We start from the raw sequence: 57,671 nt of genomic DNA, 5'->3' as shown, positions 1-57,671 counted from the left end.
CTTTTTGTTCAAACCAAGAAAGAACAATACTGATCGGTAAATCATTTACTTCACATTCAAAAGCATCAGCTAAAGCAAGTGCTATTTTTACCGTTGAGCCTGAATTATTACATTGACCTAAATCAATATAGCGAGGAATTTCTGTCCCTGGTACTGTGCCATAGTCTACATCATTAAAACGAAACTTCCCACAAGATGTAGTTAAAATCACTGTTTCAGGTGGCAAAGATGTAGCCAGCTCTCGGTAGTACTCCCCACCTTTTCCTGGAGCATCACAACCAGCTATAACGAAAAATCTTTTAATTTTGCCATCCTTAACAGCTTGGATAACTTCAGGTGCCAAGCCTAAAACTGTTTCATGATGGAAGCCAGTTACTAATGTTTGTTCTGATTCAATGTTTGCATCGGGTAATTGGAGCGCTCTATCAATTAAAGGAGTAAAATCATCATTCTCTATTTTTTGAACATTTTCCAAGCCCGCCACTTCATATGAATACATTCGATCTGCATACGTGCCCTTAATCGGCATCACACAGTTTGTGGTTGCTAATATAGCACCTGGAAACTTTTCAAATAATCTACGTTGATCATACCATGCTTTTCCTATATTTCCTTTTAAATGATGATATTTTTTTAGTTCCGGATAACCATGTGCAGGGAGCATTTCTGAGTGAGTATATATGTTTATCCCTTTCCCTTTTGTTTGCTCAAGCAACTCTTGCAAAGCGAATAAATTATGACCAGTTACTACGATACACTTGCCTTCAATTTTATTTTGAGAAACTGTTATTGGTTGGGGTATACCTAAACGTTCAGTATGAGCTTTATCAAGTACGTCCATGATACGAACTGCTGCTTGCCCTACCTTCATTGCCATATCGATATGTTCTTCAACATTAAAATTTGAATTCGTTAATGTCATATAAAGTGCTTCATGAGTCGTTGCATCAACAAATGAATCTGTATATCCAAGTTGATTAGCATGTGTTCGGTATGCAGCGATGCCCTTTAAACCAAATACGATTGTATCTTGTAAGCTTGCGATCGTTTCATCCTTTCCACATACACCAACCACTTTACACCCTCCTGATGGAGTTTGTTCACATTGATAACAAAACATGTCTATCTCCCCTTTAAAACGGAATTTTCATGTTTTAGCATACATCTTTCGTATACGATCAATTGTGATTTCAATCACATTTTTGGATAATTTACAAATTGTTCACATTTATACCATTTTTTCATTACATGACTGTAGATACTCTGTGTATTTTTTGTGCCCTTTCCGAACGAATTGCATAAGTTATAGCGAATAAACTTTTTTAACTGAGGTGAAAGTTGTGAGTTCAGACAATAATAATAAATTATCTAGAAATCTTGAGAACGAATTCAATGGCTTAATTAAATCGATGAATGAATTCATTGGCGAAAATCCTTTTAAACGAATATTTGAGTCACTTGATGACCTCCTTAGCCAACCACTCTTCATTCAACAAATACCTATACGAACATTTGAAACAGATACAGAGTATGTTATTAATGCAGAATTACCTGGTGTTAAACGTGAGCAAATAAATCTTGAATTCTTCGAACATTATGTAACAATCTCACTTAATAACAGCGAAATAATCGAAGAGTCAAATGATAAACAACAAACATACCAAAAAATGCATACATTCCAACAGGCTTCAAGAACCGTTCACGTTCCCTACAAGATCCCAGAACAAAACGTAACTGCAACATTTAGGGATGGCCTACTAGATATACGTATTCCACGCCAACAACGCAAGCGGATATCCATTCAGGAATAGAACGTTCATTAATAGCTCTTTCGTAAACCCTACTGCCTATTCTTACTATAAATGAACAGAATGAATGAGTGAAAAGAGAATTCAATAATTTTAAGACTAAATAAGGTGTCAGGAACACTAGGTGTATACGTATTTACATCATAGAATGAGGAGTAAAAAATAATACTATATAAAAAAGCAGCGAAGAATAATATTCATTCGCTGCTTTTTATGTATTCCATTAGGAATTTTTGTGAGATTCATTTCCGTATTTCGGATTATTCTCTGGAGTTGAATCATGTTGAATGGACTGCTCATTAGCAAATTCAGTCTCATTCCTATTGTTCGGATATTTATTTTGTCTCTTGCGGTTATTGTTTCGATTAGTCATTCATATTCCTCCTAGTTATCGTTCTTATTATTCATTTCCTTTTTAGGACGTTTTTGTGTAAATTGGTTTCCAAATTCCATGTTAGTTTTTTGTGGTTTATTTTGCTTCTTTGTCACCTATGCTCCTCCTTTTACAATTCATTTGGAGCAACGAATTGACATGACCTCTGCTCCAATACATAGTCTGTGACGCATGAAAAAAGATTATACACTTCATATTTCATACTATAAATTACATATTTTTAAAATTTAAAAGCAAGTTATATGTAGGAGGTGGATGTAGTGAATAAAAAGAATGAAAATCCAGAACATATAGAAACTGATACTCATCTAGACCCATCAAAAGAGCCAAGATTAGTAATTAAAACAAATCTTGATCCTGAAACGAGTGTTGAGGAAAATCCTTATTATAGTGAAAATGTGAAAGATGTTGAGGAGTTTACGAAGTATTTTGATCAAACATAAAAGGTGTGTCAAACATTATGGATAAGACATTAAGATATTTACAAGAAACATTATCCAACTATTTAGATAAACACAATATATCGGAACAAATATATGAAAAACTTCTTGCAAAAACGTATCGCAGTGAAGGGGATTTTGTTAAGGAATTAAATGAAGAAGAAATATCATTTTTAGATGAGGTTTTACCTGATGAAATAATATATGCTCTAGATGAACAAGATTTCAAACGTGTAGAGCAATTAAATGAGGTTTATGAGTTGCTGTATTAGTAATAATGAGTAATCAATAATACAGGTCATGGGGTGATGAAGCTGACACGCAACAATGATAATTTTATTAACATTAAATTTCAAGATGGTGCTATCGATAAGAATGGGATAAACGGTTGTCAAGTAGAAGACGTTCTTCCTATATTAATTAATAAGCTTAAAGCATTTCAAAATGGCGATTTTCACAGCATGGAAAATTCACTAGCCATTTCAAACCTAGAAGCAGCTAACTATGCTTTACATTGTAGACGTGAAAGAGTTGAACTAGAAAAACATTAGAGCTAAGAGGATGACTTTAGGAACAGATAACTAATCTTTTTTTAGCATAGTATCTGCCCCAAAATATAAAGTTCATCCTCCCTCATTGCATGTAGTCATTTCCACAAGGCTTAAGGAGCAATTATTATAGATTAATTAATGATGAAAAACCTTTAAAAGCCGAATTTAGCTGATTTACTGCTCCCATAATTTGTCCACCAGTATTCATCATCTTACTATAATCATAAGAACCGTCATCTTTTTTAAAATGATTCATGATTGATCCAAAACCTGGCTGAGGTTGCTGCATATTAGGTTGTTGTAATGGGTATGGTGTTGGAAACGGCTGAAAAGGTGTGTTTTGTGAAAATTGATTTGGTCTTGGTCTTGGTCTTGGCCTAAACGGTGTTACAGGTGCGGCAGGAATTCCTGGTGAAATTGAAAATGGTGCAAATGGTGTCGTTGGTGGAATTGGACTAGTAGGTTGAAAAGGTACAAAAGGCCCTTGCGAAAATGGTGGTCGTGGAAAAGGTGGTCGCCAAACTGGCGGGAATGGGTACCTATTATTTCTTTGATGCATCATCATTGCTATTCCCTCCATAGGAATTAATATTGGCCTTAATAATGTATGTCGAAGCAAGATGTGTTGTGATGAAATTCGTGTGGAGAAAAGAGCCTCATTTCTGTTTGAAGGCTACGAACCTAAAAACACAGCTACTTCACCAAATTGAAAGACCCCACCTGTAAGGGTGGGGATCAATTATAAGATTAGTTTATTAGAATGAGTCTGGTTTCGATTAAATGGTGTTTATCGTAGGAAAGAATCAAAATGTGTAATACTAGCAACATCAATCTATTTTAAAAATGACAGTTACAATGCCCTTTCAGTTATCTAATTTAATTACGAAAACAACAATTTCTTTAATAAGACCATAAAAAGAATATTAACTGCAAAATAGCAATATTTTAATCATTCCAACCATACGCCATCACTTCAATAGTAGCTACTTGATCAGCAAATTCAATTGGAATATCTGGATATAATAATTCAAATCCTGCTTCATTTCCTGGATTTAAACCAACATCAATATAATCATTTAAAATACCTAGTAATTTTCCATCCTCTGCATATAAAGCACCTGCGACACTAATACTTTCTTGTTTTTCGTCCTTCGTATTCTTCACTATGCCTGTTACTTTATATGGGTTCCATTCATCGCCTTTTAGCCCTTTAATTGCTGATACTTCCATTAAATTAGGATCTTCAGTTGTTTCGTTAAACTCAAAATTATATGTAGTTTCTTTGTATAGACTCGCATCAGTAATACCATCAATAATTGCACTTTCTGAAACAAATGCTTTTTCACCAGGTAAAACTACATTTGGTACTGCATATATCCACGTTGCCGTACCTAAAATCCCTCCCTCCTGGTCTTTAAAGTTCATTTGTGTTTCACCAATCTTAATAGGTACTTCACCCGTGTTTTCATAAATTGCTGCAGAATGCAACCAAATAGTACCTATAGAATCAACCCAAGCTATACCGTTATCTTGTACAATTTCAAGATTTACATTTTCTACTTCAGCTTCTTCTTCCTCAACTTCAACTACACTAACTCCTGAAGTTTCTTCAACTTCTTCTGTATTGCTATCTTCTGTTGGTGTAGTCGAACCTCCGCTCGCACCTGATAGTTTTTCTTCATTAGAACATCCCATAAATAGTAATAATACAGTCATGAATACAAGTAAAGCACTTAACTTCTTCATCAAATTCCCCCTATAATCACTGTTTGTCAAAAGGTTATTATCGCAATGATTTGTTGTTAGTAAACATGTATACACATGAGTTTCTTACAGCTTTTATTTCAGATTACTATGCCAACCATATAAGTTAAAAAATAGCAACAAAGTTTACGATAGCAGCCTTTCAAAAAGATATTAACAAACGATGCTTACAATTTTCTTACAAAGAATAAGAGTATTTAGACATATCATTATGGAAAAAATCCTCAAAATATTTGTTTTAAAAATAAAATGTAACAATATAAAAAAGAGTACTGTTTGATAATTAGATTTCAAACAATACTCTTGGCTCAGTTATGTTTAGTTTGTGATGAACTGTTTTACTTCATTTGAAGGCTCGACTCCGAGCTCTTCCCTTAATAACTTGACATAGTTTTTATAGTATTCTTTTAACCTTTTTTCATAAATACGATGGCTAGCATATATATTTAGAAGAAATATAGTCATTTCTTCATGCAGAGGGTATAAAGTTAAAAATGTTTTCACAACTTCTTCTGAGCGATTAATATTCCCTTCTTTAATAAAATAATTTGCTAATTCACGTGTTAGTTTTTCGTACATCACTGTCAGCTCTTCTTCAACCCCTAAAACCCATAAATAATCTTTCATTTCAAATAAATTCCCTTTATATACTTGAAAGGTTCTTTCACTAATTTTAAGATTATCTTTATTTACCTTGTCATTGTGCGCAAAATACGCTTTAAAAGTTAGTAGATCACAGAATTTTGTTTCGACATCCAGTATATAACCGTCGTTTAAGTTACGAATTTGTAACTTCATATTATTTTCCTTCAACACTTTTTTCATTCTAGAAATAGTCGTGTGGAGATTTACAGTTGCGTTTTTCGTCCAAAACATGTCCATCAATTTCCACTTATTAATGACTTGGTTTGGATGGACGAGGAAATACGCAAATAGCTCTTCTGTTTTCCTTGTGGGCCATTTTACAACTGTTCCATCTTCACCTCTTACTTCAAATTTCCCTAAACATTGTATTGATGTCTTCGTTTTTAAGTTTATTTGTGCTAGTTTTGTTTTGTCCAAATGATTTTTTAGTAAACGGGAAGTCACTCTATTAACATCTTCAGAAGTAACAAATTTTACAAGGTAGTCAACTGCATAAACTTTAAATGCCTGAACAGCATATTGCTCATATGCTGTTGTAAATACAATTTGAATATTTTGATCGATTTGTACTATTTTTTCTGCCAATTGGATGCCATTCATTTCCGGCATTTCTACATCAAGAAAAACTACATCAGGTCGAATGACAGCGAACATTTCCAATGCTTTTATTGGACTTGTATAGCTTCCAGCAACAGTTAATTGAGGTTGTTGACTTATTAACAAATTCATCAAATCTAACGTTGGTTGTTCATCTTCTACAATCATAACTTTAAGCATTACAACCCCTCCAATTCAGTATCATACAAGTCGCCCTTGACCCTTTTTCGTAATTCCAATGTAATCTTAGTTCCGCAGTTTGTTTTTGAGTCAACTTGTATATGCGCTTCATTCAAAGATGCTAATCTTCTTCTTATGTTCGTCATACCTATCCCTGCATTTTTCAGCTCTCCATTTTTAAACTGCTTTAATGCTTCCTCGGACAATCCCACTCCGTCATCTTCTATAATAATAAGTATAGATGTTTTACGGTTTGTAATTGATAATGAAACGTTTCCTTCCCCTTTTTTATTAAATACTCCATGTCTAATCGCATTTTCAACAAAAGGCTGTATACATAATGCAGGAATATAGATTCCATCTAACCCATCATCTATGGTCGCTGAAAAGTTAAGCCACTTAAACCTAACTCTTTCAATTTCCACGAAAGCCTCTATTAACTGTAATTCTTGCTCTAGTGGTATAAACATCGTTTGAGGAGTTGTGTTGTAAATGATACGTAAATATTGGTTTAACATTTTGAGCAGCCGAATAGCATCATCAACATTTGTATAACATAGAGATGCAATTGTGCTAAGAGCATTATGTAAAAAGTGTGGCTTTATTTGTGCTTGTAAAAAAGCTAATTCATTGTTGAAAGCATCCTCCATCGATGTTTTCATAGCAAGCAATGTTTGAATTCTCGCTAATATTGTGTTGGAGTCAAAGGGTTTCGTAATATAATCGTTCGCTCCAGCGCTAAATCCAAGAGCGATGTCTTCTGGCATATCTTTCACTGTTGCTAACAACACAGGTAATGTTATGAATGATTTTGACTCTCTTATTTTTTGACAAAGCTCAATTCCCGACATTTGTGGCATCATTACATCAGTTATAACAAGGTCAATATGGGGATGTTCATTGAGTTTACTTAAAGCATCTTTCGCTGAAAATGAAATTATTACTTTAAAATGTTGCTTTGATAACATATTTTGAAGTACTTGAATATTGGCGCGTTCGTCATCTACGATGAGGATTGTTTGATCAGAATTAGAAGTACTGTCGTTATCGTTTTGTAAATCCTCATTTTGTATATATGTAAATGTAGTTGTTTTTGATGCCACTTCTTCGACTAGCTTCGAATTTTGGGCAATCGGTAGGGTAAAACAAAATCTAGACCCTATACCAACTTCAGTCCAATCAACCCAAATATTCCCATTCATCTTTTCTACTAATTGCCGACTAATATACAACCCTAAACCCATACTTTGATAGCTATCAACTTGCATAAATTGATCTAATTGTTCGTAATATCTAAATATCTCTTCTCTTTTTCCATCTGGGATTCCTACTCCCGTATCCTCTACATATATGTATAAAGTTTCTTCTATTTTTTGAGAATAAACAGTAATTTCCCCACGCTCTGTGTGCTTTATCGCGTTATGAATTAAGTTATACAAGATTTGGCGTAAACGATTTTCATCAGCTTCTACTAACGGATAATCGTGGAGATTATTTGTTAAGTCAATATTTTTCCCTTGCACTTCAAATGCGAGAACGTCAAACACGATTTGAGCTGATACTTGAATATCTACAGTTGCTATGTGTAACTGCAATTGTCCATTTTTTAGTCTGGAGACATCAATTAGATCATTTACTAAATTGGATAGCTTAACTGAGGTGTCGTGAATGAGTGTAAGATTATTCCTTTCGTTATTTGACATTTGATCTTTTTTATCTAGCAAGTAAGAAGAAATATTAATAATCCCGTGTAATGGTGTTTTTAACTCATGAGAAGTTTTTGCTAAAAACTCATCTTTCATTTTGTTCATTGAAATTAACTTATTTGATAAGTTTTCAAGCTTGCCAAAAGTATGTGTATATCGAAGAGCTAATAAAATATACATCACCGCTACAAAGATAACAATACTTATTTCTCTGTATTGCCCTAAATCATAAATAATTTGAGATCGAGTTTTTATAATTGGTTCCCATTGAATATATTCTCCTGTCAAAGCTACCATAATATCAAAGAAATTAATCGTACCGAAGTACATAAAGAATAGAAAAATAAATATGCTAGAAAATAGTAATAGCTCTCTTTTCTCTACCTCATCATATTTTCTTTTATAAAATACCCACACTAACTTAAAGAAAATAAAACTTAAACAACCTCCGCTAATAAATACGAAGACCATCTCCATATGAGTATATTTATCATAAGGAAACAGCAAAACTATTAAAGGATAAACCATTAAGAGTGAGCATGCAATACGTATAACTCTCTTAGAAAGTAAGGTCGCATCTAACGCATGGAGGAATAAGAATATGAATAAAATTGCGCTATATGCTGATATATCTTGAATCTTATAGGCCGTATCAATTGAAATTGATGGAAAAAACAACATAAAAAGCTTCTCACTTCTACATGAATAAGAGATTAATAAACATAAGAAAAATAATCCATTGTATAAATAAAACTTGTTACTTTTCATTTTCATAAAATAAATACTCAAATGGTATACACAAAATAACAACAAAACAAAAATAATAGCTAAATCTGTACCAAAAGAGATTAATTGCAACTTAGATATGTCCTCTTGAAGGCCAAATTCTATATCGTCAATAATACCCCCATCATAATAATCATATTTAGATACTTGTATGACTATTTCAAAAGAGGATTGACTTAGCGGGAAATACTTTACATAAGGAATATTACCGATTTGTTGCGTCTCTACATTGTTGGTAGGCTCCCCACTCTGTCCGACTAAATAACCGTTAATAAACAACTTATGTGACATGCGTATATCATTAATTTTAAGTCCGAAAAGTTGGTCAGTATGTTTATCGTTTAATAATACCTTTAGTCGATATGTAGCAAAACCATCTATATTTATTACACTCGTATCTCGTACTTGATTACCAACATTCGGGACATTTTGAAAGCTATTACTAAATTCGTTCTTATCTAAAATAGCAGGTTGTAATAGTTCATCTTCATAAAATCCCCAATTCCCATTAAGACTAACCAAGCCATCCTTCTTAAAGTTCCAATTGGTAAGGTCGATAACTCCTTTATTAGCAGTTGGAGCAGATGGGTTAGAATTAGTCACCGGATTTAAAAAGTATAGAAAAAGTATTGCTAATATTAACCCGATAATTATCATTTGACGTTCATGCTTACTCATCTAATTTCTCCTAATAAAAAATTCTATATAAATAACAGAATAAATAATTATACTACACTATATCGTGACACAAGAAGTTTTTTTCAATGTGTTTCATTTAGTCACTATTAGTAAAGTTTGAGTTGATTTTTATTGAAAACTAGTTGTATACGCATAATGTCTATGAAAAACGACAGAAACACTTTTCTTAAACTGTATTGCTTTTGAAATAAATTAACAGTAAGAAAAGGTTTGCAGTTAACACCATATTCAACAAGGAATGACAGCTAATATTGTAAATATTTATGCACATATTTTTGTACTTAAAGCAAACAATCTATGTAAAAAAAACCAATTAGAAAAAATAAAATAAATGTAAGTAATTGTCGGAATTCTCAATATTTAAAATTTTTTAAAAGAGTACTTTTTCGTGATACCATATAAATAAATTATATTAATTGGAGGGGTTCTCATGAATGTTCAAGAATTGCGCAACCACTTTATTTCTCAAAGGAAATATGAACCTATTGATAGTAATGAATTGCTTGATTTCGCAAGACAAATCTACTTGCATGGAAACCTTCCCATTAGAGATTACAGAAATATTGTACGTCAATTAGAGACTGATGGTGCGAAGAAGCCTGAGTATGTTGTAGATGAAATCGTCTAAACGATATATTCGAGCTGCAAGTCAAAATGGGCTTTCACGTTCAGTTGATTGTCGATAACATAACTGGCTAATCTCTTACTATTCATCTAAAAAACTATGACATCATACTATAAGACATAATATGAAGGGGATACTATTATCCCCTCTATTTTTATCGAATACCTAATCTACCAATAATCAATTTCCCTAAAAAAACCATCAAAATCAATGAACTGAACACGCTCTATACCAAAAAGCTTATATTTTATTTTCAGCTGCTTAATTTCAGTCGTCTTGTAAGATTGATCAAATTCCTCCATACTTAGTATATATGTCAATACAAAACTTTCTTTATCAGGTTGATAATCTTGAATTTCTTGATATACGGTATCTATTGTTCTTTCCTCATTTTCAGCTAAGCTTCCATAAGATCCACTTACATAAATATAAGGTATAGCTGATAATCTATCACTCTCATTTAATACTGTGCCATCACTTTTTATTATTGTAATTTCTTTTATAATTGGACTACCTACACCATTCCATTTCATGCCATATGACAAATGGACTGCGTCATTATCTCTTAATGATTCGAGTGGAATCCACGTGTGGCTCCATGTTGAAAACCCGCTTTCTTCAAAATCCTTGTATAAATTGATAGTTAAAATCACTCCAACAGTTATTAAAATAATGATCGGCCCCGATAAAATAATTAACCATTCTTTTTTCACCTCATCACTCCATTCTAGTTAATACGTTCAAGTTAAGAAGTACTTTCTTAACATCATTAAAATATATCCCACTTATAGAAATCAGTTCAAAAGATCCATAGGAAATAATTTTATTTTTTTCTTTTTATGGATATTAATGAAGTTTGATCTTATTTTATCATTAAATTCCATTTTATTTTGAATAAAAGTTATATTTATCGCCTTTTTATCCAATAGTAATAAAGATGGAAAACTATACATAGGAGGAATTAAGGATGGGTCGTGGTAAACATTTTAATCATAAACGAAAAGGTTATAAAAACACCAAACATAAATTCGGACAAAATGTAGCAGCAAAACATAAAGAAGAAGCAGAATTTGCAATCGAAACAGTAGCTACGAGGAAAGAACGTCCAGTTTCAATTCATGTTGAAAAGGAGTAAGTTTTGTTAGAAATATTCTGTGGAAATAAGAGTATTTAATGAAAGTTCATAGTAAAAACAAGTGAGAAGTAAGCGCTATTCGCTTACTTCTCACTATATAGAAGATTTAGCCGTAAATATTGGACCCTGTTTGCGTAAATTCCTCTGCCTTTTGCTTCATTCCTTCTTCTATCACTTCAGACTCATTTTTACCTTGGTCTTTTGCCATATCTCGAATATCTTGAGATATTCTCATTGAACAAAACTTAGGTCCACACATTGAGCAAAAATGGGCTGTTTTAGCACCTTCGGCAGGCAATGTTTCATCGTGATATTCACGTGCTCGCTCTGGGTCTAACGAAAGGTTAAATTGATCGTGCCACCTAAATTCAAAGCGTGCCTTAGAAAGTGCATCATCTCGTTTTTGAGCACCTGGATGTCCTTTCGCAAGATCTGCTGCATGCGCGGCAATTTTGTAAGCAATAACTCCTTCGCGAACATCTTCTTTGTTCGGTAAGCCTAGGTGTTCTTTAGGTGTTACGTAGCAAAGCATCGCCGTTCCAAACCAGCCAATCATTGCAGCACCTATTGCAGAAGTAATATGGTCATAGCCAGGCGCAATGTCTGTCGTTAATGGTCCTAGTGTGTAAAATGGCGCATCATGACAAACTTCTTGTTGTTTATCCACATTTTCTTTTATAAGATGCATCGGAACATGACCAGGTCCTTCAATCATCACTTGAACATCATGCTTCCAAGCAATTTTCGTTAATTCACCCAATGTTTCCAATTCTGCAAACTGCGCTTCATCATTTGCATCAGCAATGGAACCTGGACGGAGACCATCACCTAAAGAAACTGATATATCATATGTTTTCAAGATTTCACAAATATCTTCAAAATGAGTATATAGAAAGTTTTCTTCATGGTGTGCTAAGCACCACTGCGCTAAAATGGAACCACCTCTAGAAACAATTCCTGTCGTACGCTTTGCAGTCATTGGTATATATCTCAATAGTACCCCTGAATGAATCGTAAAGTAATCTACACCTTGTTCAGCCTGCTCAATTAATGTGTCACGATATACTTCCCACGTTAAGTCTTCTGCAATGCCGTTTACTTTTTCAAGCGCTTGATAAATAGGAACTGTTCCGACTGGAACTGGTGCATTTCTAATAATCCATTCTCTCGTTGTATGTATATTTTTCCCTGTAGACAAATCCATCATCGTATCTGCACCCCAACGAATAGCCCATGTCATTTTTTCTACTTCCTCATCGATGGATGACGAGACGGCGGAATTGCCAATATTCGCATTAATTTTCACATGGAAGTTTTTCCCTATAATCATCGGTTCACTTTCTGGGTGATTAATATTTGCTGGAATGATCGCACGTCCACTAGCTACTTCATCTCGCACAAACTCTGGGCTCATATTTTCACGTATAGCAATAAATTCCATTTCAGGGGTTATTATACCCTTTCTTGCATAGTGCAATTGTGTAACGCATCCACCACTTTTTGCTCGTAGAGGCTGCTTATTAATATGTGGAAACTGTTCAAGGTTTGAACGAGGATCTGATTCTAAATATCCATTATCCTCTGGTTTTATTTCACGGCCTTCATACTGTTCTACATCATTTCGTTTAATAATCCAGTCATCTCGTAGCTTTGGAAGACCCCTTCTTATGTCAACATCATATGCAACGTCTGTATACGGTCCGCTCGTATCGTATACTCTCACAGGCTCATTTTCTTCCTCGCCAAAAGTGCCACTAGTAGGGTGAAGCTCAATTTCTCTCATCGGAACTTTTACGTCAGCTTGATGCCCTTGTACATAAACCTTCTTGCTACATGGAAATGTCATATTTTGTGCAATACTTTCTTTTGTCATTTGAAAATTCCTCCTCAATAATATGAATGAATCAACTGTCAGATAGTCGGTCTGAATAAAGTGTACATATTCCAACTACCTTATGAAGTTGCTAACCCATACCAACTAAAAAAGGGTTCTCAAAATTGAGAACCCTTTTGTTGAAAGTAATTTATGACATAGCTAAAGTAACAATAAGCTGGTCGAATTCTACTTCCCTACGCTGGTATGAGCCAGATCAGGTTCTAAGAGTCAAAGAACTTTAACGCGTTCTTCTCTCAGTCCAAGCTATTGGACCCCCCTAGTAGTGAACATATGTTGTTATCGTTAATACTATAACACAATTAATATTGTTGTGAATAGAGAAAAAAGAAATTATACAATTTATTATTTTTCTTTAAGTTCACTTATCATCGCATTCAATAAATAATCAACTGATTGATGTAGGTTTAACAAACGCTTCCCTTTACCTTCATTATAAAAAACTTGAACAGACAATGTTTGTAAATTTTCAATAGTCGATTCAATTTGCAATGGATAAATATACTTAGGGTTTTGTTCATTAATCCATTGGAAAGCATTGGTTTTCCACATATCAAGAATTTTATTAACTTCATTAGCAAACGGATATACCTCACGATAAAAATCAACTTCAACATGAGTAAGCTCTTTTCTTTGCTCCAGTATACCTATGCATTTATTATTAAATGTCTTTAACATGTTTGTTAATTTTATTAATTTTTCGTAATTTTCCATATTATTTTCTCCAATTAATCTACTTAAGTTCCAATAATATTATATCAATTTAATGGATTGATTGAAAGGATAGCGAGGGAATCTTTTGCTGAACTTCTATGTGGGATTAGAGTGCAATGTCGATGATGTTATGGTCATATATATTTTCTATTTTATGAAGGTTATTGGATATAGTTTTAATATTCCTTTGTTGTTGCTCAACATATACACCTATGTGTTCTTCAACATGATTAACGAGCTTTTGATCTATTAATTCAAGATACTCAAGCAATTCATCAAACACCGAATTCTGCAATTCTTTATTGGTCAATTCCATTTATCTTCTTCCTCCTCGTCAGTATATTTAACTTACATTACAATCATTGAGCTAAACATATCTTCATTTGACTTATACGTTATAGTTTCGTGATGTTAAGCTCTACACCTCCACGATTGACAAAACTAGAAGTAATTCAACAAAGAAAGTCGACAATTTTATATTTGCAACAATTCGACAACGCAGTTCGCATGAAAATAACAGGATTGTTTACACTAATCGTTAGGAGGTGTTTTAGTTGGCCAAAAATAAAAACAAACAGCAGCAAAATACTCGAGAAAATAAAGAGAAAGCAACGGGATATGGTAACCCAAAACTAGAAGGTCCTAATAAACCTGCTACTTAACTTGAAACGAAGATGAGGGCTAGTCTTCCCTCATCTTTATATATTACGAGTGAATCACCTCAAATACATCTCCTCATAGCACAATCTCCAATAGTTTACCTCACTCAAAATATTATAGTTGTAACATTTTTATACGATCATTCGTCTAATTGTTTGAGGCTAAATAACGTGTAAAAAGAAGTTTATCACTTGCCATAACTTAAAAAAACACCTATACTTTTTTTTTAACATCATTATGATGACACTTTGTTAAAATCGTTACAATGTAGTTTTATTATTTGTTATGATAGTTGGTGAAGTTAGGTGAGGAGGATGAATCAGTGATTCGCTATCCGAATGGTAAATTATATAAAGAAAAACAAGATAAAGATACTAATACCGCTAAAAAAGCTTCATACAGTAATCGTGGTATGACTTTGGAAGAGGATATTAATGACTCTAATAATTATTATTTACTACACAATATAGCGGTTATTCACAAAAAGCCAACGCCAGTTCAAATCGTACAAGTTGACTATCCGAAAAGAAGTGCTGCTGTTATTAAAGAAGCGTATTTTAAACAAGCTTCAACTACTGACTATAATGGTATTTACAAAGGTAGGTATATAGATTTTGAAGCTAAAGAAACTAGAAATAAAACATCATTCCCTTTGCAAAACTTTCACGACCATCAAATTAAACATATGCGTGATGTAATAAATCATAACGGATTGTGTTTTGTCATTCTACGATTTACTAAAAATGAGCAGATCTTTCTGCTAGATGCTACCCACCTATTAAGCTTTTGGGACCGTATGAAAAAAGGAGATAGAAAATCAATAACAAAACAAGAGATAGTGGATTTAGGTCATGAAGTCCCGCTCGGCTATAAGCCCCGCATTGACTATCTTAACATATTAGATAATATTTATTTCTCATAACTCTGCTACGAATTATTAAGTTGAAAGGTAGGAATACCACATGGCAAGTCAATCACAGTCAAGAACAGCACGTAAACAAGCTGAACGTAACCATAAAAGTAATCAAAAACCTAAAAAAAGTATCTTTCAATTTTTTAAGAAACTTATTTTAGTATTTTTTTCGTTAGGAATTATTGGCGCTATAGTTGGAGCAATCGCCTTTTATGTAATCATTAAAGATGTACCTCCATTAGATGAACAAGCATTTCAAGCATCGTTCTCTTCAAAGGTATTTGATAAAGATGGCAATGAATTTGCTGAGCTTGGGATAGAGAAACGCACGTATGTAAAATATAACGAAATTCCAACAGTACTTCAAGATGCATTTCTAGCTGTTGAAGACGCTCGTTTTCTTGAACATCATGGAATTGACCCCATTCGAATAGGTGGAGCCGTTCTTGCTAATATTACAGAAGGCTTTGGTGCTGAAGGGGCAAGTACTATTACACAACAAGTTGTCAAAAACTATGTGTTAACACCTGAAAAAAAAATTAGTCGAAAAGTTCAAGAGGCATGGTTAGCATATAAGCTTGAACAAATTAAATCTAAAGAAGAGATATTAGAACTGTATTTAAATAAAATCTTTTTAGGTGGAAGTACGTACGGAGTAGGCAAAGCAGCTGAAGTATATTTCGGCCTTGATAAAGATAATTTAAATGAAATGCAACTACATCAGGCTGCTTTACTAGCAGGAATGACTCAAAGTCCAAATAATTACAATCCTATTAAAAATCCTGAAGCAGCAGAAGAAAGAAGAAATGTTGTACTATCTTTAATGGCGCAACATGGCTTTATTTCAGCTGAACAGGCTGAACAAGCAAAAGCAATACCTGTTGAAGAATCATTGAATGTAACAACAATAGAATCCGAACCTTATGACGCCTTTCTAGATTACGTTATAGAAGAAATTAATGAATCTGGAGATTACGATCTATATTCAGGTGGCCTAGAAATCTATACGACGTTAGATACAGAAGCACAAAAATACACTAATGAGCTGTTACAATCAAATAATGTTGTCAACTTCCCAAACGAGAACCTTCAAGCAGGAATTACATTACTTGATACGAAAACAGGTCAAATACGTGCCATCGGTGGTGGACGTAATCAAGACGCTGCAAGAGGTTGGAATTATGCTATAGATACAAAAGCACAACCTGGATCTTCCATAAAACCTGTTCTTGATTATGGTCCTGCAATTGAGTATTTAAAATGGTCGACATATGAACAAATTAATGACGAACAAATGACATATGCTGATTCTAATAAACAAATATATAATTGGTATGATGGATATAGAGGCTGGATGTCTATGAGATACGCTATAGAACAGTCAGTTAATGTTCCAGCAGTTAAAGCATTGAGAGAAGTCGGTCTCGATAAAGCAAGAGACTTTGCGGTTGGGTTAGGAATCCCACTAGAAAAACAAATTTACGAACCATACGCTATAGGTGGATTTAGTACTGGTGTATCTACATTAGACATGGCAGGTGCATTCAGTGCCTTTGGTAATGAAGGGTTTTATAATCAACCTCATGCTGTTACTAAAATTGTTTTTCCTGATGGAAGAGAATTAGATTTAACGCCAAAAACTGAAGAAGCGATGTCAGATTACACTGCTTTTATGATAACTGATATGTTAAAATCGGTTGTCACCAATGGGACAGGTCGGGATGCCTTTGTTAGCAATGCAGTCCCAGTTGCCGGTAAAACAGGATCTACTAACTACCCTGTAGAAGAAATACAAAAATACGGTTTACCAGAAAATGCAACGAAAGACGTATGGTTTGCAGGCTATACAACAGAATATACAGCAGCGATATGGACAGGATTTAATCGAATTAGTGAAGATGCATATTTTAAAAGCGTAGATGAAGAAAAAATTGCGCGTAAACTATTTAAAAATCTATTCACCCACATATCAGGTGGTGAATCTGCTGATTTCACTGTACCTAACAGTGTTGTTCAAAAAAAGGTTGAAAAAGGGTCAAATCCCGCAAGATTACCTAGTGAATTTACACCACAAAATGAAATCGTCTATGAATACTTTGTGAAAGGCACAGAACCAACTAAGGTCTCAGATAAATACGATAAGATAGACCCACCTAATGGTTTTGAAGCTTTATATGATGAAAGAACTAATGAATTACAATTATTGTGGGACTACACGTTAGATGGATCTGAGGAAGAATTAAGTGACATATCATTTGAAATTAAACAATCAATTGATGAAGGCCCGTATGAAGTAATAGGTACTACAAAAGAGTTTAGTTACCTAGTTCCTGATCCGATTGAAGGGGCTATCTACTCTTATCAGATTTCAGCAGTTAGTGACAGCAATCCAGAAAATAGAAGTGACCCACTAAGTGCCTCTGTTGAGATTCCGATATTTGAGGAAGAAATAGAAAATCCGTTTGATGACTTATTTGATGAAGAGCCGGGAACTGATGATGAAGGAGAAATTGGAGACCCATTGATTGATGAAGGTGACCATGATGAACGTCCACCTGAACCACCTCCAAGTGAAGAGGATAATAATGAAGAATAAATGAAAAAACAACAGGCTATCAGAGGTAGCCTGTTGTTTTTTGTGGGGAAGCTTGTCCAAATGGAGGTTGAACAACAGTCATTTTTTAAAAATTTGACCTGTAGAAAGAAGTTCTTAACTAAGGTTGTTTTCGCATTAGATCATAGCTTTTCGTTCTAAAGTTATTCACGTATACATCTATCGCTCGTGACATCATTTCTTATGTAAGTTGATGATAACTATATATAACCCTGTAACAATAGCAACAAATTTGACGAAAAGAGCCTTTCTTACTAGCTAATTTCTACTATAAGTATGAACGTTATTTTTGTAGCGCAATAATCTTATAATATATTTTAGTACTTTCTTGAAATAACTCACAAAGCTGTATAAAAGAATGAAATTGATGTGGTTTTTTCATTATAAAATCAATTCTTTCACCTACATTGATCGGTTTGTATGTAAATTGTTGAATTGGTTCTTGAATATTAATAAGGTTCGTTACAGGCCTGCTGTTCATCCAAAAAAGCATAGATAAGAACAAACTTAATGATTGAACAATCGACTGTTTGATATTCGTTTTTTTCCTCTGCTGAAAGTGTTGAGCTAACTCTGGTTCAATCCCCTTCCATTTAGCTATTACTAAAGGAATATATTGCTCTATCGACAGCCATGGCTTAATAGTATCTACATCGTTATGTGCGGCTATGTCGTAACCAAAATATTTTAAATCAAAGTTCAATTCAAATGAATTATGTAGGTTAATATTTAGCTTTGTAATAGACTCAGGGAAAAAGAGTGTATTTTTCATATGGTAAGGAATATTAAGTTCCAACCTTATTTCTCCCCTTTGGTAATTTTATTGTTCTTTTTCATTCTTTTTTTTCCCTCTCTGCACAAATCTAGAAGTGGACATACTTCACACTGAGGTGATTGTGCTTTACAATGATATCTACCGAAAAATATCATACGGTGATGGGTCACAGACCATTCATCCTTTGGTACTTTTCGCATTAATGTTTTTTCTACTTCTAAAACACTATCCTTCCAACGACATATCGCTAAACGTTTACTAACACGTTCAACATGTGTATCAACTGCAATCGCGGGGATGTCAAACGCAACTGAGACGACTACATTTGCTGTTTTTCGACCTACACCTGGTAACTTCGTTAGCTCGTCACGGTCATTGGGAACAATTCCTCCATATTGTTCTATTAACAACTGAGATAGATTACGGATATTTTTCGCTTTATTTCGAAATAAACCAATAGAACGAATATCCTGTTGTAGCTCTTCTAATGAGACTGCCAAATAATCTTCAGGCTTCTTATATTTTGCAAACAACTTTTTAGTTACTTTATTTACAAGTGCATCTGTGCATTGCGCTGATAGAGCAACAGCAACCACAAGCTCAAATGGATTTGAGTGGTTTAGTTCACAATGTGCATCAGGAAACATTTCCCCCATTTTATCTAAACAAAACCTAATTTGTGTATTATTTAACATAGCATATTTCACACCCAATTTTAATTATTGACTGCTCCGCATTAATTGTTCTATTCCTACGAACTATAAGTACTTAAAAACCTATCATTACTGACGTCTATTCCGTTTCAAAAAAATAAATACTACACAGTCTCAGTTTGATTGTTAGTTTAATTTACATCACTGTAAAGAAGTACTCTTTGTAATGCGGATCAGGTTTGTTAATCAATTTACAGAACCCGGTAGTACATAAAAAAAATCAGGCTGCAAATAGCTCACCTGATTGTTCGCTACTTTATCACAAAAAATCACTGCTGTTCAAGCCAATTATAAAAAGGAATGGTCCGTTTATATTCCCCTTCCTGTGTACTTGAACGTTTTTGTTGATGCTTACGAATATTTTTACCGTAACTTTGAGCTTGTTCAACAGTTTTTATCCCATTCTTTTTCCACTCAAATAAAATGCGATCAATATATCTAAAATTTAATTTTCCTGATAGTACTGCTTCACGCAATGCTGTCTTTATAATGATTGGATTATATTGATCCTGATCAAGCCACATAGATAATGTTTCACCTTCGAATGGGGATAAAGGTCGACCAAACTCTTCTTCAAACATCACATATAAATTTATATCTTCTTGGCTAGGTTCTTCGACTGCAGTCTCTGATACAAAGCTCATTAAAACTTTTTCCCACAATGGTTGCAATGAATACTGCTCATTAATTTTTCCATGTTCATCACTGCCTTCTTCAATACGAATATACGATCTTTTTAATAACAATCGTAATATATCCGTGCACTCTTCTGTTGAAAGTGTCATTCTAATAGCTAATTCATTTGGAGTAGGAAATTTGTTTCCTTGTTCTATAAAAGAATATACATGTAAAATTAACATAAGTTCCTGTTCATTAAGACCAATCTGTACGTAGTTTTGTAACAGCAATTTTGGGATAGAGATACTGCCTTGGTCAAGCCAGTCAAGCATTTTATCTTTACTTATCATTTATGACACCTCGTCCTTAGTATAACATGAACAAGAAAACGTGATGACCGTATACAAACCATTTCACAGTTCATCATATATATACAAAAAGGATGTCTCAAAAGAAAACGATCTGACATACAATTTCTTGCAATAAGGAGATTTTTCCTTAAATATTTGATGAAATGTAAGTTAGATCCTTCAGAGTCACCCTCTAAGGGAATTTGTCAGACATTATATGCTAAATTGCAAATGACAGACAAACATAATCATTATAGTTTATATTTCAACTTAATTATTTATGAATACCATTTATTACAATGAAATCTTCACTCTAAATTTTTGGCGAAGACTTTAGCCCATTTAAAGCTCCCACCTATTGAGGTGGGAGCTGGAAACATTAAAAAGCAAACACGAATTAAGGATATAGACGATTTAATAAACGTGGGAATGGTATTGTTTCACGTACATGCTCAACACCACTAAGCCATGCTACTGTTCTTTCTAATCCTAAACCAAATCCAGAATGAGGAACCGAACCGTATTGACGTAAATCTAAATACCATTGATAAGCTTCTGGAGATAAATCATGCTCTTTCATACGTTGAGCTAATAATTCAGCATCATGTATGCGTTCAGAGCCACCAATAATCTCACCATATCCTTCTGGAGCAATTAAATCAGCACATAACACAACATCGTCACGATTAGGATCTGGCTGCATATAAAATGGTTTTAATGCTGTCGGGTAGTGTGTTATAAATACTGGTTTGTCAAAACTTTCTGCAATTGCAGTTTCATGAGGAGAACCAAAATCATCTCCCCATTCAATATCGTCAAAGCCCTTGTCGTGTAAAAACTTAATTGCATCATCATACGTAATACGTGGGAATGGTGCTGTAATTTTGCTAAGTGTTTCAGTTTCTCTCCCTAAAATTTTCAATTCAAGTGCACAATTTTTCAACACTGCTTGAACGATATAGGCTACATATTGTTCTTGTACTTGTAAATTATCTTCAAACTCGTAGAATGCCATTTCCGGTTCAATCATCCAAAATTCGATTAGATGACGACGAGTCTTAGACTTTTCTGCACGGAAAGTAGGGCCAAAAGAAAATACTTTTCCTAAAGCCATCGCAGCAGCCTCCATATATAATTGACCACTTTGGGATAGATAAGCATCCTCTTCAAAATATTTAGTATGGAATAATTCCGTTGTCCCCTCAGGAGCACTTCCTGTTAAAATTGGTGGATCTACTTTGACAAAGCCATTGTTATTGAAAAATTCATACGTTGCACGAATGATTTCATTACGTATTTTCATAACTGCATGCTGTCGTTTCGAGCGTATCCACAAATGACGATTGTCCATTAAAAATTCTGTACCATGCTTTTTAGGTGTTATCGGGTAGTCAACCGATTCACTTATCACTTTAATATTTGTTACTGTTAATTCATATCCAAAAGGTGACCGTTCATCTTCTTGAACCGTACCTGTTACAAACAATGAAGTTTCTTGTGTGATTGATTTAGCAAGCTTAAATACTTCTTCTTCAACTTCAGCCTTAACTACAACCCCTTGAATGAATCCTGTGCCATCTCTTAACTGTAGAAAAGCGATTTTTCCACTTGAACGTTTGTTAGCTAACCAAGCTCCAATGGTTACCTCTTGTCCAACATACTTACTTACTTCAGTAATTGTCGTTTTCACTATAAAATTCCCTCCAAAATACAATACATCCATTTGCAGAGGTAAACTAGTTGCTTGCCTCTTTTTATATGTATCCAAATTACATTATACATTTCGACAAAAATTGTTGCAAGGCAGAAAAGCGTGATTGCCACTGTTAATAGCTCATAGCACATAAGAGTCTAAAGCAACTTTGCATTGAAGTCTAGACAATAAGACAATGCCTTTTCGGCCCTTACACAACCAGGATAAGATTGGCTGGTTCTCCAAAAAAAGGGCCTGACTCGTTATTATTTGCACAATACATTGATAAAGTACAAACTAACACGCTTTTTGAGTCAAACCCTTTTTATTTCGCTGTTTTCAAATGATTTGTTGCTTTTCGTTCTACTAAAATAACAGCTATACTACTGCATTTTAAAAAAAATTCAAATATATCCTCATTCCTCAGTTTTAACACCAGCATAAGCTTCTCGTTTAAAAAATAAAATAAATATATTAATTCCTTATATGTTAAGTATAAATGTTTAACAAGGTCTTATATTTCGAGGTCCTTATTAGAAATCATTATGCATGACATTGCACTTTCATAAAATGATTAATTCTTTCAATTGCTTTTTCTAATTGATCAAGTGATGTTGCGTATGAAAGTCGTAAATTGTCAGGAGCTCCGAAACCTGACCCTGGAATGATTGCAACTTTTTCTTCTTCCAAAAGAGCTTTAGCTAATTCATCTACGTCTTTTAAACCTGCTAATTTAGCTGCTTCCTTAGCATTAGGAAAAAGGTAAAATGCCCCTTTAGGTTTAATACAAGTGAAGCCCGGAATTTGAATCAATTTTTCATAAATAATATTCAAACGTTCTTCAAACGCTACACGCATATCTTCAACAGGCTGTTGAGAGCCATTATATGCAGCAAGAGTGGCATATTGTGCAATTGACGTTGGGTTAGATGTACTGTGACTTGCAAGATTCGTCATTGCTTTAATAATTTCTTTATTACCTGCAGCATACCCAATTCTCCATCCAGTCATTGAATGTGATTTTGATACACCATTGATAATAATCGTCTGCTCTTTTAATTGTGGAGATATTTGAGCAATCGAAACGTGCGCACTATTGCCGTATACGAGCTTTTCATAAATTTCATCAGAAATAATTAAGATGTTATGTTGTAAACATATTTCACCTAGCTCTGCTAATTCTTCCTTACTATATAACATCCCAGTAGGATTACTTGGAGAATTAATAATAATGGCTTTAGTACGTTCTGTAATTGCTCCCTTAAGTTGTTCACCAGTAATTTTAAACTCATTCTCTTCTTCACCCTTTACAAACACAGGATGTCCATCTGCTAATTTTACTTGCTCAGGATAGCTCACCCAATATGGAGAAGGTATAATTACTTCGTCACCCTCATTAAGAAGGACTTGAAATAGTGTATAAAGTGCGTGTTTCGCACCAGTACATACAATTATTTCAGATAAATCATAATGAATCCCCTGATCTTTACTAAATTTTTCACATATTTCTTTCTTTAAAGTTGGGAGGCCACCAGATGGTGTGTATTTAGTTTTACCTTCATTCATTGCTGTAATAGATGCATCAATAATATGCTGTGGAGTATTGAAATCTGGTTCACCAGCTCCTAACCCTATTACGTCATGCCCTTGTTCCTTAAGTTCTTTTGCAGTAGCAGTAATAGCCAATGTTGTTGAAGGTGTTAATGAAGATACTCGATGTGCCAATTTCATGTCAGTTCCTCCTTGATTGTTTAGGATATTATATACCTTTTGCGTTTAGTGCCTGATTCAAAATAAGAGTAATGATAAACGTATCGGTTTTGATGATCAATATAAACCGTTTCCCAAATTGGTATATTTCCATCCATCCCTAACGTTACTGATATGATTTTTTTTGGATTTTGTTCTTTGTTAACCATGTCAATGATTTGTTGTTCTGTTGTGCCATCTGCTTGGTTTTTAATAACAATAGGTTTTTTAACATCCTCTGGGATAAAAACTGCTATCACTTGCTCTGACTGATCTTCACCAAGCACAACAGAATATGCTTCTGTTCCATGATATGTATATACTTTTTGAATAGTTTGCATTTGTGCTTCCTTTTTAGCTATGTTAATTGCTATATCTTCAGCGATTTCAATGGGCTTCATTGCACTTAAATACAAATATCCAATTAATATGAATAAAATAATAATGCTAATAACAGATATTGGGATAATCCTTTTTTTCATCATGATAAAGTCCTTTTTATTACGTACGATAAATGGTAAAAACTGCTGTTTTTTCATCATTTTCATCTAAAGCTAGTCCAAACATTAAATCTTGTCCTTTTAAAGTACGATTTAAATTATCGACAATTTTGTATAAATCAGAAGAATGTGCAATCTTTAAAGTAGATAATACTTCAATTTTACTTTCCATGCAATAGAGTCCTCCTATTTTGTGAACAAATTTTGTTACTTATATTGTTAGGAACTAAGGTAAAAATAAAAGTACTCACAAAGTAAGTGAGAGTAATCAATATCAATTATAACAGCTGTATTCAATAAATTGATAACAAATATGATAAGAGGGTTCCACAGCTCTTTTTATAAGGCTCTTTTCGGAAACTTTGTTGAAATGAGCTTAACTTCGACCAGCAACAAATAAATATCTACAATTGACCTACTAACACTTGGTTTATACGTACTTATTTCTTAGTACGAAAAGCAACAATCAAATGCGAATAACAGCCTTTTTATAAAAAATACACCCTATCCCACACCGTTGACCTGTACACATATGATGTTACAGGTTTTTTATTTCCAATCTTTACGTGAATTTTGTTGCTTCAGTAACTGATGTGTATGTAGAATTTTTATAGTGTACAGAGAAAAATTTTTGCGAAAAGCAACAACTAATGTGCCTACAGACTGTCGGAAGCATTGTTGATATTGTTACCAAATTAGTATTGTAAAAAGTGGTTTTATATGTTTATCTTCGGTGAAGAATGTCAAGAACGATAGAAAAAAATCAATACGAAACACCGTGTATTTAACACAGTTTTATTCCTGCTTATTCACTTCAATTGGAATAATTTCATATTGATCATCACTATATTTAATGGAAATATTCCCGACTTGTTTCGTTAAATAAATATCGATCCAAGAATCATATAACCTTTCCAGCACTTCCTGATTTGGCTTGTTATTTTTGTTCTGAAAAATGATGGCAACTTTCGGGTCAATTTTTTCTAAAAAAAATGAAGTTGTACCACCTTCAGCTCCAAAGTCACCAACCTTTAAAATATCGACTTCTGTTTCCAGTTGTGCTAACAATTTTTCCTCAATTGATTTTCCTGCATTTGTCATATACAAAATGTGGTGGCTTTTAAGAAATATTGATAAATCGAGAGCGCCATCTGTCTGTCCTATATTTTCATTTTCAACCTTAATTTCGACATTATTGAATACTTGATAAGCATCTTGATTTTTCCACTTTTCTATTTTTATATCCTCTAAAAATGGATAGGGGTGTTCGTTATTAGAAGCTAACACAACTTTCTCGACTGGGATATTTTGTATAATCCAATCAATATTCGTATCGTATTGAATATCATCTTTTGTAATAATGACCGTGTCAAGCTTCTTAATATCATACAATTGAAACATCATTTCCATTTCACTCTGGGTTCTTGGACCACCACAATTAATCAAAATCGTATTGCCTTTAGCATCTTGAATGAGTGTGGCTTCTCCAGATGACAGGTCAAAAAAAGTGATTGCAATATCGTCCTGTGTTAGCTTTAAATTCACTTTTGCTATATCAACCGGCTGCTGTGGTTGCAACAAATTTCCTATAAAGGACAACCCGAACCAAATTGTCAAACATTTAGAAAAGTGTAACACTACTATCCCTCCACAACTACAGCTATCCTAATGCCACTCTTCAATTATATAAAGTAACCGATCAATTGAATCTTCAATAACTGGGATTGTTGGTACAGCTGCTAAAAATTGTTTACCATAGGATGTTGTTGTAAGACGGCGATCAAACACAAATATTATCCCTTTATCGCTTTTATGTCTTATTAATCTTCCAACCCCCTGTTTGAAGCGGAAAATAGCATCTGGCAATGCTAATTCTGTAAACGGATTACCACCATTAATACGTATTTTTTCATTTTTTGCTGCTGAAATGGGATCATCAGGTGATGAAAAAGGTAGTCTTATGATACCAACGCTAGCTAACTGTTCTCCTACTAAATCAACCCCTTCCCAAAAACTTGATGTACCAAGTAAAATTGATTTGGATATTTCTTGAAACGTTTTGGAAAGCTTTGACCGGCTAGAACTGCTAGAACCTTGTGCTAAAATGACAAAGTCATCTAATTCAGTTTTCACCTTCAGTTGGCTATACATTTCTCTAACCATGTCATAAGAAGTAAATAACAGTAACATTCTACCTTGTAATTTGTTCGCAATTGCTACAATATGATTTGCAATGTTAGCTATATAATCTTCTATAGAAGTCTCTTTAATAAGCGGAACATCATTTGGTATGCATAGTAGAGCTTGCTTCTCATATGCAAAAGGCGATGGTACAAATTCAGTTAACGGATAAAAGTCCTCAAGGCCAAGTTGGTTAATTATATGCTTAAAGGACTCATGGCCATTTAAAGTAGCTGATGTTAAAATTACGCTGTGCTTTTTAGAAAAAAACTCATCAGCTAATAGATCTGAAACATCAATTGGCTGTGTATATAGCTTTACCGCGTTTTGAGCCCCTTTTGTATCTGTCTCCATCCATGAAACTGACTCTTGATTATCAACTAATAGTATTGATTCTAATACTTGTTGAGTATGATTAAATTTTTCTATAAAAGAAAAGAATAAATCGATTTCACGTTTATCATGGACAGATAACTTGTGTTCAATGGATTTAATTGCTATATATTGAGTTTGCATTGTACTCACAAGCTCAATCATTTGCATCCTTACTCTCCTGACCAACTCAAGTGACGCTTTCCACTCTCTTCCATATTCTGCACTAACATTAAATCTATATTGTGAACGATACGCTTGACCATCGTTGTTATTTTTAAGGATGATTGCTCGTAGCATTCTAAATAAATCATCAACTTCAGCCTTTAGGTTTTTAATTAGATGATCGATAATCCGAAATGAATCTACGCTTAAATGTTTGTCGCTAAATACGTGAAAAGCGTTCGAAAGTAGGCTAGGTTGGTCAAGTGAGCCAATCTTTGCAAATAAAAAGACGAAGTAATTATAATTAATATAATCTCCAAAACATTCACTAGCAATCCGCTCTAATTGATGTGCCTCATCGATAATTGCCACATCATAGTCTGGTAATAAAGAACTTTGTTCAGCTTGTAAATCCGTCAATAATAGCGAGTGATTTGTTATTATAACATCTGCCTGGTGAGCTTCATTTCGTGCTTTATGATAAAATTCATAAGACTTCCAAGGATTGTTATTGTTCAACAATGTATGCGAATTTTCATTTATTTCGTCCCAAAATAACAAACCACCAGAGGTAAGATTCAGTTCATCTACATCACCTGTTGTCGTTTCTAACAACCAAACAAGTATTTGACATTTTGTCAAAATCACATCATAATTACTATCCAAATATGCTAAACTGCGTTCAAATTTCCACAAATTCATATAATGTCGTTTACCTTTTAATACAGCTATTTTCAGTGGCACATCTAACATGTCCCTCAATATCTTTATTTCATTGTCAACTAGCTGCTCTTGAAGTTGGACGGTATACGTACTTATAATAATTGGCTTATTTTTAGTTATGGCAAAAAGAGCTGCAGGTAGTAAATATGCAAGTGTTTTGCCAGAGCCCGTTCCAGCTTCAATGATGGCATGTTGATTCGTTTGTAATGCTTTATCAACAACATCCATCATATGTAGTTGACCTTCACGAAGCTCGAAATTTACAATATGCTTCTTCAATAATGATGGAAGATCATTTTTTAATTGTCCAAATGCTTGTTGTTGTAGGTTGTCACTCCGATTCAAATTACTATGCGTTCTTATCGCAAGCCCCCGAACGATAGTCAGACCCGTCTGTACTTCTTCTCCTAGCAAATGATTATGTTCTATCACATGTGCAATAATTCCAATAACATCACTTTTCAAATAAACAGCATGCTTTTTTAACGCTTCTAATGTCACTAACGGCAGGGAGTTTAATTTATGAATTAGTTCCAAAAACAGCATAGCTGTCACTTCAGCGTCGCTGTCAGCACGATGAGGCTGCAGATGTTCAACTACAAAATCAGCTGAAAGATCTGACAATTTGTAACTATCTTTAGTTGGATACAATATCCTAGCTAACTCAACAGTATCTAAGGATGGATTAGTTAGTTCACTAAACCCATGTGACTTCATTTCTTCTTGCAAAAACGTTAAATCAAACGGAACATTGTGAGCTACAAAATAAGAATTTTCAAGCATCTTAATAATTATAGGTGCTATCTTGGAGAACGTTGGAGCATCTTTTACCATTAAATTAGTAATACCAGTAAGTTCACTTATAAAAGTAGGAATTTCACGATTGGGATTTACAAAACTGGAAAAGCGGTCAATGATTTGTCCATCTTCAATGACCACAGCCGCAATTTGAATAATTTTGTCATTACTTTTAACTGCATTTCCAGTTGTTTCTATATCTATGACTACAAAACGAGAGTACATCTATAACACCTCAATATTGTTCAAGGGTGGTCACCTCTTTGAACAAAAACTTACTTATACATGAAAACCCTCATCAATAGAGGGCTTTTATACTTACATAACTGTTCTTGCTGGCTCTTTGCCTATAAGTTCAGTTATCTGATTATTTTCATCCATAATTGCAATTTTTGGTTGATGTTCTGATAAATCAGCCTCATTGATCAATTTATACGAAATTATAATAACGATATCATCTTGCTGTACAAGCCTAGCCGCAGCACCATTTAAACATATAACTCCACTACCTCTTTCACCTGGAATAATATATGTTTCTATTCTAGCTCCATTATTATTATTAACAATTTGAACTTTTTCATTTGCAATCATACCAACTGCGTCAAGAATGTCTTGATCAATTGTTATACTTCCAACATAATTTAAGTTTGCCTCTGTTACTCGGGCGCGATGTATTTTTGCATTCATCATTGTACGGTACATTGTTATTCCTCCTTACAAACTTCCATAGTAATATTATCAATCAACCTTACCTCTGTAAACTTAACTGCGATTGCTATAATGATGTTGCCACTAATTTTAGATAAGGCAGTTAATTTAGGATAGGAATACAATTCTACATAATCAATATTTCCATCAGTATGTGTGTCAATATAATCAGTAATTAAGGCAATAATTGTATTTGGGTCTTTTTCACCTAGCTTAATTCGTTCTTTAGCTAGTTGTAAGCTTTTATATAAATATGGTGCTTGTTGTCTCTCTATATTAGTTAGCCTGACATTTCGAGAACTTTTTGCTAAACCGTTTGCTTCTCGAACAGTTTCAATGGGAACTATGTTAATTGGAAAGTTAAAATCTTTAATTAAACCATCAACAACAGCAACCTGTTGAGCATCTTTCATACCGAAGTATACATTATCAGGGCTCACAATATTAAATAATTTTGTTAAGACAGTTGCCACTCCATCAAAATGTCCAGGTCTCGATTTTCCACAAAGAACATTGACACGATCGTTCACAACGACAGTAGTTGACATTGCTGAATTATACATTTCATGAACATCAGGATAAAACAATATGTCAACTTGCGCATCACTTGCCATTTTTTCATCTCTATCTATATCACGTGGATATGAATCAAAATCTTCATTTGGACCAAATTGCAAAGGGTTTACAAAAATGCTAGCCACAACAATATCATTTTGGGGACGAGCATGTTTCATTAAAGAGATATGTCCTTCGTGTAAAAATCCCATCGTTGGCACAAAACCTATACTCATGCCTTTTTGCCGATACTCTTTAATCATTGTTTGCATATCTAATATTTTGCTAATGACGATCATGCTTTAGCTCCCCCGTAAAGTGCTTCCAGTTCTTCTTCTTTCATATGAAAAGAATGCCCTTTCTCTGGGAACTTACGATCTTTCACTTCTGCAACAAAACCTTCTAAAGCTGTTTTTATGTCATTATTAACCGTTGTATACTGCTTTACAAACTTTGGTACTCTTTCAACTCCATAACCGATCACATCATGATAAACAAGTACCTGTCCATCTGTCGTTCTTCCTGCACCAATACCTATTGTCGGTATGTTTATTACCTTCGTTACTTGCTCTGCCAATTGAGTAGGAATACATTCAAGCACTAATGCGATTGCACCAGCTTCTTCACAGCTTTTAGCATCTTCAAGTAGTTGTTTAGCTGCCTGATGATCCTTCCCTTGCACTTTATATCCGCCTAAAATACCTACAGATTGAGGAGTCAATCCCAAATGAGCTACTACAGGAATATTACTTGATGTTAAAATTTTCATCATATCAAGTACATCACCTGCTCCCTCAACCTTAACAGCATGAGCTCCAGCTTCCTGAATAATTCGTTGGGCATTTCTTAGCGTTTCCTCTTTCGAGATTTGATATGACATGAATGGCATATCCGTAACGATAAAAGTATCTTGTGCACCACGCTTAACTGCTTTCGTATGATGGACCATATCATCAACTGTCACTGGTATCGTTGATTCATAACCTAAAACAACCATACCTAAAGAATCTCCTACTAAAATCATGTCAACGTTTGCTTCCTCAGCGTGCTTAGCTGATGGATAATCATATGCTGTTAACATAATAATCGGATCATTCTCTTGCTTCATTTGTGAAAAATTTGGTACTTGTTTCACGTTTTTCCCTCCTTTTTTAGAGGGCATGAATAACCGGCTTGTTCGTATTAAAAAATCCCCCAGTCTCAAAAAGCATGAGAAAGAAGGATATTATTCACATCATCGGTTTGCTTCATCCCTCTGTCCCAGTCCATATGTTGGATCAAGGCAGACTAGCTTTAAACATATTTAAACTTATTGAAAAAGGTATAGTTCTCATCAGGATACTACCCTCAAGCAAAATTATACAGAATTGTTGTCCTTTTTTCCAGCAAAACTTTACAATATGTACTTAGTGTAAAGAAAGGTTTCTTTAGTCTTAAGCGTTGTCATTACTACAAGGAACTTAACACCTTTGCCCGTAGATCTATAAAATGATGATCATCTTATCAGACCCGAAAGTTTATGAATTAAAAGCAAGTAAACGAAAGAATTCCTTTATATATTACATAATAGAAATATCAGCTGAATGAATATAATGGATGTTATCCATTTCATCCTTCATCATTAGTACGCCTTCATCTGTAATACCTAAAGCTTCACCTTTCTTCGTTTCATTTAACGTTGTTACTACAATATTTTTACCAATACTTACTGCATAACTTTCCCATAACAGCTTAACGAATAAAAAGCCGTGTTTTAAATACTCAAAATACAACTTTTCAAACTTTAATAGGATGTGTTGAATCAATTCAGCTCGATTGAGTTTGTTCCCAGTTTCTATCGCTAATGATGTGGCAGTTTTGTCAATCCCTTCTGGAAAATCACTTGTTTGTTGATTGACATTTATTCCAACACCAATGATAACAGAATGAATGCACTCAGGCTCAGCTTGAAGCTCTGTTAATACACCCACTACCTTTTTACCATTCACTAAAATATCATTAGGCCACTTAATTTTAGGCGACAAATGAGTAAGTTCTTCAATACCTTGTGCAACAGCTACAGCTGTGAGCAATGTAAGCTGAGGTGCTTGTTGAGGAGGAATATTAGGTCTGACTATTAAACTCATCCAAATTCCTGTCCCCTCTGGAGAGAACCAAGATCTATTCAGTCTGCCTCGACCTTCTGTTTGCTCTTCAGCTAGAACGATCGTTCCTTCCTTTACACCTTCATGTGCAAGTGTATGAGCAACCCTTTGTGTTGAAGTAACTTTCTCATGAAACTGCACGTTCCTACCCATTACTTTTGTTTGTAAACCAAGTTGTATTTCGTTACTTGAGATCTTATTAGGTTTTTTGGTAATTCTGTAGCCTTTTCGACGGACTGCCTCTAGCTCATACCCTTCGTTACGTAAATCTTCAATATGTTTCCAAACAGCCGTTCGAGTGCAACCAAGTAGTTCACTTATTTTTTGCCCTGATATAAATTCATCTCCAGCACCGGTGAAAGCTTCTAACAATTGTTTTCTAGTTTCAGATTGCAATGTAACAGCCACTCCTTTATGTTCTCTACCTCATTTTCAACCTCTCCATTTACAATTGCCATCTCGATATTGTTAATATATTCTTTTAACCAAGGACCAGGTTTTTTATTAAACCAAGCTTGCAGGTCATTTCCATTAACTGCTAACTGCTTTCGAGAAATGATTGGTAAACTAGCGTACATTTTTTTTATATTATGCAGCCTTTCTATACCATCATTTTGATGTATAACAGCTCTTATACGCTCAACTTGTTCTGCATGTTCTAGTCCACATTGATACAGTGTAGTCATTGTCCATTCTGATGCTAATAACATATTATAATAATGTATGTTTATTTCAACACTTCTAATTATTTTTACTGGCAATTTCCACGAACGTAAAAAATTTCCTGGTGTTTCCACTTTTAATAACATTGTGAATAAAGTCCAAAACTCTTCGTTTTTTTGAAGTAAGTGCCATTTATACTTTGCCAGTTGTTCAAATTCGCTTTGTTTATTCGCACAATGAGGCAAAAATTTATATATTTTAAGTTCAGCTAGTAATTGAAAAGCTATATGACTATTATTTCCTCTCATAATTTTTTCAAACTCAGCTGTAATTCTTTCAACAGAAATATGTTTTAATATGTTGTTACATCGGCTTATACCAGCTTTCGTATCATCACTTAAGAAAAAGGAAAGTTGACTAACAAAGCGTATAGCTCGTAACATCCGTAAGCCATCTTCATTAAATCGTTCTGTTGCGTCACCTACACAACGAATCATCTGTTTTTGTATATCAGCTTGACCATCAAAAGGATCAATTAAGTCTCCATAGGCTGTCATTGCAATTGCATTAATTGTAAAGTCACGCCTCTGTAAATCTTCCGAAAGAGAGCTAATAAACGTAACGTCCTTAGGACGTCGATGTTCCTCATAATCCCCTTCATTACGAAATGTAGTTACTTCAAATGATTCACCTTTATGAAGGATTACAACTGTACCGTGGCGGATACCAACATCAATTGTCTTCGGAAACAGCTCTATAACTTGTTGAGGTAACGCTGATGTTGCAATATCAACGTCACCTATTTCACGATGTAATAACATATCTCTTACTGCTCCCCCAACAAAATATGCTTCGAATCCTGCCTGCTGTATTGTTTGGATAATATATGTTGGTAGCTCAAACGGATCATGTAACATAAGATATCTCCTTTTATTAAACCTTCATGATTCTATATGTTAATAACATCAAACTCCTCAACTAGTTTGAACTAAAAAATTAGAGCGTAACTTCATGTTTAGGATAAATTACAACATTTCAACTTGAAGATAGGTTTTGCATTTTATAAATGGACTTTCATTGTGTTATCTGTTGCTTATTTAATTATGAAATAAATACTTATAAACAAATCCTTCGTCACACATTTCTTATTAAATAAAGTCAATTGCGTAAATTTTTACTGTCCTAAATTAGCCTCAAGCGCAAACAAAGTTTACGAAAAGAGACTTTGTAAAAAATCATAGCAGTTTCATGAAAAAAATCTTATTTAACAATGTCAACACTACGGTTTAGTAAAGTAAAATATAAACGTTCATATTGTTCAACTATTTTTGTGGAATGAAACTTTTCTTTTACAGTTGAAACAGCTGCTTCAGACATTTGTTTGTGTAATTGATCATCTGTCAGAATTTGTACTGCTTTCTTTGCAACATCTTCTATATCTCCGACCTGACTAATGTAGCCATTTTCTCCAGGCGTGATTACTTCTGGAATTCCACCAATATTTGTACCAATACCTGGCACACCACAAGCGAATGCCTCAAGTAATACGAGGCCAAAACTTTCCTTTTCAGACAAGAGTAGTGTTAAATCACTAATTGAGTATAACTCCTCAACATTTTCTTGTTTACCTAAAAAAAGTACTTTATCAGTTAATTGTAAATCGTTTACCAATTTACAAACAACTGTCACCTCAGGGCCATCGCCGATTAGCAACAGTTTTGACTTTACTTGTTTTGCAATGATATTGAATGCTTTTACAACATCAGTGACTCTTTTTACCTGACGAAAATTCGATACATGGATAATAACTTTATCTTCTTCGTCTATCCCATACTCAGCTTTTAAATTTTGGACGGCTTCTTTTTTAGAATAAACACGCTCATCAACAAAATTATAAACAGTGGTAATTTCTTTCTTAACATCAAGTAAGTCATACGTTTGCTCAACAAGTGAATTAGAAACAGCTGTAACAACATCTGAATTCTCTATTCCAAATTTTATCATATCACTCAATGATGGGTCATAGCCAAGAACTGTAATATCAGTACCGTGTAATGTCGTTACAATTTTCAGCTTCTCATCTCCAACCATTTGCTTAGCTAAATAAGCACATACAGCATGAGGTATAGCATAATGAACATGTAATAAATCCAATTGTTCACGTTTTGCTACTTCTGCCATTTTTGACGCTAATGAAAGGTCATAGGGAGCATATTTAAAAACAGAATATTGGTTGATTTCTACCTCATGATAATAAATATTACAATACAACTTGTTGAGCCTAAATGGCATGCTTGATGAAATAAAATGAATTTCATGCCCTCTTTCTGCTAACATTTTTCCTAGCTCAGTTGCAATAACACCCGACCCTCCAACTGAGGGGTAACAAGTGATACCAATTTTCATCTTCATTTACACTCTCCTAACAAATCATGTTTCATAAGCAAAGGCTTTTTACTAATAAACCCTTCTGCATAATCAACGCCAACCTCTTTGCCGAATAATCTTTCTCTACTTTTTACTGTCTCTATGTATCCATTGGTTAATGGAGTATCAATTGAATCATTTACCTTCGTAAATTGACTTTTATATGCTCTTAAACTATTTAGCTTTTGTTCTATAGTTTGTGATATATCAATTACAAAAGTAGGTTTATGAAAGCCATTGATCATATAAAAATATAATGATGATACTTTATGTGCTGCTAAGCGTTCGTTATCTTCGTAGTTCTTAATTCCAGCTGAAAATACTGCTTCTTCTACAAGATGTGCGCAATTCCCATGATCCGGATGCCGATCGTCAAAATAAGGTGCAAAAACAATATTTGGTCGATAGAAGCGAATTTTCTCAACAATTAACTTTATATATTCTTCTTTTTTGTATAAACCACGATCAGGAAGTTGTAAGTTTAATCGTTCACTAATAGATAGTATCGCAGATGCCTGCATAGCCTCTTGCTTTCTAATATCAACTGTTCCGTTTGAAGATAACTCGGCTTCTGTTAAATCACATATGCCAATTTTGAATCCTTTATTAGTATATTTGGCAATCGTGCCACCCATGCCAATTTCTACATCATCAGCATGAGCACCGAATGCGAGCATATCTAGTTTCATGTCTGTTCACCTTGTTGTTCGTGAATAATTGAGCGCCACTGGAATTCTCCTCGTTCTAGACCTTTGACCAAAATCTCAGCTGTTCCCATATTTGTTGCTAATGGAATCGCGTACACATCACAAAGTCGTATTAAAGCAGTTACGTCTGGCTCATGAGGCTGCGGAGTTAATGGGTCACGAAAAAATATGACCATATCCATTTTATTGTTTGCTACCATCGCTCCAATTTCTTGGTCACCCCCAAGTGGACCTGATTGAAAGCGATGGATTTTCAAGTTAGTAGCTTCAGAAATTTTTTGTCCTGTCGTACCAGTAGCATAAAGTTCATGTTTTTCCAATGTCGATAAATAAGCTGTTGAGAATTGAATTAAATCATTTTTCTTTTTATCATGGGCTACAAGTGCTATTTTCATCTTGCTCCTCCATTATGCAATAATATTTTCTAATCCATATACTAGGTGATCAAGTTTCATAACAGTTTCAATTGAAATCTTCACGCCTGTCATGAATGATTCTCTATTATATGAATCATGACGAATTGTTAAGGTTTGTCCATTTCCCCCAAATAATACTTGTTGATGTGCTATCAAACCAGGTAGTCTTACACTATGTATATGCATCCCATCAATATTGGCTCCTCTAGCACCCGCTACTGCCTCATGTTCATCAGGATGCCCTTGTTGTTTTGCCTCTCTCTCCGCTGATATCAATTGTGCTGTTTTTATAGCCGTACCAGAAGGAGCGTCTAATTTCTGATCATGGTGCAGTTCAATAATTTCGATGTCCGGAAAATATTTAGCAGCCATTTGTGAAAATTTCATCATAAGTACAGCACCAACAGCAAAATTTGGGGCTATTATCGTACCAAGTTTTTTGCTCGCAGCTAATTCAGTAACTCTTGCTAAGTCTTCAGCTGAGAAACCAGTTGTTCCAACAACAGGTCTAACACCATATTGTAAAGCTATTTCTGTATGTCTTTTACCAATTTCTGGTGTCGTCAAATCTACTAACACGTCTGCTTGGTGAGCTTGTAAACAATTCTCTAAATTAGTATAAATCGGTGTATCCATGTTAGGTAAACCGTTAATATCAGAGATAAGTTGCCCATCATGTTTGCGATCTACCGCTCCTACTAATGAAAATTCCTTTGTATTATGTATTAAATGTAAGGCCTCTTTGCCCATTCTACCTCTAGGGCCTGCAAGAACAATGTTAATTTGTTCACCCATTGCTGTCATTCTCCTTTCGCTTTTAAAGTCCAGCGATTTTTATCTCTAGTTTGAAATTTATCCATTACACGATCGTGCGCAGTTTCTAAATTTATGTCGAGGGAATTTGCTAAACAAATTAATACAAAGAGCATATCACCTAGTTCTTCTTGAATTTCCCGTTCATTCTCAGTATCCTTCTTTTGCTTTTCACCGTAATAATGATTTATTTCACGTGCTAGTTCTCCTAGCTCTTCAGTCATTCTAGCCAGCATTGCTAATGGGCTAAAATAACCTTCTTTAAATTGATTAATATACTGATCAACTTCAAGCTGGATTTCATTTAACGTTTTAGTCATTCATAACCACCTCTTTCTCATCTTACATGTTAGCCAAAAGCTACTCATTTGACAAATGTTTCGTTTTTCAATTGACCCTTTTATCCATTATTTCATCTATTGTAACTATCGGCTAGTTCAAATATAATAAGAAAAGTTGGGGCACTAAAATTTACTTATAATAAGAGTATGTCATATTGTCTTAGGTGAAATGTCGTTATCCTTGCTCGGCCGACAAGATACGACCAGTTGATTCTGAAACAGGACATAAATACCATTATGAAGCGATAAAGCTCCAGGAAGAAGGCAAGCTCTTGCCGTTCGTTTTATACGCAAGATACATAGCATCAGGCTCTTTTCGTAAAATTTGTTGTTGTACCAAAAAAGTGGTTATACACTGTAAGAAATCGTTGTACCGAAGAAAAGATACCACGAACGCTAGTTGTGTACGGTTTATTTCTAAATACGAAAAACAACAATCAATGCGAAAACAGTCTAACATAAAAGTTTTATGTGTAATACGATTTAATCTGACTACTGTTTTGGAGGACGTTATGCAATTAGGAATCAGAACTAAAAATATCTTATTTATTTTACTAGGATCAGCAATTTTCGCATTTGGACTCGTTCATTTTAATATGCAAAATAACCTTGCCGAAGGTGGATTTACTGGTATTACTTTGCTATTATTCTTTACTCTAAAAATAGATCCGGCATATTCAAATTTATTGTTAAATATTCCAATGTTTATTCTCGGTTGGAGGTTACTTGGCAGACAAGCATTTTTGTATACGGTCATTGGAACAGTGGGCTTGTCAGTCTTTTTATGGATTTTCCAGCGCTATACTATTCAAATGCCATTAAATGAGGATTTAACTTTAGCAGCATTATTTGCAGGAGTCTTTATCGGTGTTGGTTTAGGCATCATTTTTCGCTTTGGTGGAACTACCGGTGGTGTAGATATACTTGCTAGATTAGCACATAAATACATTGGCTGGAGCATGGGAAAAACAATGTTCTTATTTGATGCAGCAGTTATTACGATTTCACTTATCGTATATTTAACATATCAGGAAGCAATGTATACACTCGTTGCAGTATTTGTTGGAGCTCGTGTCATTGATTTCATGCAGGAAGGTGCATATGCTGCCAAAGGTGCTACGATTATCTCAGATAAAAATGAAGAAATAGCTGAAAAAATTATGAAGGAAATGGATAGAGGAGCAACCTTCTTGAAAGCACAGGGCTCATTTTCTAAAATTGATAAAAATGTCTTATATTGTGTTGTAGGAAAAAATGAAATCGTCCGCTTGAAGAACGTTATTACATCTATTGATCCTCACGCTTTCGTTGCAGTAAGTGATGTCCATGACGTATTAGGTGAAGGATTCACACTTGACGAAAATAAAAAACCACTTGAACGTTAACTCATGATTACATAGATTAGTTTGCACAACAAAGTTAATTACGTTATGTATTAGATAAGGATAAATGCGGATTTAAAGCAAACAAAGGACCAGGATAAATCGTATCCTGGTCCTTTATTTATTGCAATTATTATTTGTAAGCTTTACTTCTTAATCGTCTTGTGACATACCAATATACATTAGTACAAATCTTACAAGCTCTAAGACAGCAACCGCTGCCGCTGCAACATATGTTAATGCAGCTGCATTAAGCACTTTCTTCGTTTCTCTTTCTTCCTCGTTTCTAATCACACCTAGTGATACCACTTGCTCCATTGCACGATTAGAGGCGTCAAATTCAACTGGTAATGTAACCACCTGAAACAACACTGCAAATGCCATAAAGATGATACCTAATAACAGCATGTTTGCTGAAGCAAAAATAATACCTGCAAGAATAATTATCCAAGAAAAATTCGAACCGATATTTGCTACAGGAACAAGTGAATGTCTTAATCGTAAAAATGCATAATCCTGTTGATCTTGTATCGCATGTCCAACTTCATGTGCCGCAACAGCTGTACCAGCAAGTGAATGACCATGATAGTTATCTGACGAAAGACGAACTGTTTTTGAACGTGGGTCATAATGGTCAGACAGCACTCCACGTGTTTCCTCAATATTGACATCGTGTAAGCCGTTCGCATCCAATATGCTACGAGCTACTTGAGCTCCAGACATTGCTGATGATGATGGGACTTTAGAATATTTTTTATACGCTCCCTTCACCTTCATTTGAGCCCAAATAGGAATAATAATTAGTAGTGCAAAATAGGCGATGTACCACATGCTAACTTACTCCACTCCTCTATTTTAATAATATAATGATAATTTTAGCTGAACAACAGATATTATGTCAATCATTTAGCTTTTTACGTGACTGTTGTTTTACCTTATCAGCTTTGTATTTTTTCCATCCAGCATATGATAATGATAATAAAATAACACTTCCAATAGAAATCATTACCCATAATAGCGACGGATCAGTATCATCATCCTTCACTGCATTAAATAATTCATTTAAATCAGCTTCCATTTGATCAAGTTGTTGAATTTGTTTAGTTTTTTCCAAACTAATATGTTGATTTGATTCTAGAAAACGAATATGGCTATCCACTCTCGTTACCCACTCAGGATTAACATCGACCTTAATACTAGGTTGAATAACTTCATATTTATTTAAGAATAAATTCAACATATATTGAAATGTTTCAGTATCATCTTGCTCAATTGCACCTTTCATTTGATGAAAGTACTTCATTGTCGAATGCTCCATTTCAACCCATAACGGTTGATGCTCTGAAATGATAGCATCAATAACCAATCGGAATTGTACAACTTTTCTAATCCTTTCTTCATGAGAAAGAGCCGTCTTAGTTACAGCTTCAACAGCATTATTATGTGTAATTGTTATCACTCGTAATTCATCCATAGTATATGGTTTATCACTACTACTAAATTGTAAAAATTCATTAGTAAAGTGTTCCAAGAGACTTTTTGCATCGTCATATCTCTCACTTTTCACCATCTGTAAAGCTTCATCAGCTATTTCATCAAGTTTTTTCCAATGCTCTATTTCCGCAGCGTATTTATTACTTGGCAATACTAATAGTATTAGTACTAACAACAACATCATACGTCTATTCATACTTGTCCCTCCTCAAACTTCTATTAATAATTATGAGAAGGTGGACAAGAGTAGAACTAAAAATACGAAAAAAGCCTAGACAAGCTGTTCACCTCGTTCATAGTATGAAGTCGACAACAGCGTCATAAGCTATTAAAAGATTCCACAAAACTATAAATGGATCCGTGTTTATTTATTAGTAGGAAATAAAACAACCAATGTCGAATACAACCTTGTAAAAAGACCAAAGTGGAGACTCTGCTCCACCTGATTAAAAAGCTGATAAGCATTTGCTAGAAAACGAACTAGAATAATGCTACTTGTGATGTTGAAAAGTTGTTATCAACGTCGTCAAAGTATTTCGCGAATGGTAAAAAATATGTTATTACGTTATGCTCAACACAAACCTATCTTTTTTCACACAAAGAACATACGTAATGGCAATAGATGTTATACTAAGCCAAAATGTAAAATACCCAATTTGTTGTACATATTCATTTAACACGTGATACCAAGGTAACATACCAAAAACATAATCAATAACATCATTATGTAAAGTCCACACACTAGCGATTGCTAAATGATACCATTTTATGCGGTAAAAAGGCGCAAAAAGTAACCCTTGCAACGCCATGGCACCATGTGAAAAGATTAGCATCAAACTAGCAAAATCCAGTGAACCTAACTCAAAATATACTAGTATATTCATGACAACAGCCCAAATGCCATACTTAAATAAAGTGACGATAGCTAACGCTTCAATTAGACCCCAATTCTTTTTAAGTAAAAAGGCCACGAGAACAAAAACGAAAAATAATGACGCAGTAGGACTATCTGGCACAAAAATAAGGTATTTTGGAGGTGTTGCATATAATTGCCACCTATACCAATAGTAACCATATATTGTACCTAGTGTATTAATGACTAATAAACTAAATAGTACCCATCTCTGTCCTAAAGCTTGGATGATCCATCTCATTTTACTACCCAACTTTCGACTTATAATAACTTTATTATTACCTAATATTTAAATTATTAACTCATCTATTAAATGCACTAATTGGGCAATTTCCGGTTTACTCACTTGTCCTTCTGCACCTACCATTTGCCCTTTGTGACGAAGGTCGTCCGTTATTAAAGAAGAAAAAATGACTACTGGTAATTTTGATAATTTCTTATCCTCTTTAATGCGTCTAGTTAAATGATGACCGTCCATTTGAGGCATTTCTATGTCAGTTATTACGAGCTGTACTACCTCTGTTATCTCTTTTCCTGCGTTAATTGTCTCCTCCAAGTAAGCTAATGCTTCTTTACCATTTTCAAAAAACTCAAGGTTACTGAAGCCAGCTTCTTTTAACGTGTCTTCTAACTGTTTCCTTAATAAAGGTGAATCTTCAGCAATGACGAGCCTTTTAGATGATCTCTCTCGTTTACCTAACTTTTTCACTTTATTCACATTCACACCCGAATCTGGGTTAATGTCAACAACAATCTTTTCAAAATCGAGCAACAATAACATGTCACTCTCCATTTTTACAACACCAATTATTTGACTTTCTAAACCTTGGTACATATCTGAAGGCTTTTCAATTTTATCCCAAGAAATCCGATGAATCTGTGTAACGGTATGAACGTGAAATACAATTTTTTGTTGATTAAATTCAGCAACGATAAACTTATCAAGTTTTGGATTAGTCGACTTAGGGAACCCAAGTGCCTTAGCAACATCTACAACTGGAAGAACCTCCCCACGCAACTCAATAATTCCTTCTACGTTTGGGTGTACATGTGGTACTTCTGTAACCACAACTGGATTAATAATCTCTTTAACTTTTATAACATTGATACCAAATTTATTGTTACCAATACCGAATTCTACTATTTCTAATTCATTTGTACCACTTTCTAGTAATATACCATTATTTGTAGCCATATAATGATCCCCCTCTTCTACACTAACTAAATCTCTATTTTCACTTTACTATTTTTATAATAATAAATAAAGAAAAAGCTTGCCATATTTTACATCCATTTTATTATTCTATTTTCCAGTAGTTAAACTATACATACTGTGACACGTATTGTACCAAGTACACTGTATAGCTAGTTTCTATTAGTTTTTCGGTACATCAAACTAATCGTAATGAAGAAATGATTATGCAAAAAAATGTCCTCTCCTTAAACTCTCCTTCATAACTAAAGCTAATTTCAAAACATCAAACTTAGCAACTTATTAACCTCATCCTTCGTATTTACAACGAGCATGATTTTTGATAACTAAAATTATTTCATTTCACAATCCGTTTCTAATAAATAAAAAAAAATCCCGGTTCCTTATCATTGAGATATGAGAAGGAACTAGGCGTATTTAGTCTACTACAACAAAACATTGATATTATATCAGCCATCAACTACCATTCTTTCTTCAACTTCTTTACAACTTTCACCATTGCTATGTTATGCATTTTATATGGTAGTCAACTGTCTTAATTTGAAATTCGTATAATATGCCACTATAATTTTCAATATTCCCATCCATCATTTTGTCAGTTGGTCAGAAATAAGTAACAAAAAGCAAACTAAGAATCCAACTCATTATCTACTTCGTTAATGACACTTTCTACAATTTCGAATGCTGCTTCTTGTACAAAACCTTCACTCAAATTAAATATAAAAGAATAAGCAGACCCTTTATAATTAAACGCTACAAATAAAAATTCATTCTTATCATTCTTTTTTTCCACATATTCAATCGTTTTTCCATTCAAAACCATTGTTTTTCCGTTTGAAAAGGATAACCCTCCGTCTTCAATGTAAGTATATTCCAATACAGTTTTTCCATCATATACTCCATATAAAAATTTGGAATTTGTTTCTTTCTCATAAGCTTGTATCATTGCGGGGTCACTAAAGTCCTCTATGATTTCTCCTCTTTCTTCAGCGTATACTATGGTTAATTTTTTACTATTACCTATTGGTGGCATTTGTATTATAGCAAATACCATTGGATAGTTTTCAAATTCTGGAATTACTACTCCTTCACCTAATTCATCATAAACTTGCTCATTAATATCCGGATCACCAATCGTTTTTGATGAACAAGAAACAAGAATAAACAGTGAGATTATAAAAAATGTCATTTTATGAACTTTCATTATAACCCCTCCATATAAATCCTCTATTTTTATGAATTATATGTCGTTCCTTTGTAATTTAAGCTGCTTTCGATTGATTTATTGCTTTTCATTCCGAGAACTTTCTTCTTTCTCACGAAGTACTAACAAAGAGGTGTGACTTTTTAATCCAATTAAAGACTACTTAAATGTTCATGGATTAACTTCCAATCGTCATAATCATTATTTTTGACAAAGATATTTGTTGCTCGACCACTTCCCGTAACAAATTTGCCATTATAATAACCTTCATAATGATATGTATATATACACGTGGCAGTTTTTTGATCTACTGCAATCCACTCTACATCCTTTGCTGCATATACCTCGTCTTTGATTGTATGCCACGCATTTTCAAAATAATTGTGAATTTCTTCTAAAGTCACACAAGATTTGTTTGTGAACCAATAAACGGCATTTTCATGAAGAACTTTTTTCACATTATTGAAATCATGAGAGTTTGTCGCTTCTATATATTTTTGTAAGGCTTGTTGATAACTCATTGTTTTCTCCTTTACATTTATTAATTCTATCCTTCTTACTACTAAATTATGGATTTTTTACATTATAGTAATTATTACAGAACTTAAAAGCAAAAGGAAGTAATATGTAATTGTAACAGTTAATAACGGCTCTTTTCTTCTCTATAGACAATAAAAATCAAGCAACAAAGTTTACGAAAAGAGCCAAACAAATTACATAGTAATAACAACAAACCCTTTTTTTTGTCCGGATTCAACATACCTGTGAGCATCATCAATCTGTTCTAAGGGAAAGGATCTATCTATGAGTGACTTTATCTTCCGCTTCTCAATAAGCTCTTTTAGGAAATGTAAATCTTCAGCCTTCTCGGTTGATAATGCACAAATTACTTTCTTACTGCTAAACATTGAAGTCCACAGCATTTCATAAAGCTGCTTTATTTTAAAGCTGGCTAAAAGGTAATGACCATTTTGCTTTAGTGAGTCTTTACATTTTAAAAACGAACTCTTGCCCAATATGTCAAAAATAAGATCGTATGTTTCACCGTTTTTAGTAAAATCATCAGTTGTGTAATCAATAACTTTGTCAGCCCCCAGAGCTTTCACAAATTCGACTCTCGAAGTACTACATACACCGGTGACTTCCGCACCAAAGTATTTTGCAATTTGTACTGCTGCAGAACCTATACTCCCAGACGCCCCATTAATAATTACTTTTTGTCCACTACGAACATCTACTTTTCGAAGTAAATTCAACGCAGTCATTGCCCCATAAGGGACGACTGTTGCTTCCTCAAAAGTCATATTCGTTGGTTTAGTGGCTAATATCCCTTTTTCTGCTAGACAAATATACTGTGCATAAGCACCCATATTTTGACCGAGATATCCAAAAACCTCATCTCCTAGTTTAAATGATTTGACATCTTTTCCTACTAATTCAATTTGCCCAGCAAACTCACTTCCTAGAATATTTATCTTTGGCTTCCTAAGTCCGAAGAAAAATTTAGAAAATGCCCAGAAGAGCAAGGGCATATTAAATTTACTAGGGGTGATTTCACTAAAATTTCGAGCCACTAAATCTCCATAATTTATAGAAGTTGCAAATACTCTAATCAATACTTCATTGTCCTTTGGTATTGGTTTCTTCACATCTTTTAGTTCTAAGACATCAGGCGAACCAAAATGCTCATATACAATCGCTTTTATCCTAAACTCCTCCTTTAACACGTCAAAGTTTAATAAATCATAATGATTTCAAATCAGAGTAATATATTTTAAAAATGTGCTATTTTGCAAATTAACACTCCACAATAGTCATTCATTAACTTTCGCTGTTTTCACATTAATTGTTCCTTTTCGTAATTAGCTAACGTTTGGCATCTTTTCACTTCTAAAGGCTAGAAAATCATCAGCAGTTGCTCAAAAGTAAGTGAAAAAAGCAACACATTTCAAAAAAAAGCAATAACTTGACAACATTTATATCTATTATTCTCCTAATAATTAACTTTAGAATATAATCAAGGTGTTGATAAAATGAGCATGGAATCACTAATTTCTATTTAATGAGGTACTTAGGGGAACACATTTTAAACAAGTTGCACAAATTTTAACTCATTTATAATTTGAGTCTTCAGCTATTGGATTGAAGCCTTTCATCATCAAATAAACAGCAAGAACCAACTCAAATATAGCTGTTGGAGTATTCATAATAAAATAAATTGGTGTTATTAATTTAATTACATCAAACATCAAGAGAAATGTTACTACTAGAGTTAAAATACAGCCAATAAAGCCCCAAATTGAAAGCCATATAGGAAAAAGATTCATTCGAAAAGAGCAATAATATAGTATTAAACCACCTATACTCCACGGTAATATCATTGCAATATGATTCATCCCATCTCTATATAATCGAAGCAATTCTCCAATAGTTTTGAAATAGGATAGATCTGGCTGACCTTCTATTATAAAACGTTCACTAATGAATAATAGTAATAGTAGAGAAACTATTCCAACAAAAAGAAATGCTGCTCCAATAATTCTGAATCCGAAATATGCAAGAGCTATTCCTTCATTATATTTCTTAATTATTGGATATAATAAAACGGCCAAACAAACATATACAGTGGCCATAGAAAATTGAAAAAACACAGCGAGCATAACTTGCACTTTGCTTGATGATAATTTAAATAGGTAATCCGATTGTTCTAAAGCTGGAACCGTTGAGAATATACCTGAAACTAATCCTAATATTAATAAAATACCGAATAATAAGGCTTTTTTCCTGTAAGAACTCATCGCACACCTCCTCATCATGTTGCTTTATTTTCTTCTTATCCATTCCCTATAATAAAATACATATATTGGATCCTATCAGAGCTAATGGAACCTCAATAATGACTGTCACTATAGCATGACTACTTAAATATTTGTGAGATTGTAACTATATTACTTGAATAAATTGGAGTTCGATAGACACTTTAGTGTTGTTTTCACCAATAATCATTCCACTGGTGAACATCTTTTCTAATTAGAAGTAAAGTTTGAAAATAAATAGAGGATCATTTGTGCCACATTTGTGAACACTTTCACATTACTATAGACATAATAAATCACTCGGAATAAAATGTAGGTGAATTTAAAAATCACTACAATTGATAACATAAATTAGCATGTAAAAAGGGGTGGATTTATATGAAGGGTACAGCAATTTTATTCAAAGAGACTCGACCTGTAACAATATTAGAAGACGTTGATAAATCAATATACCATGAAATAAAAAAACAGTGTGGATGTCAACAATGTAATTGCTCAATTGACAACAAAAATATAGAATTTGGCCAAGTGTCACCTGTTATGTGGCATGAGGAAGAAGTTGATTGGGATTATGGATATTAAGTAAAAACCTCTTTGTAAACTGTGGCATTTTAGCTTTCAAATTGAAACAGCTAATTATCACCGTATTCAAGAAGAGTAGTTGCTACAAACCCTAGTTAAATAACATTTCTTAGTACGAAAATTCTTAACGAAAGAAACCTTTGTTACTTATAAACAATTTTGTTATAGCTCCAGTGTCCTATAATAGGTTTACTGGAGCTTTGCTTTATATGTATTCATTTTATGCTGGATAGCCTCCACCAGGTGGTGGCCATGCGCCAAGCAATCGACGTATTAAAATAATTTCACCTAAATGATATGTATTATGTGAAGCTATATTACGTAATGAGCTAACAGGAGTTTCAGTAGGCCAATTTTGTAACGGTTCATCAAGTCGTATCTTTCGTGCTATTTCACAAGCTTTATCTATGCCATTTAAAAAATTTTCTACAATCTTTACCCATTCTTCATTACTAGAAGGCGATTTATCCTCTGGCCAAGTATCCATTGCACTCTTTGGTAGGTCACGGTTTCCACCTTGAAGAAATTCTAAGAAAAAATCCTGCCAATACGACATATGACCTAGAAGTTGATAAATTGTATATGGTAAACCTTCGATGCTCTCCCCTGCAAGTTGCCCATCAATATCTGAGAGCGCTCTGTTAATTGGGATATGCCCACGCTCACCCTTCAATGATTGTATTAGAGTTTTAGAAAATTCTTCGTTAACTGTCGACAACGAAACCAACCCTTTCTTGACTTATATTTCCACTGATTATAATACTAACAGCATACGGTACTATATTCATACAAAACTGTTTTCACATAGATTGTTGTTTATCATATTACTAAATAAACATGTATACAACTTGAACGCGTGGTATCCTTTCTTGGATAAAGCGATGACAGTTACGTAAAACAACATCTTCAACTTATAATTTTAATTTACGAATATTTGCAACAAACTTTACGAAAAAAGCTTTATATAAACACATGAAAGTTGTACACTCATATGGTTTTTCAGCTAAACAATAAATTGTACGTTTTAATCATGCACATTCGTACAGACAAAATTATAAATATGTCATAGACATATATAGAGAATGAGAAAGTGGGGTGATTTATTAATGTGTAACTACGGTGTAGCTGGCGCTGGCTATCCTGGATATGGCTACGGTCCTGGAGTAGGAGGAGCCTTTGGATCTACATTTGCGTTAATTGTTGTACTATTCATTCTGTTGATTATCGTACTTGGAGCATTTTGTTTAACATATTAGTTAATCAAATTCCATTGAGTATTATCATACCTTTTCCTTTTCATTTCACTTTTCAACAATGAAGAATAGGGAGGTCACCACTTGATCACCTCCCTCCTTTTTATACTTTTTGACCTTCATTTAATGCCGTTTTTACTTCTCTGTACGAAAGACTGTGTGCATCAGCGACTTCTTTATACGTAATAAACCCTCCAGCAGCATTGACACCTTTTAACAGAGCTGGACAGTCCAGGCATGCCAATTTATAGCCTTTACTTGCAATATTTACAGCATATGGTATTGTGACATTCGTTAAAGCGATTGTAGATGTTCTTGGTACTGCTCCAGGCATATTTCCTACAGCATAATGAACTACACCATGCGTTACATACGTTGGATCCTTATGTGTTGTTACCCTATCAGTCGTTTCAAATATACCCCCTTGATCGATTGCTACATCAACGATAACAGACCTCTCTTCCATCATCCTAACCATTTCCGACGAAACAAGCTTTGGTGCCTTTGCCCCAGGTATAAGTACTGCTCCTATAACTAAATCCGAATCTAATACTGCTTGCCCAATTGTATACGGATCAGACATAAGTGTTTGAATCGAGGTTCCAAAAATGTCATCTAGCTCCCTCAGCCTATTTGGATTAACATCAATAATTGACACATTTGCCCCAAGCCCTATTGCTATTTTTGCGGCATTAGTGCCAACTACTCCACCACCTATAATCGTGACCTTTCCTCTTTTCACCCCGGGCACTCCTCCAAGTAGTACCCCTTTACCACCTTTAGATTTTTCTAGAAACTGTGCGCCAATTTGCGTAGCCATTCTCCCTGCCACTTCACTCATTGGAGTTAATAAAGGCAAGGTCTTGTCTTCCATTTGAACTGTTTCATATGCTATAGCAACTACTTTTTTCTCGGCGAGTGCTTCTGTTAGCTCCCTATTTGTTGCTAAATGCAAATAAGTGAATATAATTAATCCCTCATAGAAGTAATGATACTCTTCTGTTAAAGGCTCTTTAACTTTCATCACCATATCACATTCCCAAGCTGTTTTTGCAGATTCAACAATTTCTGCACCAGCTTCAATATACAATTCATCAAAAAAACCAGATTGTAGGCCAGCACCACTTTCAATAAAAACTTTATGGCCTGCTCGCGTTAAATGTAGTACGCCAGCTGGTGTAAGCGCTACTCTACTTTCACTTGTTTTTATTTCTTTTGGAATGCCAACTCTCATCTTATCACCATCCTTTCGACCAAACTTTATTTGTTGTGAGATCATTCAAGTTACCTTTAACAAGACTTATCAAATTTAACTGTCAAGATTGAGTAGTTCTAAGCAATATTTAAACAGCCCTTATCTTAAATTTAAACTTTCGATTTTAGAACAAAAATGTATGTAGTTGAAGTATTGTTACTACTCTATATAAAAATGACACAACTATCATTCGTTCAATTAATGGATTGCATCTAATGCTTGCGTAACAACTTTAATTAATAAATTCACATCTTCATCCTTAATCGTTAAAGGTGGTGCAATTGTCAAAACATTGTTATACCCTGAAACAGTCATCCCATTTTTCCCAATGATTACCCCGTGGTTTTTACAAACCTCAATTACTTTATTTACTTTGTCAATAGCTAATGGTTGTTTAGAGACTTTATCGTTAACTAATTCTATTCCGATTAGCAGCCCCTTCCCTCGTATATCTCCCACGTAGGGATGATCTTCAAGCCTCTCATCAAACTCTTGTAATATAGCTGAACCTACGCTTTTTGATCGCTCAAAGAGCTGTTCCTGCTCCATAATATCAATATTTTTCATTGCAAGCGCACAAGCTGCAGGGTTACCCCCAAAAGTATTGACATGTCGGAAAAAATCATATTGCTCTGAACCATTAAACGATTCATAAATATTTTTCCGAACAGCTGTTGCAGCTAAAGGTAGGTAAGCACTCGTAATTCCTTTTGCCATTGTAATAATGTCCGGTTTAACATCATAATTCATGTATCCAAATGGCTCCCCAGTTCGACCAAAACCGCAAATGACTTCATCTGATATAAGGAGGGAACCATGTTTTTCACATACTTTTTTTACACCTTTCATATACCCATCTGGGGGCATTAAAATACCACCACCCGTAATGATCGGTTCCATAATTACAGCAGCCATCGTCTCGCTTAACTCCCATGTCATCACGTGATCAATAGCTTTAACAGACGCTAAATCAACAGGGTCTTTTGCAATAGTGTCCTCTTCACACCTGTAAGCATCTGGTGGGGCCACATGAATAAAACCTGAAGCAAGCGGTTCATATTTATACTTCCTTTGTGCCTGACCTGTAGCAGCTAACGAACCAAAGGTATTACCATGATAACCTCTATAACGAGATATAATTTTGTATCGGTGATGGTCACCACGTTGTTGATGATATTGTCTGACAATTTTAAATGCGGTTTCATTTGCTTCGGAACCACTATTTGAGAAAAAGAAAACATAATCATCGCCCAACAGTTTAGTGAGCTTTTCGGCTAAATGAATAGCTGGTATGTGACTTTGAGTAAGTGGGACATATGGACATTGCAATAATTGGTCATATGCGGCTTCAGCAAGCTCTTTACGTCCATACCCTACATTTACACACCATAGTCCAGACATTGCATCTAAATATTTATTTCCGTTTATATCAGTTATCCAAGATCCTTTTGCTTGACTTATTACCATCGTCGATTTAGGGTCATATGGTTTCATGGAGTGCCAGACATAATGGTCATCCTTCATCATCATATCCTTTGCTGTTGTTTCTCGTTCCATATACCTCCCGCCTTTCAATTAATTAATGGTTGCAGCAAACAATCGTAGCTGACATAAATCTATTTGTTATTGATAGGAAAATAGGATTGAATTTCCTTCACCATATTAGTAAATTGAGTCTGGTCTCGAAAGTCTTCAGGATGCCAATTCTCAACAATCCACCTAACTAGCTCCACTGGACTATTAAAAATTTCACCACTAGAATCCGCTTTACGAATCATATACCTCCCATTGTCTTCGTCAATTGTCACTTCACAAGGTAAGGCACTCCCTTTACAACTAAGTTCATACTCCATGTTTTCTTCCTCCCTTTTTTACTAAGGCTTGAATTCGTCGTTAACGTGATGACTGTTGCATAAAACCTCTTATCGCAGTTTTAAATGCAGTGACAATAACAAAGGTACGAAAGAAGCCTTTCTATAAAATGTTCTATTACTTTATCACAGTATTTTAGAGAAACTTGTAAAAATTCGGCGTTTTTTAAATCATTTCTTTCGAATGATTTCATCTTTTTTGGACAAATGCAGTCATTATTTATATACTAATCTTAATCTTTTTATATGAGACAACCTTTAAATTTTTTTCGGAAGGATGTACGTTAACATGGAACACCTTATTAATTCACGTGTAAAAAACATTGAGATATCTGGCATTCGAAAATTTTTTAACTTTGTTGCAGATTTTGAAGACGTTATATCTTTAACAATCGGCCAACCTGATTTTCATACACCTAACCATATTAAAGATGCAGGTATTGAATCTATAACAAAAAACTATACTACATACACTCCTAATGCAGGTGACCTAGCATTACGAAGAGCAGCATCAACTTTTGTATTGGAGAAATACCGTTTGCAATATGATCCAGAAAATGAAGTCATTGTCACGATAGGTGCAAGTCAGGCAATAGATATCGCTTTTAGAACAATTTTAGAAGAAGGTACAGAGGTTATACTTCCTGGTCCAGTTTATCCAGGTTACGAACCAATCATAAAACTTTGTGGTGCAAAGGCTATTCATGTTGATACGACGATGAGTGATTTTAAACTGACGGCAAAATCGATCGAAGAACATATTACTGAGAAAACACGTTGTATTGTATTACCTTACCCTTCAAATCCAACTGGAGTTACCCTCACACCTGATGAGTTGGAGGAAATTGCGGCATTATTAAAAGATAAAAATATTTTTGTTCTATCAGATGAAATTTATAGTGAACTCGTGTTCACAGGAAGACATCATTCAATTGCAAGCTATTTACCAAATAAAACGATAGTCATTAACGGGCTAAGTAAATCTCACTCAATGACCGGGTGGCGTATTGGTTTTTTATTTGCACCGTCTTACCTAGTTAAACATATATTAAAAGTCCATCAATATAATGTTTCTTGCGCATCCTCTATTTCCCAGAAAGCTGCTTATGAAGCACTCACTAATGGGAAAAATGATGCTATTCCAATGAAAGATACATATCGACAAAGATTGGAATATGTCGAAAGTCGACTAGAAAAAATTGGGCTTCCAGTTACTAAACCTACTGGTGCATTTTATATATTTCCGTCTATTAAACAATTCCAGTTAACATCCTATGAGTTTGCAATAAAATTAGTTACGGAAGCAAGGGTAGCCGTCGTTCCTGGAAGTGCTTTCTCCTCTTATGGAGAAGACTATATTCGACTATCGTACGCGTATTCTATGGAAACTTTAACGGAGGGTTTAAATCGTATAGAGAATTTTGTTTTAAACTATTAAGATAGTAAACCTCTTTGAAGGCACCAGCCAAAAGAAGGAATTTATAGGAATTTATTAAGTTAAAGATGAATGAATATTGTTTTTTTATAGATTGAGTTTATATTCGTCTGTTATGTCACACATTATATAATAATAATGATCAAGTACATCACTAATATTTAGTGGTGTACTTGTATTATTTAGACCTTTAAATGGATTCCTATACTATATTCATCTTGAAAGTTAATTGTATATACTGAACCAAGTTCATGCTCAATAAATAATGGACGGCTTTGCCATTCATTAATAGCATATGGTAGAATCCAATGGACAATGGTAAAAGTAATAACACCAAATACCGCCGCCATGCGCTTTACTTCTACGTTCAAAGCTGGCCGAAAGAATAAAATATACAATATAAATCCAAGGGGAAGTGTAATTTGATTGAAACTAAAAGCAAAGGATCCTAATATAAAATATCCGACTACTTTTAAGGGAAAATACGATTCTACTTCATCTTTTTTCCATACTAAATACAAGGAACAAACAATTAATAAAACATTGTAAACATTTGTTACCATCATTACCTCCATCTGCTATGAAAAGGAATTAGTCATTGTATAATTAAACTTAACAAAGCAATCCTCTGTAATTTATATTCAATTTTTGATTATGTTATTTCAAATAACTTTTTGAGAATAGGAAATGCTCGTTTGCCAAGACATGCTGTTGAAGGTTACACTCCTAACATTACAGATGCTTTAAACCTTTATAAAACAATATTGATAACAAATTTGTTGTTGTAACTTAGCTCATTTGCGAACAAAATAAGGATAAATAGAGCAACTTTATACTTTGCTCACTATCCTTCGTTTTATTATTATTTATAATGGCTAACAATTTAAGCACTTTTAATAGAACATACATCCGTTACTGTTTTTTAAACTACCAATTCTTTTTCTAGTTCCAACCTTAATTGATCCGGAATAGCCTCGCTTTGCTGGGTTTCAAAATTGAAATAGACAATCACAGCTTCTCCTTTTGCAATATGTTGATTCGTATGAGCATCAACAATTAAATGTTCTATTTTAAAGCTTTTTGTACCTACGTGGGATACTCTTGAAAAAATTCTTAATTGTTGGTCAAAGAAAGCTTGATTAATAAAATCACATTTTATTGAAACTACAACATATTTCCAATCTTTAATATCACAATGTGGATCAAATTGCTTAAAATATTCAACCCTAGCTTCCTCTAAGTAAGTAAAATAACTAGTGTTATTGACATGTCCTAGTGCGTCTGTTTCAGAAAAGCGTACTTTTATGTTACATTCATGCATCATTTCATCATCCCTTCCACAACCTCTGCTTCATTTTTGTTAGGATTTAAATTATGTTGATAATTTTAGCTGTTGAATCATTCTTCTATATTCTATTTCTACATAGTATAGCTATATACCTTTTTTCTTTTAGCTTACTATCAACTTAAATCTCAACAATCAATTGGTATATGTTTAGTAGATTCTTCCTAGTTATTTTGTAAATAACGAATGTTATTCTAATAACTTTAATCGATCTAAAACAGTGGCTAGCTGTGCTCTCGTTACATGTTCGTTCACTCTGAAGTTTCCTTCACTGTTAGCTGTAAGAACTCCTTTATTCATAGCTTTGAGGATTGATTCTTCTGCCCAATGTCCTTCATAGTCTTTTTTTTCCACAGGTTCTTCATCCTCACCGATAAACCATGCTAACGACTTGCTCCCATTCAAAGTGTTTAAGTCAAGATTACCATTGTACCATGACACTTTTCCCTTACTAGTGTATTGCCAAATTTCACAAGGGTAGTCTGGTTTCTTTTGCTGAGTGCCGTCGTTGCTACCGTATCGAGGAAGCCATAGGAAATCTGCGTTCACTTTATCCATACCGAAAGGTTTATAAAGGTGATGACCTGTGTACAATCCTACTTTCCAGCCACTTGCCTTACACACATCAATAAATGCTTGTGTAGCAGGTTTCATCTGTGCAACAGTGGGCGTTGTTTGTTCCTCAACATCAACTACTAAAAACTTTGCACCTAGATCAATTCTACTAAGGAAATCACGCGCTTCTACAATTGCGTCGTTTTCACTGACAAACCTAGCGTATGCATAATGAGCAAATGGAATACCATATTTTTTACAGTTATTTACATGTTTGACGTATTCACGATCAATAACAGTAGAACCATATTGCACTCTAATAATCATTAACGCTACTTCTTCAGCAGCCTTTGCCCAATTAATATTACTAGTAATTTGGTGGTGTGATACATCCACGATAAGTGTTTTGTTCATCATTTATCGACTCCTTATTTCACTATATGCAGTTAAATAATGTGTGCTTGTACAAAATCACTAAATAAATGAAATAATTCGCTTAGTTAAAAAAGTCGAATCCAAAATGAATCAGGATCCGACTTTTTTTCATCTAATAAATAAGCATACAAAGCTGGGTAAACGTTTTAATAGAGTTTATGCTTATTAATAACCCACTTTTTGTAAACATTGTTAAATAGCAGTTCTTGAATTAATGTTACGCGATTGTCCTTATGTTACAGAAGAAAAGATGGTACCAACTCTATTTGATACCACCTCCTACATACGTATATTAACGATTCATGTGAAAAAAACCTTTAAAAAACAGAGACAAAAACATGTTGTGATTTTTAGTATAATTATTTTATTTACTAAACTGAAAAAAGAATTGTTGGATGATTACATAGTTAAGATACGATCCACAAGTTACTTGTTATAATTCATTGGACAAAGTCCATTCTTTGATCAGCGATATATTCAATCATTACTTTAATAAAAATCCATTCTTTAACGGATCATCTTCATCTACTAGGAATTGGTGTAGCCCTGTTATAAATGCAGAACCAGTTATTTTTATTGTAATTGCATCATTACCATCATATTTAGTAATAGAACTAATTTCTCCTACTAACTGACCACCTATTATACTTTCAAAAACAAGTTTGTCTTGATATTGTATATTGCCATAATGATGCAATGCCGCCATTAAAGCGCTAGTACCGCTTACTGAAGGCGATCGATCAATATGCCCTGTACAGTTCATTACTAATAGCTGTACTTTTGAATTATTTAACTGACTTTCGTCATATAATATCACGCCGCTTATTTCTTTAACAGCTCCATCGGTATGGCTAGATAAATCCATTTCGATTTGTTTATTAATCTCTTTGACGATATTGCGAATTGCTACTAAGTTTGTAACATCAAGCTCTATTCCTATGTCACCAACCCTTACAATTGCATAGTATGCACCACCGTATGAAATATCAACATTTAACATACGATGTGGAACATTTAATTGTATTTTCATCGAATTATCTAAATATGAAGGACTGTATTGAAAGTTTACTGAGTCTACTGTTGTTCGATCACATTGTGCGTGGGCTATGACCTTGCCTGCTACACTGTCGATAATTATATCTTTTGACATACTATTAATGTCTATTAAACCTGTCTCTATAGCTGCGGTTACAACTTCAATAATCCCTTGACCATACACAGATGTATACCCTTCATTGTCGAAAAATATCATTCCAAAGTGAGCGTCTCCTTGAACAGGTTCAGTAATCATACACCCCTTCATACCTGCATGTCCTCGTGGTTCTTTCATAAGAATATGACGTATAATTTCAAAGTGATTTGCCAAGTAATCTTTTTTTTCTTCCATCGTTTTCCCCCTTATCGGAGGAACTCCACCAGTGATGATTCTTAGTGGTTCACCTGCCGCGTGAACATCAACAGTTGTAATCAATTTGTTAAATTCCATTACTCCACCTCTTGTTGATCATATTAATGGTTTTTTCGCATTAATTGGTGCGTTTCGTTCTAGCATATAAGCATGTTATATCTTGCGTTCATGGCATTTTTTCTACTTTTAATTATTGGTGCTTTTATTAAACCTCGTCTTACAGTCTATTATTATTAAAAATTGCAAGTTAACAATTTTATATGATAGTTACCTATATTACTCATGTCCTTCCATTGGTGGAATGAGTAGAAATCCGTCCTTCAGCTTATCTTTTGGATTGTAAAAGAAATTGTGCATCCCCATTACCCAAGCAGAGCCAGATATTTCGGTGATTACTGCTTCAACATTTGCTACTGAAGTCGTTTGTATTACTCTTCCTTTAAACGTCGTTCCAACAATACTCTCATGAATAAATAGCTCATTTAATGCTATCTCATGTTTTGCATACAATGTCGCAAGTTTTGCAGACGTCCCTGTACCACATGGAGAACGATCAATTCCACCAGGTGGGACGACAACCGTATTTTTCACGTGTGCATTTTGGTGACTCGGGTACGTAAAAAATTCTACATGAGTTAAGCCATTAATAAATGGATGTTCAGGATGAACAATTTCAGTGCTTTCATTTATTTTATCTCGAAGTTTTACAGCTATTTCTACTATTTTTGATGCATTAGCAGGGTTGAGTCCTAGCCCCAATTTTCTTGCATCTGTTATTGCATAAAAATTTCCGCCGTATGCTATATCACAATGAATATCTCCATAGCCATCGAGGTTTACGTTAATGCTTTTCAATAAGAAAGAAGGGATATTACAAAAGGCTACCTCAATTGCTTTACCATTAGAGATTGTTATATTAACCTTGACCAGCCCTGCAGGTGTATCTAATGTAAGAGTTGTAATCGGCTCCTGGG

Annotated in this window: 58 protein-coding genes and 1 riboswitch (2 of these 59 cut by a window edge); of the genes, 12 read left to right on the top strand and 46 right to left on the bottom strand. The window is 34.1% G+C overall.

Annotated features, from left to right (window positions below):
* On the bottom strand, nucleotides 1-1,120 hold the 5' portion of the coding sequence (hcp, locus tag SLH52_RS14980) for a hydroxylamine reductase (RefSeq protein WP_320210081.1). It extends 176 nt beyond the left edge of the window; only the first 1,120 of its 1,296 coding nucleotides appear in the window; its start codon is at nucleotides 1,118-1,120; its stop codon lies beyond the left edge, outside the window.
* A gap of 220 nt (nucleotides 1,121-1,340) precedes the next feature.
* On the opposite strand from hcp, the gene SLH52_RS14975 reads away from it, so the two are divergent.
* Entirely contained in the window at nucleotides 1,341-1,811 is a 471-nt protein-coding gene (locus SLH52_RS14975) for an Hsp20/alpha crystallin family protein (protein WP_320210080.1), read from the top strand.
* A gap of 220 nt (nucleotides 1,812-2,031) precedes the next feature.
* On the opposite strand, the gene SLH52_RS14970 is transcribed toward SLH52_RS14975, so the two are convergent.
* A complete protein-coding gene (locus tag SLH52_RS14970) occupies nucleotides 2,032-2,181 on the bottom strand; it encodes a hypothetical protein (RefSeq protein WP_320210079.1) in 150 nt (49 codons plus the stop codon).
* Nucleotides 2,182-2,462: 281 nt separating this feature from the next.
* Here SLH52_RS14970 and SLH52_RS14965 point away from each other — a divergent pair, with 281 nt between their 5' ends.
* From SLH52_RS14965 to SLH52_RS14955, 3 genes are read left to right on the top strand one after another with little or no spacing between them, the layout of a single operon-like run.
* Nucleotides 2,463-2,645: a hypothetical protein gene (locus SLH52_RS14965; protein WP_320210078.1), complete on the top strand. Its 183-nt coding sequence runs from the start codon at nucleotides 2,463-2,465 to the stop codon at nucleotides 2,643-2,645.
* A gap of 17 nt (nucleotides 2,646-2,662) precedes the next feature.
* On the top strand, nucleotides 2,663-2,914 hold the full coding sequence (locus SLH52_RS14960) for a sigma-G-dependent sporulation-specific acid-soluble spore protein CsgA (protein WP_214481241.1): 252 nt from the start codon (nucleotides 2,663-2,665) through the stop codon (nucleotides 2,912-2,914).
* A gap of 36 nt (nucleotides 2,915-2,950) precedes the next feature.
* A complete protein-coding gene (locus SLH52_RS14955; RefSeq protein ID WP_320210077.1) occupies nucleotides 2,951-3,193 on the top strand; it encodes a hypothetical protein in 243 nt (80 codons plus the stop codon).
* Nucleotides 3,194-3,317: 124 nt separating this feature from the next.
* On the opposite strand, the gene SLH52_RS14950 is transcribed toward SLH52_RS14955, so the two are convergent.
* From SLH52_RS14950 to SLH52_RS14935, 4 genes are all read right to left on the bottom strand, one after another.
* Nucleotides 3,318-3,758: a YppG family protein gene (locus tag SLH52_RS14950; protein ID WP_320210076.1), complete on the bottom strand. Its 441-nt coding sequence runs from the start codon at nucleotides 3,756-3,758 to the stop codon at nucleotides 3,318-3,320.
* 380 nt (nucleotides 3,759-4,138) lie between these two features.
* Nucleotides 4,139-4,939, bottom strand: a complete 801-nt coding sequence (locus SLH52_RS14945) for an FxLYD domain-containing protein (protein WP_320210075.1) — start codon at nucleotides 4,937-4,939, stop codon at nucleotides 4,139-4,141.
* Between the two features lie 336 nt (nucleotides 4,940-5,275).
* Complete coding sequence (locus SLH52_RS14940; RefSeq protein ID WP_320210074.1) at nucleotides 5,276-6,379, bottom strand: response regulator; 1,104 nt, start codon at nucleotides 6,377-6,379, stop codon at nucleotides 5,276-5,278.
* The gene (locus tag SLH52_RS14935; RefSeq protein WP_320210073.1) at nucleotides 6,379-9,549 is read right to left on the bottom strand and encodes an ATP-binding protein; all 3,171 of its coding nucleotides are present in this window, start codon (nucleotides 9,547-9,549) and stop codon (nucleotides 6,379-6,381) included. Before SLH52_RS14935 ends, SLH52_RS14940 begins: the two co-directional genes overlap by 1 nt.
* A 451-nt stretch (nucleotides 9,550-10,000) precedes the next feature.
* On the opposite strand from SLH52_RS14935, the gene SLH52_RS14930 reads away from it, so the two are divergent.
* Nucleotides 10,001-10,198, top strand: coding sequence for a YppF family protein (locus tag SLH52_RS14930; RefSeq protein WP_320210072.1), 198 nt, complete (start codon nucleotides 10,001-10,003; stop codon nucleotides 10,196-10,198).
* Nucleotides 10,199-10,365: 167 nt separating this feature from the next.
* Here SLH52_RS14930 and SLH52_RS14925 read toward each other — a convergent pair whose 3' ends face one another.
* Complete coding sequence (locus SLH52_RS14925) at nucleotides 10,366-10,908, bottom strand: hypothetical protein (protein WP_320210071.1); 543 nt, start codon at nucleotides 10,906-10,908, stop codon at nucleotides 10,366-10,368.
* A 254-nt stretch (nucleotides 10,909-11,162) separates the two neighbouring features.
* Here SLH52_RS14925 and SLH52_RS14920 point away from each other — a divergent pair, with 254 nt between their 5' ends.
* The gene (locus SLH52_RS14920) at nucleotides 11,163-11,330 is read left to right on the top strand and encodes a hypothetical protein (RefSeq protein ID WP_320210070.1); all 168 of its coding nucleotides are present in this window, start codon (nucleotides 11,163-11,165) and stop codon (nucleotides 11,328-11,330) included.
* Between the two features lie 106 nt (nucleotides 11,331-11,436).
* Here SLH52_RS14920 and thiC read toward each other — a convergent pair whose 3' ends face one another.
* From thiC to SLH52_RS14905, 3 genes are all read right to left on the bottom strand, one after another.
* On the bottom strand, nucleotides 11,437-13,203 hold the full coding sequence (gene thiC, locus SLH52_RS14915; RefSeq protein WP_320210069.1) for a phosphomethylpyrimidine synthase ThiC: 1,767 nt from the start codon (nucleotides 13,201-13,203) through the stop codon (nucleotides 11,437-11,439).
* Nucleotides 13,204-13,380: 177 nt separating this feature from the next.
* Nucleotides 13,381-13,495, bottom strand: a riboswitch (TPP riboswitch).
* Between the two features lie 74 nt (nucleotides 13,496-13,569).
* Nucleotides 13,570-13,938 (bottom strand): DUF1798 family protein, encoded by a 369-nt coding sequence (locus SLH52_RS14910; RefSeq protein WP_320210068.1) that lies wholly within the window; start codon nucleotides 13,936-13,938, stop codon nucleotides 13,570-13,572.
* A 106-nt stretch (nucleotides 13,939-14,044) separates the two neighbouring features.
* Nucleotides 14,045-14,254, bottom strand: a complete 210-nt coding sequence (locus SLH52_RS14905; protein ID WP_320210067.1) for a hypothetical protein — start codon at nucleotides 14,252-14,254, stop codon at nucleotides 14,045-14,047.
* A 666-nt stretch (nucleotides 14,255-14,920) separates the two neighbouring features.
* Between SLH52_RS14905 and recU the strand changes: the two genes are divergently transcribed.
* A complete protein-coding gene (gene recU, locus SLH52_RS14900) occupies nucleotides 14,921-15,520 on the top strand; it encodes a Holliday junction resolvase RecU (RefSeq protein ID WP_413785540.1) in 600 nt (199 codons plus the stop codon).
* Nucleotides 15,521-15,560: 40 nt separating this feature from the next.
* Nucleotides 15,561-18,107 (top strand): PBP1A family penicillin-binding protein, encoded by a 2,547-nt coding sequence (locus SLH52_RS14895; RefSeq protein ID WP_320210066.1) that lies wholly within the window; start codon nucleotides 15,561-15,563, stop codon nucleotides 18,105-18,107.
* Between the two features lie 301 nt (nucleotides 18,108-18,408).
* Here SLH52_RS14895 and SLH52_RS14890 read toward each other — a convergent pair whose 3' ends face one another.
* The 19 genes from SLH52_RS14890 to SLH52_RS14800 all read right to left on the bottom strand — a co-directional run bounded on the left by SLH52_RS14890 (nucleotide 18,409) and on the right by SLH52_RS14800 (nucleotide 37,515).
* Complete coding sequence (locus tag SLH52_RS14890) at nucleotides 18,409-18,921, bottom strand: YpoC family protein (RefSeq protein ID WP_320210065.1); 513 nt, start codon at nucleotides 18,919-18,921, stop codon at nucleotides 18,409-18,411.
* A gap of 2 nt (nucleotides 18,922-18,923) precedes the next feature.
* On the bottom strand, nucleotides 18,924-19,595 hold the full coding sequence (nth, locus tag SLH52_RS14885; protein WP_320210064.1) for an endonuclease III: 672 nt from the start codon (nucleotides 19,593-19,595) through the stop codon (nucleotides 18,924-18,926).
* Nucleotides 19,596-19,882: 287 nt separating this feature from the next.
* Nucleotides 19,883-20,578, bottom strand: coding sequence for a DnaD domain-containing protein (locus SLH52_RS14880; protein ID WP_320210142.1), 696 nt, complete (start codon nucleotides 20,576-20,578; stop codon nucleotides 19,883-19,885).
* Nucleotides 20,579-20,978: 400 nt separating this feature from the next.
* On the bottom strand, nucleotides 20,979-22,271 hold the full coding sequence (gene asnS, locus SLH52_RS14875) for an asparagine--tRNA ligase (protein ID WP_320210063.1): 1,293 nt from the start codon (nucleotides 22,269-22,271) through the stop codon (nucleotides 20,979-20,981).
* Nucleotides 22,272-22,817: 546 nt separating this feature from the next.
* Nucleotides 22,818-24,005: a pyridoxal phosphate-dependent aminotransferase gene (locus SLH52_RS14870; protein WP_320210062.1), complete on the bottom strand. Its 1,188-nt coding sequence runs from the start codon at nucleotides 24,003-24,005 to the stop codon at nucleotides 22,818-22,820.
* A gap of 20 nt (nucleotides 24,006-24,025) precedes the next feature.
* On the bottom strand, nucleotides 24,026-24,505 hold the full coding sequence (locus SLH52_RS14865; RefSeq protein WP_320210061.1) for a DUF5590 domain-containing protein: 480 nt from the start codon (nucleotides 24,503-24,505) through the stop codon (nucleotides 24,026-24,028).
* A 19-nt stretch (nucleotides 24,506-24,524) separates the two neighbouring features.
* The gene (locus SLH52_RS14860; protein WP_320210060.1) at nucleotides 24,525-24,695 is read right to left on the bottom strand and encodes a YpmA family protein; all 171 of its coding nucleotides are present in this window, start codon (nucleotides 24,693-24,695) and stop codon (nucleotides 24,525-24,527) included.
* Between the two features lie 623 nt (nucleotides 24,696-25,318).
* Nucleotides 25,319-26,161, bottom strand: coding sequence for a hypothetical protein (locus tag SLH52_RS14855; protein WP_320210059.1), 843 nt, complete (start codon nucleotides 26,159-26,161; stop codon nucleotides 25,319-25,321).
* Nucleotides 26,162-26,188: 27 nt separating this feature from the next.
* Entirely contained in the window at nucleotides 26,189-28,987 is a 2,799-nt protein-coding gene (dinG, locus tag SLH52_RS14850; RefSeq protein WP_320210058.1) for an ATP-dependent DNA helicase DinG, read from the bottom strand.
* Between the two features lie 93 nt (nucleotides 28,988-29,080).
* A complete protein-coding gene (gene panD / locus SLH52_RS14845; RefSeq protein WP_320210057.1) occupies nucleotides 29,081-29,464 on the bottom strand; it encodes an aspartate 1-decarboxylase in 384 nt (127 codons plus the stop codon).
* A 2-nt stretch (nucleotides 29,465-29,466) separates the two neighbouring features.
* Nucleotides 29,467-30,324, bottom strand: coding sequence for a pantoate--beta-alanine ligase (panC, locus tag SLH52_RS14840; protein ID WP_320210056.1), 858 nt, complete (start codon nucleotides 30,322-30,324; stop codon nucleotides 29,467-29,469).
* Nucleotides 30,321-31,160, bottom strand: a complete 840-nt coding sequence (gene panB / locus SLH52_RS14835; RefSeq protein WP_320210055.1) for a 3-methyl-2-oxobutanoate hydroxymethyltransferase — start codon at nucleotides 31,158-31,160, stop codon at nucleotides 30,321-30,323. The genes panC and panB overlap by 4 nt, the downstream gene beginning before the upstream one ends.
* 424 nt (nucleotides 31,161-31,584) lie before the next feature.
* Nucleotides 31,585-32,577 carry a biotin--[acetyl-CoA-carboxylase] ligase gene (locus tag SLH52_RS14830; RefSeq protein ID WP_320210054.1) on the bottom strand — a complete coding sequence of 331 codons (993 nt, stop codon included), beginning with the start codon at nucleotides 32,575-32,577 and terminating at the stop codon, nucleotides 31,585-31,587.
* Nucleotides 32,535-33,749 carry a CCA tRNA nucleotidyltransferase gene (locus tag SLH52_RS14825; protein ID WP_320210053.1) on the bottom strand — a complete coding sequence of 405 codons (1,215 nt, stop codon included), beginning with the start codon at nucleotides 33,747-33,749 and terminating at the stop codon, nucleotides 32,535-32,537. The genes SLH52_RS14830 and SLH52_RS14825 overlap by 43 nt, the downstream gene beginning before the upstream one ends.
* Before the next feature lie 343 nt (nucleotides 33,750-34,092).
* On the bottom strand, nucleotides 34,093-35,244 hold the full coding sequence (bshA, locus tag SLH52_RS14820) for an N-acetyl-alpha-D-glucosaminyl L-malate synthase BshA (protein WP_320210052.1): 1,152 nt from the start codon (nucleotides 35,242-35,244) through the stop codon (nucleotides 34,093-34,095).
* Complete coding sequence (gene bshB1 / locus SLH52_RS14815) at nucleotides 35,241-35,948, bottom strand: bacillithiol biosynthesis deacetylase BshB1 (RefSeq protein ID WP_320210051.1); 708 nt, start codon at nucleotides 35,946-35,948, stop codon at nucleotides 35,241-35,243. The genes bshA and bshB1 overlap by 4 nt, the downstream gene beginning before the upstream one ends.
* Nucleotides 35,945-36,361: a methylglyoxal synthase gene (mgsA, locus tag SLH52_RS14810; RefSeq protein WP_320210050.1), complete on the bottom strand. Its 417-nt coding sequence runs from the start codon at nucleotides 36,359-36,361 to the stop codon at nucleotides 35,945-35,947. The genes bshB1 and mgsA overlap by 4 nt, the downstream gene beginning before the upstream one ends.
* A gap of 12 nt (nucleotides 36,362-36,373) precedes the next feature.
* The gene (dapB, locus tag SLH52_RS14805; protein ID WP_320210049.1) at nucleotides 36,374-37,177 is read right to left on the bottom strand and encodes a 4-hydroxy-tetrahydrodipicolinate reductase; all 804 of its coding nucleotides are present in this window, start codon (nucleotides 37,175-37,177) and stop codon (nucleotides 36,374-36,376) included.
* A 5-nt stretch (nucleotides 37,178-37,182) separates the two neighbouring features.
* Nucleotides 37,183-37,515, bottom strand: coding sequence for a nucleotide pyrophosphohydrolase (locus SLH52_RS14800; protein WP_320210048.1), 333 nt, complete (start codon nucleotides 37,513-37,515; stop codon nucleotides 37,183-37,185).
* Nucleotides 37,516-38,048: 533 nt separating this feature from the next.
* Here SLH52_RS14800 and SLH52_RS14795 point away from each other — a divergent pair.
* The gene (locus SLH52_RS14795) at nucleotides 38,049-38,921 is read left to right on the top strand and encodes a YitT family protein (protein ID WP_320210047.1); all 873 of its coding nucleotides are present in this window, start codon (nucleotides 38,049-38,051) and stop codon (nucleotides 38,919-38,921) included.
* 150 nt (nucleotides 38,922-39,071) lie between these two features.
* Here SLH52_RS14795 and SLH52_RS14790 read toward each other — a convergent pair whose 3' ends face one another.
* The 8 genes from SLH52_RS14790 to SLH52_RS14755 form a co-directional block, all read right to left on the bottom strand.
* Entirely contained in the window at nucleotides 39,072-39,749 is a 678-nt protein-coding gene (locus SLH52_RS14790) for a zinc metallopeptidase (RefSeq protein ID WP_214481273.1), read from the bottom strand.
* Between the two features lie 67 nt (nucleotides 39,750-39,816).
* Complete coding sequence (ypjB, locus tag SLH52_RS14785; RefSeq protein ID WP_320210046.1) at nucleotides 39,817-40,608, bottom strand: sporulation protein YpjB; 792 nt, start codon at nucleotides 40,606-40,608, stop codon at nucleotides 39,817-39,819.
* 364 nt (nucleotides 40,609-40,972) lie between these two features.
* A complete protein-coding gene (locus SLH52_RS14780; protein ID WP_320210045.1) occupies nucleotides 40,973-41,566 on the bottom strand; it encodes a DUF1405 domain-containing protein in 594 nt (197 codons plus the stop codon).
* A gap of 48 nt (nucleotides 41,567-41,614) precedes the next feature.
* Nucleotides 41,615-42,520, bottom strand: coding sequence for a chemotaxis protein (locus tag SLH52_RS14775; protein WP_320210044.1), 906 nt, complete (start codon nucleotides 42,518-42,520; stop codon nucleotides 41,615-41,617).
* Between the two features lie 646 nt (nucleotides 42,521-43,166).
* A complete protein-coding gene (locus tag SLH52_RS14770; RefSeq protein WP_320210043.1) occupies nucleotides 43,167-43,742 on the bottom strand; it encodes a hypothetical protein in 576 nt (191 codons plus the stop codon).
* A 152-nt stretch (nucleotides 43,743-43,894) separates the two neighbouring features.
* Entirely contained in the window at nucleotides 43,895-44,263 is a 369-nt protein-coding gene (locus tag SLH52_RS14765) for a nuclear transport factor 2 family protein (RefSeq protein ID WP_320210042.1), read from the bottom strand.
* A 192-nt stretch (nucleotides 44,264-44,455) separates the two neighbouring features.
* Nucleotides 44,456-45,448, bottom strand: coding sequence for an NAD(P)-dependent alcohol dehydrogenase (locus SLH52_RS14760; protein WP_320210141.1), 993 nt, complete (start codon nucleotides 45,446-45,448; stop codon nucleotides 44,456-44,458).
* Between the two features lie 405 nt (nucleotides 45,449-45,853).
* Entirely contained in the window at nucleotides 45,854-46,540 is a 687-nt protein-coding gene (locus SLH52_RS14755; protein WP_320210041.1) for a DUF4386 domain-containing protein, read from the bottom strand.
* A gap of 396 nt (nucleotides 46,541-46,936) precedes the next feature.
* Between SLH52_RS14755 and SLH52_RS14750 the strand changes: the two genes are divergently transcribed.
* Nucleotides 46,937-47,140: a hypothetical protein gene (locus SLH52_RS14750; protein WP_320210040.1), complete on the top strand. Its 204-nt coding sequence runs from the start codon at nucleotides 46,937-46,939 to the stop codon at nucleotides 47,138-47,140.
* A gap of 220 nt (nucleotides 47,141-47,360) precedes the next feature.
* On the opposite strand, the gene SLH52_RS14745 is transcribed toward SLH52_RS14750, so the two are convergent.
* Nucleotides 47,361-47,858: a hypothetical protein gene (locus SLH52_RS14745; RefSeq protein WP_320210039.1), complete on the bottom strand. Its 498-nt coding sequence runs from the start codon at nucleotides 47,856-47,858 to the stop codon at nucleotides 47,361-47,363.
* Nucleotides 47,859-48,246: 388 nt separating this feature from the next.
* Here SLH52_RS14745 and SLH52_RS14740 point away from each other — a divergent pair, with 388 nt between their 5' ends.
* Nucleotides 48,247-48,396: a YjcZ family sporulation protein gene (locus SLH52_RS14740; RefSeq protein WP_214481282.1), complete on the top strand. Its 150-nt coding sequence runs from the start codon at nucleotides 48,247-48,249 to the stop codon at nucleotides 48,394-48,396.
* Nucleotides 48,397-48,496: 100 nt separating this feature from the next.
* On the opposite strand, the gene ald is transcribed toward SLH52_RS14740, so the two are convergent.
* From ald to SLH52_RS14725, 3 genes are all read right to left on the bottom strand, one after another.
* Nucleotides 48,497-49,627 (bottom strand): alanine dehydrogenase, encoded by a 1,131-nt coding sequence (ald, locus tag SLH52_RS14735; protein ID WP_320210038.1) that lies wholly within the window; start codon nucleotides 49,625-49,627, stop codon nucleotides 48,497-48,499.
* Nucleotides 49,628-49,846: 219 nt separating this feature from the next.
* Nucleotides 49,847-51,205: an aspartate aminotransferase family protein gene (locus tag SLH52_RS14730; protein ID WP_320210037.1), complete on the bottom strand. Its 1,359-nt coding sequence runs from the start codon at nucleotides 51,203-51,205 to the stop codon at nucleotides 49,847-49,849.
* 59 nt (nucleotides 51,206-51,264) lie between these two features.
* A complete protein-coding gene (locus tag SLH52_RS14725) occupies nucleotides 51,265-51,501 on the bottom strand; it encodes a hypothetical protein (RefSeq protein ID WP_214481285.1) in 237 nt (78 codons plus the stop codon).
* A gap of 307 nt (nucleotides 51,502-51,808) precedes the next feature.
* Here SLH52_RS14725 and SLH52_RS14720 point away from each other — a divergent pair, with 307 nt between their 5' ends.
* On the top strand, nucleotides 51,809-52,957 hold the full coding sequence (locus SLH52_RS14720) for an aminotransferase A (protein WP_320210036.1): 1,149 nt from the start codon (nucleotides 51,809-51,811) through the stop codon (nucleotides 52,955-52,957).
* Between the two features lie 179 nt (nucleotides 52,958-53,136).
* Here the strand turns inward: SLH52_RS14720 and SLH52_RS14715 are convergent, their stop codons facing one another.
* The 5 genes from SLH52_RS14715 to SLH52_RS14695 all read right to left on the bottom strand — a co-directional run.
* On the bottom strand, nucleotides 53,137-53,517 hold the full coding sequence (locus tag SLH52_RS14715) for a hypothetical protein (protein WP_320210035.1): 381 nt from the start codon (nucleotides 53,515-53,517) through the stop codon (nucleotides 53,137-53,139).
* 359 nt (nucleotides 53,518-53,876) lie between these two features.
* Nucleotides 53,877-54,278, bottom strand: a complete 402-nt coding sequence (locus SLH52_RS14710; protein WP_413785539.1) for an acyl-CoA thioesterase — start codon at nucleotides 54,276-54,278, stop codon at nucleotides 53,877-53,879.
* Between the two features lie 210 nt (nucleotides 54,279-54,488).
* A complete protein-coding gene (locus SLH52_RS14705) occupies nucleotides 54,489-55,271 on the bottom strand; it encodes a GH25 family lysozyme (protein ID WP_320210034.1) in 783 nt (260 codons plus the stop codon).
* 502 nt (nucleotides 55,272-55,773) lie between these two features.
* Complete coding sequence (locus SLH52_RS14700; RefSeq protein ID WP_320210033.1) at nucleotides 55,774-56,775, bottom strand: proline racemase family protein; 1,002 nt, start codon at nucleotides 56,773-56,775, stop codon at nucleotides 55,774-55,776.
* 198 nt (nucleotides 56,776-56,973) lie between these two features.
* Nucleotides 56,974-57,671: the 3' portion of a proline racemase family protein gene (locus tag SLH52_RS14695; RefSeq protein WP_320210032.1), read on the bottom strand. The gene runs 328 nt beyond the window's last position; the window shows 698 of its 1,026 coding nt (coding positions 329-1,026); its start codon lies beyond the right edge, outside the window — the gene reads right to left on this strand; the stop codon is at nucleotides 56,974-56,976.

It is taken from the genome of Cytobacillus sp. IB215665 (genome assembly GCF_033963835.1).
Taxonomy (GTDB): Bacteria; Bacillota; Bacilli; order Bacillales; family SM2101; genus Nanhaiella.
This window is presented reverse-complemented; position numbering and strand designations above follow the sequence as displayed.

What these genes read in the sequence shown, in the direction of transcription:
- SLH52_RS14970 (WP_320210079.1), bottom strand. Translation starts at nt 2,181, where the DNA reads ATGACTAATCGAAACAATAACCGCAAGAGACAAAATAAATATCCGAAC.
- SLH52_RS14960 (WP_214481241.1), top strand. Translation starts at nt 2,663, where the DNA reads ATGGATAAGACATTAAGATATTTACAAGAAACATTATCCAACTATTTA.
- SLH52_RS14955 (WP_320210077.1), top strand. Translation starts at nt 2,951, where the DNA reads ATGAAGCTGACACGCAACAATGATAATTTTATTAACATTAAATTTCAA.
- SLH52_RS14950 (WP_320210076.1), bottom strand. Translation starts at nt 3,758, where the DNA reads ATGATGATGCATCAAAGAAATAATAGGTACCCATTCCCGCCAGTTTGG.
- SLH52_RS14945 (WP_320210075.1), bottom strand. Translation starts at nt 4,939, where the DNA reads ATGAAGAAGTTAAGTGCTTTACTTGTATTCATGACTGTATTATTACTA.
- SLH52_RS14940 (WP_320210074.1), bottom strand. Translation starts at nt 6,379, where the DNA reads ATGCTTAAAGTTATGATTGTAGAAGATGAACAACCAACGTTAGATTTG.
- SLH52_RS14935 (WP_320210073.1), bottom strand. Translation starts at nt 9,549, where the DNA reads ATGAGTAAGCATGAACGTCAAATGATAATTATCGGGTTAATATTAGCA.
- SLH52_RS14930 (WP_320210072.1), top strand. Translation starts at nt 10,001, where the DNA reads ATGAATGTTCAAGAATTGCGCAACCACTTTATTTCTCAAAGGAAATAT.
- SLH52_RS14920 (WP_320210070.1), top strand. Translation starts at nt 11,163, where the DNA reads ATGGGTCGTGGTAAACATTTTAATCATAAACGAAAAGGTTATAAAAAC.
- thiC (WP_320210069.1), bottom strand. Translation starts at nt 13,203, where the DNA reads ATGACAAAAGAAAGTATTGCACAAAATATGACATTTCCATGTAGCAAG.
- SLH52_RS14910 (WP_320210068.1), bottom strand. Translation starts at nt 13,938, where the DNA reads ATGGAAAATTACGAAAAATTAATAAAATTAACAAACATGTTAAAGACA.
- SLH52_RS14905 (WP_320210067.1), bottom strand. Translation starts at nt 14,254, where the DNA reads ATGGAATTGACCAATAAAGAATTGCAGAATTCGGTGTTTGATGAATTG.
- SLH52_RS14895 (WP_320210066.1), top strand. Translation starts at nt 15,561, where the DNA reads ATGGCAAGTCAATCACAGTCAAGAACAGCACGTAAACAAGCTGAACGT.
- nth (WP_320210064.1), bottom strand. Translation starts at nt 19,595, where the DNA reads ATGTTAAATAATACACAAATTAGGTTTTGTTTAGATAAAATGGGGGAA.
- SLH52_RS14870 (WP_320210062.1), bottom strand. Translation starts at nt 24,005, where the DNA reads ATGAAATTGGCACATCGAGTATCTTCATTAACACCTTCAACAACATTG.
- SLH52_RS14865 (WP_320210061.1), bottom strand. Translation starts at nt 24,505, where the DNA reads ATGAAAAAAAGGATTATCCCAATATCTGTTATTAGCATTATTATTTTA.
- SLH52_RS14860 (WP_320210060.1), bottom strand. Translation starts at nt 24,695, where the DNA reads ATGGAAAGTAAAATTGAAGTATTATCTACTTTAAAGATTGCACATTCT.
- dinG (WP_320210058.1), bottom strand. Translation starts at nt 28,987, where the DNA reads ATGTACTCTCGTTTTGTAGTCATAGATATAGAAACAACTGGAAATGCA.
- panD (WP_320210057.1), bottom strand. Translation starts at nt 29,464, where the DNA reads ATGTACCGTACAATGATGAATGCAAAAATACATCGCGCCCGAGTAACA.
- panC (WP_320210056.1), bottom strand. Translation starts at nt 30,324, where the DNA reads ATGATCGTCATTAGCAAAATATTAGATATGCAAACAATGATTAAAGAG.
- SLH52_RS14825 (WP_320210053.1), bottom strand. Translation starts at nt 33,749, where the DNA reads ATGTTACATGATCCGTTTGAGCTACCAACATATATTATCCAAACAATA.
- bshA (WP_320210052.1), bottom strand. Translation starts at nt 35,244, where the DNA reads ATGAAGATGAAAATTGGTATCACTTGTTACCCCTCAGTTGGAGGGTCG.
- bshB1 (WP_320210051.1), bottom strand. Translation starts at nt 35,948, where the DNA reads ATGAAACTAGATATGCTCGCATTCGGTGCTCATGCTGATGATGTAGAA.
- mgsA (WP_320210050.1), bottom strand. Translation starts at nt 36,361, where the DNA reads ATGAAAATAGCACTTGTAGCCCATGATAAAAAGAAAAATGATTTAATT.
- dapB (WP_320210049.1), bottom strand. Translation starts at nt 37,177, where the DNA reads ATGGGTGAACAAATTAACATTGTTCTTGCAGGCCCTAGAGGTAGAATG.
- SLH52_RS14800 (WP_320210048.1), bottom strand. Translation starts at nt 37,515, where the DNA reads ATGACTAAAACGTTAAATGAAATCCAGCTTGAAGTTGATCAGTATATT.
- SLH52_RS14795 (WP_320210047.1), top strand. Translation starts at nt 38,049, where the DNA reads ATGCAATTAGGAATCAGAACTAAAAATATCTTATTTATTTTACTAGGA.
- SLH52_RS14790 (WP_214481273.1), bottom strand. Translation starts at nt 39,749, where the DNA reads ATGTGGTACATCGCCTATTTTGCACTACTAATTATTATTCCTATTTGG.
- ypjB (WP_320210046.1), bottom strand. Translation starts at nt 40,608, where the DNA reads ATGAATAGACGTATGATGTTGTTGTTAGTACTAATACTATTAGTATTG.
- SLH52_RS14780 (WP_320210045.1), bottom strand. Translation starts at nt 41,566, where the DNA reads ATGAGATGGATCATCCAAGCTTTAGGACAGAGATGGGTACTATTTAGT.
- SLH52_RS14775 (WP_320210044.1), bottom strand. Translation starts at nt 42,520, where the DNA reads ATGGCTACAAATAATGGTATATTACTAGAAAGTGGTACAAATGAATTA.
- SLH52_RS14770 (WP_320210043.1), bottom strand. Translation starts at nt 43,742, where the DNA reads ATGAAAGTTCATAAAATGACATTTTTTATAATCTCACTGTTTATTCTT.
- SLH52_RS14765 (WP_320210042.1), bottom strand. Translation starts at nt 44,263, where the DNA reads ATGAGTTATCAACAAGCCTTACAAAAATATATAGAAGCGACAAACTCT.
- SLH52_RS14755 (WP_320210041.1), bottom strand. Translation starts at nt 46,540, where the DNA reads ATGAGTTCTTACAGGAAAAAAGCCTTATTATTCGGTATTTTATTAATA.
- SLH52_RS14750 (WP_320210040.1), top strand. Translation starts at nt 46,937, where the DNA reads ATGAAGGGTACAGCAATTTTATTCAAAGAGACTCGACCTGTAACAATA.
- SLH52_RS14740 (WP_214481282.1), top strand. Translation starts at nt 48,247, where the DNA reads ATGTGTAACTACGGTGTAGCTGGCGCTGGCTATCCTGGATATGGCTAC.
- ald (WP_320210038.1), bottom strand. Translation starts at nt 49,627, where the DNA reads ATGAGAGTTGGCATTCCAAAAGAAATAAAAACAAGTGAAAGTAGAGTA.
- SLH52_RS14730 (WP_320210037.1), bottom strand. Translation starts at nt 51,205, where the DNA reads ATGGAACGAGAAACAACAGCAAAGGATATGATGATGAAGGATGACCAT.
- SLH52_RS14725 (WP_214481285.1), bottom strand. Translation starts at nt 51,501, where the DNA reads ATGGAGTATGAACTTAGTTGTAAAGGGAGTGCCTTACCTTGTGAAGTG.
- SLH52_RS14720 (WP_320210036.1), top strand. Translation starts at nt 51,809, where the DNA reads ATGGAACACCTTATTAATTCACGTGTAAAAAACATTGAGATATCTGGC.
- SLH52_RS14715 (WP_320210035.1), bottom strand. Translation starts at nt 53,517, where the DNA reads ATGGTAACAAATGTTTACAATGTTTTATTAATTGTTTGTTCCTTGTAT.
- SLH52_RS14710 (WP_413785539.1), bottom strand. Translation starts at nt 54,278, where the DNA reads ATGATGCATGAATGTAACATAAAAGTACGCTTTTCTGAAACAGACGCA.
- SLH52_RS14705 (WP_320210034.1), bottom strand. Translation starts at nt 55,271, where the DNA reads ATGATGAACAAAACACTTATCGTGGATGTATCACACCACCAAATTACT.
- SLH52_RS14700 (WP_320210033.1), bottom strand. Translation starts at nt 56,775, where the DNA reads ATGGAATTTAACAAATTGATTACAACTGTTGATGTTCACGCGGCAGGT.